General features: G+C 70.1%; 52 protein-coding genes (1 of these 52 only partly in view). 31 read left to right on the top strand and 21 right to left on the bottom strand.

Going from position 1 to position 54,882, the window contains the following annotated elements; all coding sequences use genetic code 11:
* The 5 genes in view from AC1DOQ_RS14355 to AC1DOQ_RS14335 are tightly spaced (at most 60 nt apart) and all read left to right on the top strand, a layout consistent with a single transcriptional unit that may run on beyond the window.
* On the top strand, positions 1-954 hold the 3' portion of the coding sequence (locus AC1DOQ_RS14355; protein ID WP_477365143.1) for an efflux RND transporter periplasmic adaptor subunit. It extends 117 nt beyond the left edge of the window; only the last 954 of its 1,071 coding nucleotides appear in the window; its start codon lies off the left edge, out of view; it ends in the stop codon at positions 952-954.
* Positions 951-3,992, top strand: coding sequence for an efflux RND transporter permease subunit (locus tag AC1DOQ_RS14350; protein WP_477365140.1), 3,042 nt, complete (start codon positions 951-953; stop codon positions 3,990-3,992). The genes AC1DOQ_RS14355 and AC1DOQ_RS14350 overlap by 4 nt, the downstream gene beginning before the upstream one ends.
* On the top strand, positions 3,989-4,975 hold the full coding sequence (locus AC1DOQ_RS14345; protein WP_477365138.1) for a YncE family protein: 987 nt from the start codon (positions 3,989-3,991) through the stop codon (positions 4,973-4,975). The genes AC1DOQ_RS14350 and AC1DOQ_RS14345 overlap by 4 nt, the downstream gene beginning before the upstream one ends.
* A gap of 60 nt (positions 4,976-5,035) precedes the next feature.
* Positions 5,036-5,698, top strand: a complete 663-nt coding sequence (locus AC1DOQ_RS14340; RefSeq protein ID WP_477365135.1) for a response regulator — start codon at positions 5,036-5,038, stop codon at positions 5,696-5,698.
* Positions 5,699-5,705: 7 nt separating this feature from the next.
* Positions 5,706-7,034, top strand: coding sequence for an ATP-binding protein (locus AC1DOQ_RS14335; protein ID WP_477365131.1), 1,329 nt, complete (start codon positions 5,706-5,708; stop codon positions 7,032-7,034).
* Here AC1DOQ_RS14335 and AC1DOQ_RS14330 read toward each other — a convergent pair.
* On the bottom strand, positions 7,014-7,652 hold the full coding sequence (locus AC1DOQ_RS14330) for a response regulator transcription factor (protein WP_477365128.1): 639 nt from the start codon (positions 7,650-7,652) through the stop codon (positions 7,014-7,016). The genes AC1DOQ_RS14335 and AC1DOQ_RS14330 overlap by 21 nt on opposite strands.
* Before the next feature lie 168 nt (positions 7,653-7,820).
* On the opposite strand from AC1DOQ_RS14330, the gene AC1DOQ_RS14325 reads away from it, so the two are divergent.
* The gene (locus AC1DOQ_RS14325; RefSeq protein ID WP_477365125.1) at positions 7,821-8,513 is read left to right on the top strand and encodes a lipid-binding SYLF domain-containing protein; all 693 of its coding nucleotides are present in this window, start codon (positions 7,821-7,823) and stop codon (positions 8,511-8,513) included.
* 10 nt (positions 8,514-8,523) lie between these two features.
* Here AC1DOQ_RS14325 and hpnD read toward each other — a convergent pair whose 3' ends face one another.
* On the bottom strand, positions 8,524-9,372 hold the full coding sequence (gene hpnD / locus AC1DOQ_RS14320) for a presqualene diphosphate synthase HpnD (protein WP_477365122.1): 849 nt from the start codon (positions 9,370-9,372) through the stop codon (positions 8,524-8,526).
* Between the two features lie 11 nt (positions 9,373-9,383).
* Positions 9,384-11,153 carry a 1-deoxy-D-xylulose-5-phosphate synthase gene (gene dxs / locus AC1DOQ_RS14315; protein ID WP_477365119.1) on the bottom strand — a complete coding sequence of 590 codons (1,770 nt, stop codon included), beginning with the start codon at positions 11,151-11,153 and terminating at the stop codon, positions 9,384-9,386.
* Positions 11,154-11,307: 154 nt separating this feature from the next.
* Between dxs and AC1DOQ_RS14310 the strand changes: the two genes are divergently transcribed.
* Positions 11,308-12,708: a nucleobase:cation symporter-2 family protein gene (locus AC1DOQ_RS14310; RefSeq protein WP_477365116.1), complete on the top strand. Its 1,401-nt coding sequence runs from the start codon at positions 11,308-11,310 to the stop codon at positions 12,706-12,708.
* Here AC1DOQ_RS14310 and AC1DOQ_RS14305 read toward each other — a convergent pair.
* A complete protein-coding gene (locus AC1DOQ_RS14305; RefSeq protein WP_477365113.1) occupies positions 12,698-14,158 on the bottom strand; it encodes a DUF3943 domain-containing protein in 1,461 nt (486 codons plus the stop codon). The genes AC1DOQ_RS14310 and AC1DOQ_RS14305 overlap by 11 nt on opposite strands.
* 128 nt (positions 14,159-14,286) lie before the next feature.
* On the opposite strand from AC1DOQ_RS14305, the gene AC1DOQ_RS14300 reads away from it, so the two are divergent.
* The 3 genes from AC1DOQ_RS14300 to AC1DOQ_RS14290 are packed head-to-tail and all read left to right on the top strand — an operon-like array spanning position 14,287 to position 15,946.
* Positions 14,287-14,547, top strand: a complete 261-nt coding sequence (locus tag AC1DOQ_RS14300; protein ID WP_477365110.1) for a hypothetical protein — start codon at positions 14,287-14,289, stop codon at positions 14,545-14,547.
* Positions 14,544-15,158, top strand: a complete 615-nt coding sequence (locus tag AC1DOQ_RS14295; protein ID WP_477365107.1) for an ABC transporter ATP-binding protein — start codon at positions 14,544-14,546, stop codon at positions 15,156-15,158. The genes AC1DOQ_RS14300 and AC1DOQ_RS14295 overlap by 4 nt, the downstream gene beginning before the upstream one ends.
* On the top strand, positions 15,155-15,946 hold the full coding sequence (locus tag AC1DOQ_RS14290) for an ABC transporter permease (protein ID WP_477365104.1): 792 nt from the start codon (positions 15,155-15,157) through the stop codon (positions 15,944-15,946). Before AC1DOQ_RS14295 ends, AC1DOQ_RS14290 begins: the two co-directional genes overlap by 4 nt.
* Here the strand turns inward: AC1DOQ_RS14290 and AC1DOQ_RS14285 are convergent.
* Positions 15,943-17,547: a phytoene desaturase family protein gene (locus AC1DOQ_RS14285; protein ID WP_477365101.1), complete on the bottom strand. Its 1,605-nt coding sequence runs from the start codon at positions 17,545-17,547 to the stop codon at positions 15,943-15,945. The genes AC1DOQ_RS14290 and AC1DOQ_RS14285 overlap by 4 nt on opposite strands.
* A 290-nt stretch (positions 17,548-17,837) precedes the next feature.
* Here AC1DOQ_RS14285 and AC1DOQ_RS14280 point away from each other — a divergent pair, with 290 nt between their 5' ends.
* On the top strand, positions 17,838-18,011 hold the full coding sequence (locus AC1DOQ_RS14280) for a hypothetical protein (protein WP_477365098.1): 174 nt from the start codon (positions 17,838-17,840) through the stop codon (positions 18,009-18,011).
* Positions 18,012-18,050: 39 nt separating this feature from the next.
* Positions 18,051-18,458: a nucleoside diphosphate kinase regulator gene (rnk, locus tag AC1DOQ_RS14275; RefSeq protein ID WP_477365096.1), complete on the top strand. Its 408-nt coding sequence runs from the start codon at positions 18,051-18,053 to the stop codon at positions 18,456-18,458.
* A gap of 18 nt (positions 18,459-18,476) precedes the next feature.
* Here rnk and AC1DOQ_RS14270 read toward each other — a convergent pair whose 3' ends face one another.
* Positions 18,477-19,400: a LysR family transcriptional regulator gene (locus AC1DOQ_RS14270; protein ID WP_477365093.1), complete on the bottom strand. Its 924-nt coding sequence runs from the start codon at positions 19,398-19,400 to the stop codon at positions 18,477-18,479.
* Between the two features lie 123 nt (positions 19,401-19,523).
* Here AC1DOQ_RS14270 and mdcA point away from each other — a divergent pair, with 123 nt between their 5' ends.
* From mdcA to AC1DOQ_RS14220, 10 genes are all read left to right on the top strand, one after another.
* The gene (gene mdcA, locus AC1DOQ_RS14265; protein WP_477365090.1) at positions 19,524-21,185 is read left to right on the top strand and encodes a malonate decarboxylase subunit alpha; all 1,662 of its coding nucleotides are present in this window, start codon (positions 19,524-19,526) and stop codon (positions 21,183-21,185) included.
* Complete coding sequence (locus tag AC1DOQ_RS14260) at positions 21,185-22,084, top strand: triphosphoribosyl-dephospho-CoA synthase (protein WP_477365087.1); 900 nt, start codon at positions 21,185-21,187, stop codon at positions 22,082-22,084. The genes mdcA and AC1DOQ_RS14260 overlap by 1 nt, the downstream gene beginning before the upstream one ends.
* A gap of 3 nt (positions 22,085-22,087) precedes the next feature.
* Positions 22,088-22,399 carry a malonate decarboxylase subunit delta gene (locus AC1DOQ_RS14255; protein WP_477365084.1) on the top strand — a complete coding sequence of 104 codons (312 nt, stop codon included), beginning with the start codon at positions 22,088-22,090 and terminating at the stop codon, positions 22,397-22,399.
* Positions 22,396-23,256 carry a biotin-independent malonate decarboxylase subunit beta gene (locus AC1DOQ_RS14250; RefSeq protein ID WP_477365081.1) on the top strand — a complete coding sequence of 287 codons (861 nt, stop codon included), beginning with the start codon at positions 22,396-22,398 and terminating at the stop codon, positions 23,254-23,256. Before AC1DOQ_RS14255 ends, AC1DOQ_RS14250 begins: the two co-directional genes overlap by 4 nt.
* Complete coding sequence (mdcE, locus tag AC1DOQ_RS14245; RefSeq protein ID WP_477365078.1) at positions 23,253-24,074, top strand: biotin-independent malonate decarboxylase subunit gamma; 822 nt, start codon at positions 23,253-23,255, stop codon at positions 24,072-24,074. Before AC1DOQ_RS14250 ends, mdcE begins: the two co-directional genes overlap by 4 nt.
* A gap of 87 nt (positions 24,075-24,161) precedes the next feature.
* Positions 24,162-24,563 carry a malonate transporter subunit MadL gene (gene madL, locus AC1DOQ_RS14240; RefSeq protein WP_477365074.1) on the top strand — a complete coding sequence of 134 codons (402 nt, stop codon included), beginning with the start codon at positions 24,162-24,164 and terminating at the stop codon, positions 24,561-24,563.
* 10 nt (positions 24,564-24,573) lie between these two features.
* The gene (gene madM, locus AC1DOQ_RS14235; RefSeq protein WP_477326715.1) at positions 24,574-25,338 is read left to right on the top strand and encodes a malonate transporter subunit MadM; all 765 of its coding nucleotides are present in this window, start codon (positions 24,574-24,576) and stop codon (positions 25,336-25,338) included.
* Between the two features lie 8 nt (positions 25,339-25,346).
* Complete coding sequence (locus tag AC1DOQ_RS14230) at positions 25,347-26,015, top strand: malonate decarboxylase holo-ACP synthase (protein WP_477365071.1); 669 nt, start codon at positions 25,347-25,349, stop codon at positions 26,013-26,015.
* Entirely contained in the window at positions 26,012-26,941 is a 930-nt protein-coding gene (gene mdcH, locus AC1DOQ_RS14225; RefSeq protein ID WP_477365068.1) for a malonate decarboxylase subunit epsilon, read from the top strand. The genes AC1DOQ_RS14230 and mdcH overlap by 4 nt, the downstream gene beginning before the upstream one ends.
* A gap of 117 nt (positions 26,942-27,058) precedes the next feature.
* The gene (locus AC1DOQ_RS14220; RefSeq protein ID WP_477365065.1) at positions 27,059-28,591 is read left to right on the top strand and encodes a DHA2 family efflux MFS transporter permease subunit; all 1,533 of its coding nucleotides are present in this window, start codon (positions 27,059-27,061) and stop codon (positions 28,589-28,591) included.
* Here AC1DOQ_RS14220 and AC1DOQ_RS14215 read toward each other — a convergent pair.
* Positions 28,588-29,904 carry an MFS transporter gene (locus AC1DOQ_RS14215; protein WP_477365061.1) on the bottom strand — a complete coding sequence of 439 codons (1,317 nt, stop codon included), beginning with the start codon at positions 29,902-29,904 and terminating at the stop codon, positions 28,588-28,590. The two genes, AC1DOQ_RS14220 and AC1DOQ_RS14215, sit on opposite strands and share 4 nt — an antisense overlap.
* Before the next feature lie 86 nt (positions 29,905-29,990).
* A complete protein-coding gene (locus tag AC1DOQ_RS14210; RefSeq protein ID WP_477365058.1) occupies positions 29,991-32,549 on the bottom strand; it encodes an alpha/beta hydrolase family protein in 2,559 nt (852 codons plus the stop codon).
* A 156-nt stretch (positions 32,550-32,705) separates the two neighbouring features.
* On the opposite strand from AC1DOQ_RS14210, the gene AC1DOQ_RS14205 reads away from it, so the two are divergent.
* Positions 32,706-34,331, top strand: coding sequence for an ATP-binding domain-containing protein (locus tag AC1DOQ_RS14205; protein ID WP_477365056.1), 1,626 nt, complete (start codon positions 32,706-32,708; stop codon positions 34,329-34,331).
* A gap of 10 nt (positions 34,332-34,341) precedes the next feature.
* Here the strand turns inward: AC1DOQ_RS14205 and AC1DOQ_RS14200 are convergent, their stop codons facing one another.
* From AC1DOQ_RS14200 to AC1DOQ_RS14190, 3 genes are all read right to left on the bottom strand, one after another.
* The gene (locus AC1DOQ_RS14200; protein ID WP_477365053.1) at positions 34,342-35,373 is read right to left on the bottom strand and encodes a helix-turn-helix transcriptional regulator; all 1,032 of its coding nucleotides are present in this window, start codon (positions 35,371-35,373) and stop codon (positions 34,342-34,344) included.
* Positions 35,374-35,440: 67 nt separating this feature from the next.
* The gene (locus AC1DOQ_RS14195) at positions 35,441-36,088 is read right to left on the bottom strand and encodes an SGNH/GDSL hydrolase family protein (RefSeq protein WP_477365050.1); all 648 of its coding nucleotides are present in this window, start codon (positions 36,086-36,088) and stop codon (positions 35,441-35,443) included.
* Positions 36,089-36,099: 11 nt separating this feature from the next.
* Positions 36,100-36,573 carry a putative molybdenum carrier protein gene (locus AC1DOQ_RS14190; protein WP_477365047.1) on the bottom strand — a complete coding sequence of 158 codons (474 nt, stop codon included), beginning with the start codon at positions 36,571-36,573 and terminating at the stop codon, positions 36,100-36,102.
* A 132-nt stretch (positions 36,574-36,705) separates the two neighbouring features.
* Between AC1DOQ_RS14190 and AC1DOQ_RS14185 the strand changes: the two genes are divergently transcribed.
* Together AC1DOQ_RS14185 and AC1DOQ_RS14180 are read left to right on the top strand one after the other, a co-directional pair.
* The gene (locus AC1DOQ_RS14185; protein WP_477253256.1) at positions 36,706-36,906 is read left to right on the top strand and encodes a hypothetical protein; all 201 of its coding nucleotides are present in this window, start codon (positions 36,706-36,708) and stop codon (positions 36,904-36,906) included.
* A 12-nt stretch (positions 36,907-36,918) separates the two neighbouring features.
* Entirely contained in the window at positions 36,919-37,431 is a 513-nt protein-coding gene (locus AC1DOQ_RS14180) for a YqiA/YcfP family alpha/beta fold hydrolase (protein ID WP_477365044.1), read from the top strand.
* On the opposite strand, the gene AC1DOQ_RS14175 is transcribed toward AC1DOQ_RS14180, so the two are convergent.
* Positions 37,405-38,034 (bottom strand): hypothetical protein, encoded by a 630-nt coding sequence (locus tag AC1DOQ_RS14175; protein ID WP_477365041.1) that lies wholly within the window; start codon positions 38,032-38,034, stop codon positions 37,405-37,407. The two genes, AC1DOQ_RS14180 and AC1DOQ_RS14175, sit on opposite strands and share 27 nt — an antisense overlap.
* Before the next feature lie 131 nt (positions 38,035-38,165).
* Between AC1DOQ_RS14175 and AC1DOQ_RS14170 the strand changes: the two genes are divergently transcribed.
* The 6 genes from AC1DOQ_RS14170 (at position 38,166) to AC1DOQ_RS14145 (ending at position 43,653) form a co-directional block, all read left to right on the top strand.
* The gene (locus tag AC1DOQ_RS14170) at positions 38,166-40,262 is read left to right on the top strand and encodes an AAA family ATPase (RefSeq protein ID WP_477365038.1); all 2,097 of its coding nucleotides are present in this window, start codon (positions 38,166-38,168) and stop codon (positions 40,260-40,262) included.
* A 73-nt stretch (positions 40,263-40,335) separates the two neighbouring features.
* Positions 40,336-41,826 (top strand): DUF2779 domain-containing protein, encoded by a 1,491-nt coding sequence (locus tag AC1DOQ_RS14165; RefSeq protein WP_477365035.1) that lies wholly within the window; start codon positions 40,336-40,338, stop codon positions 41,824-41,826.
* Positions 41,823-41,972, top strand: coding sequence for a hypothetical protein (locus AC1DOQ_RS14160; RefSeq protein WP_477365033.1), 150 nt, complete (start codon positions 41,823-41,825; stop codon positions 41,970-41,972). The genes AC1DOQ_RS14165 and AC1DOQ_RS14160 overlap by 4 nt, the downstream gene beginning before the upstream one ends.
* 85 nt (positions 41,973-42,057) lie before the next feature.
* The gene (locus tag AC1DOQ_RS14155) at positions 42,058-42,318 is read left to right on the top strand and encodes a hypothetical protein (RefSeq protein WP_477365030.1); all 261 of its coding nucleotides are present in this window, start codon (positions 42,058-42,060) and stop codon (positions 42,316-42,318) included.
* On the top strand, positions 42,315-43,193 hold the full coding sequence (locus AC1DOQ_RS14150; RefSeq protein WP_477365027.1) for an SIR2 family NAD-dependent protein deacylase: 879 nt from the start codon (positions 42,315-42,317) through the stop codon (positions 43,191-43,193). Before AC1DOQ_RS14155 ends, AC1DOQ_RS14150 begins: the two co-directional genes overlap by 4 nt.
* A 4-nt stretch (positions 43,194-43,197) precedes the next feature.
* On the top strand, positions 43,198-43,653 hold the full coding sequence (locus AC1DOQ_RS14145) for a hypothetical protein (RefSeq protein ID WP_477365024.1): 456 nt from the start codon (positions 43,198-43,200) through the stop codon (positions 43,651-43,653).
* On the opposite strand, the gene AC1DOQ_RS14140 is transcribed toward AC1DOQ_RS14145, so the two are convergent.
* The 9 genes from AC1DOQ_RS14140 to AC1DOQ_RS14100 all read right to left on the bottom strand — a co-directional run.
* Entirely contained in the window at positions 43,650-44,429 is a 780-nt protein-coding gene (locus AC1DOQ_RS14140; RefSeq protein ID WP_477365021.1) for a molybdopterin-binding protein, read from the bottom strand. The two genes, AC1DOQ_RS14145 and AC1DOQ_RS14140, sit on opposite strands and share 4 nt — an antisense overlap.
* On the bottom strand, positions 44,426-45,259 hold the full coding sequence (locus tag AC1DOQ_RS14135) for a cytochrome b/b6 domain-containing protein (RefSeq protein WP_477365018.1): 834 nt from the start codon (positions 45,257-45,259) through the stop codon (positions 44,426-44,428). Before AC1DOQ_RS14135 ends, AC1DOQ_RS14140 begins: the two co-directional genes overlap by 4 nt.
* Before the next feature lie 7 nt (positions 45,260-45,266).
* Positions 45,267-45,698 (bottom strand): YjjA family protein, encoded by a 432-nt coding sequence (locus AC1DOQ_RS14130; RefSeq protein WP_477365015.1) that lies wholly within the window; start codon positions 45,696-45,698, stop codon positions 45,267-45,269.
* A gap of 86 nt (positions 45,699-45,784) precedes the next feature.
* Positions 45,785-48,904 (bottom strand): EAL domain-containing protein, encoded by a 3,120-nt coding sequence (locus AC1DOQ_RS14125; protein WP_477365012.1) that lies wholly within the window; start codon positions 48,902-48,904, stop codon positions 45,785-45,787.
* A gap of 11 nt (positions 48,905-48,915) precedes the next feature.
* Positions 48,916-49,959, bottom strand: coding sequence for a chemotaxis-specific protein-glutamate methyltransferase CheB (cheB, locus tag AC1DOQ_RS14120; RefSeq protein WP_477365009.1), 1,044 nt, complete (start codon positions 49,957-49,959; stop codon positions 48,916-48,918).
* Positions 49,956-52,157 carry a hybrid sensor histidine kinase/response regulator gene (locus tag AC1DOQ_RS14115; RefSeq protein ID WP_477365007.1) on the bottom strand — a complete coding sequence of 734 codons (2,202 nt, stop codon included), beginning with the start codon at positions 52,155-52,157 and terminating at the stop codon, positions 49,956-49,958. The genes cheB and AC1DOQ_RS14115 overlap by 4 nt, the downstream gene beginning before the upstream one ends.
* Before the next feature lie 7 nt (positions 52,158-52,164).
* Complete coding sequence (locus tag AC1DOQ_RS14110; protein WP_477365004.1) at positions 52,165-53,799, bottom strand: methyl-accepting chemotaxis protein; 1,635 nt, start codon at positions 53,797-53,799, stop codon at positions 52,165-52,167.
* 15 nt (positions 53,800-53,814) lie between these two features.
* Positions 53,815-54,435, bottom strand: coding sequence for a chemotaxis protein CheW (locus AC1DOQ_RS14105; RefSeq protein ID WP_477365001.1), 621 nt, complete (start codon positions 54,433-54,435; stop codon positions 53,815-53,817).
* A partial coding sequence (locus AC1DOQ_RS14100) for a hypothetical protein (protein WP_477364998.1) occupies positions 54,432-54,882 on the bottom strand: 451 nt, incomplete at its 5' end. The genes AC1DOQ_RS14100 and AC1DOQ_RS14105, both read right to left, overlap by 4 nt.

Below are 54,882 nucleotides of genomic sequence, written 5' to 3'. Positions count from 1 at the left end.
CCCAGCGTGCTGGTACACACGCAGCCGGTGGCCAGGCGGGCCCTGGCCAGGACCCTCGCCGCCTTCGGCGAAATCGCCAGCGCCAAGCCGGAGACGCTCAGCTTTCCGCAAGCCGGCCAGCTGCTGCGCCTGCCCCTTGTGCTGGGCCAGCGCGTACGACGCGGCGATACGCTCGCCGTAATCGGTACCGATCCGAATGCGCTAGCCGCCTATGCGCAGGCGGGCAATGCGGTCGGCTTCGCCCAGCGCGAACTGAAGCGCCAGCAGGAACTGGCAGGCTTGCAGCTTGCGACGCAATCCCAGGTCGACGCGGCCCGCAAGCAACTGGAGGATAGCCAGGCCGCGCTGGCAGCGCAGGCAAAGCTGGGCGGCGCCCACCCGAGCCTGGATTTGACTGCGCCCTTCGACGCCGTCGTCACGGCACTGCCGGCTGCCCAGGGCGACCGGCTCGCCGCCGGGGCAGCGGTCGTCCAGCTCGGCCCGACGGGCCACCCGCGCGCGCTGCTGGCGATCGAACCGGCGCGCAGCGCGGCCGTGAAGCCCGGCATGGCGGTGAACATCAAGCCGCTGCTGGACGGCGCCGTCCCGATCGCGGCGCGCATCGCCACGGTCGACGGTATCGTCGATCCGAAGACCCAGATGGTGACCGCGAACGTCGAGCTGCCGGCCAGCCAGGCCGCGGGCCTGGCGATCGGCACGCGCGTGGAGGCGGCGATCACGCTCGGCGAGGACAATGCCTGGAGCGTCCCGCGCCAGGCGGTGCTGAGCGACGACCAGGGCAGTTATCTGTTCCAGGTCGCGAACGGCCGTGCGCGCCGCGTCGCCGTGACGGTCGCGGGCGAACATGGCGCCAGCTATGGCGTCGCCGGCGAGCTCGATCCGCAACTGCCGGTGGTCGTGCTCGGCAATTATGAGCTGCAGGACGGCATGCCGGTACGCGAGGGCGCACGATGACGGTGGCCCGCTGGACCCAGGCGCATCGGCGCTCGATCCTGTTCCTGCTCGCGATGCTGGCGCTGGCCGGCCTGGTCGCGGCGTTCCGGCTGCCGGTATCGCTGTTCCCGACCGTGGACTTCCCGCGCGTGGTGGTCTCGATCGATGCCGGCGACCAGCCCGCCGGGCAGATGGAAATGCTGGTCACGCGTCCGGTCGAGGAAGCGGTGCGCCGGGTGCCCGGGGTGCGCAATGTGCGTTCCACCACCAGCCGTGGCGCGGCCGAGGTGTCGATCAATTTCGACTGGGGCCTCGACATGGCGGCCGCGGCGCTGCAGGTCAACGCCGCCATCGCCCAGGTCCAGGGCAGCTTGCCGCCGTCGGCCCAGGTGCTGGTGCGGCGCATGGACCCGACCGTGTTCCCGATCATCGCCTACAGCCTGGTCTCGCGCACGCTGTCGGCGGTCGCCCTGCACGACCTGGCGGAATTCCAGCTGCGTCCCGCGCTGTCGAGCGTGGACGGCGTCGCCCGCGTGCAGGTGCAGGGCGGCGCGGTCGAGGAGTACCGGGTGACGGTGGATCCGGCGCGCCTGGCGGCGGTCGGCCTGGCGCTGGACGACGTCGCCAAGGCCGTATCGAGCGCCAACGTGATCAGCGCGGTGGGCCGCCTGGAAGACCACTACAAACTCTACCTCGCGGTGTCGGACACCCGCCTCGACTCGCTGGCGCGGCTGCGCGCGCTGGTGCTGCGCAATCCCGCCGGCGCCCTGGTGCGCCTCACCGACGTCGCCAGCGTCGATGTCGCCACGGCCCCGAACTGGACCCGCGTCACCGCCGACGGCCGCGACGCCGTGCTGTTCTCGGTCTACCAGCAGCCCGGCAGCAACAGCGTGCAGATCGCGAAGGACATCAAGTCCCGGCTGGACGGCTTGCGCGCCCAGCTGCCGAAAGGGGTGCAGATCGCCAGCTGGTACGACCAGAGCGAGCTGGTGACGGCGTCGGCAGCCAGCGTGCGCGATGCCGTCCTGATCGGCATCGGCCTGTCGGCCGCCGTGCTGCTGCTATTCCTGCGCAACCTGAAGGTGACGCTGATCGCGATCGTCGTCGTGCCTGCCGTGCTGGCCAGTACCGTGGTGCTGCTGTACGTGCTCGGCATGAGCTTCAACATCATGACCCTGGGCGGCATGGCGGCGGCCGTCGGCCTGATCATCGACGATGCGATCGTGATGATCGAGCACATCATGCGGCGCCTGCAGGGCAGCGACGGCGAGGTGCACAAGCGTGTGATGGCCGCCGCGCTCGAGTTCCTGCGCCCCTTGGCCGGCTCCAGCGCCTCGACCCTGGTGATCTTCCTGCCGCTGGCTTTCCTGAGCGGCGTGACCGGCGCCTTCTTCAAGGCCCTGTCGCTGACGATGGCGGCGGCGCTGTTCATCTCCTTCCTCGTCAGCTGGCTGGCGGTGCCGCTGCTGGCCGACCACTTCCTGGACGCGCGCGACGCCGAACACGCGCCCGATTCGCGCCTGGTGCGCTGGCTGCACGAGCGTTACCGGCGCATCCTCGAGGCCCTGCTGGCGCGACCCTGGCTGGTGCTGGTGGGCGTGGCGCCGCTGCTGCTGGCCGGTTTCTTCGCCTACCGCGCGATCGGCTCCGGCTTCATGCCGGCAATGGATGAAGGCGGCTTCGTGCTCGACTACCGCACCGCGCCCGGCACCGCACTCACCGAAACCGACCGCCTGCTGCGCCAGGTCGAAGGCATCGTGCGCGCCACGCCCGATGTCGCCAGCTATTCGCGCCGCACCGGCGCCGGCCTGGGCGGCAGCATCAACGAGGCCAACGAGGGCGACTTCTTCATCCGCCTCAAGCCGTCGGGACGGCGCCCGGTCGACCAGGTGATGGACGACATCCGCGGCCGCATCGAGCGGCAGGTACCCGGCATCGATGTCGAGATGGCCCAGCTGATGGAAGACCTGATCGGCGACCTGACCGCCGTACCGCAGCCGGTCGAGATCAAGATCTTCGGCGACCGTCCGGAGGTGCTGGCCGCGAGTGCGCGCGCGGTGGCGGAGCGTCTCGGCAAGATCGACGGCGTGGTCGACGTCAAGAACGGCATCAACCCGGCCGGCGACGCCATGGACATCCGCGTCGACCCGGCCAGGGCCGCGCTGGAAGGCATGGATGCCGATGCGATCACCCGCTACGTCGGCAGCGTGATGAGCGGCACGGTCGCGACCCGGGTGCCGGGCGGGGTCAAGATGGTGGATGTGCGGGTCTGGGTGCCGCCGAACCAGCGCGCCACCGAGACCGACCTGCGCCAGCTGCGCGTGGTGGCGCCGAATGGTCACGTGTTCCCGCTGCAGCGCGTGGCCGGGATCCATGCGCTCACCGGCCAGGCCCAGATCACGCGCGAAAACCTCAAGCGCATGGTGGCCGTCACGGCCCGCATCAGCGGACGCGACCTCGGCTCCGTGATCGCCGACGTCCGCACGATGATGGCCAGGCCGGGCACGCTGCCATCCGACAGCTATTACCAGCTGGGCGGGCTGTACGAGCAGCAGCAGATCGCCTTCCACGGCCTGATGGCGGTGTTTGCCGCTGCCAGCGCGCTGGTCTTCCTGCTGCTGTTGTTCATGTACGAGAGCTTCCGCCTGGCCTTGTCGATCCTCGTTACGGCTTTGCTGGCGGTATCGGCGGTGTTCATCGGCCTGTGGCTGACCAGGATCGAGCTGAACATCTCGGCCATGATGGGCATGACCATGATCATCGGCATGGCCACCGAAGTGGCGATCTTCTACTACTCGGAGCAGCAGGAACTCGCCGCTGACCGCCCGCGCGAACAGGCCTTGCTGGAAGCGGGGCTGAACCGCATGCGGCCGATCGCGATGACGACCCTGGCCGCCATCCTGACCCTGCTGCCGCTGGCCTTTGCGCTCGGGCGCGGCTCCGAGATGCAGCAGCCGCTCGCGATCGCCATCATTTCCGGCCTGGTCGTGCAGCTGCCGCTGGTGCTGCTGTTGATGCCGGTCCTGTTCAACGTTGTCCATCCAAAGGAGAAACCGTGAAAACCGTCCTGACCAAGCCCTTCCTCGCCGCCGCCGTGCTGGCCTGCCTGCCGTCGGCCGCCCCGCTCGCCGCCGCCGCCGAACCCGTCCACTACGCCGTGCAGCAGCGCTGGGACCTCGGTCCCGCCACGCGCTGGGACTACCTCGCCCTCGACCCAGAGCGCCAGCGCCTGTTCGTCACGCGCGGCGACCACGTCCAGGTGCTCGACGCCGGCACCGGCAAGCCGGTCGGCGAGATCGCGGGCACGGCCGGCGTGCACGGCGTGGCCTTCGCGCCGGACCTGAAACTCGGCTTCACCAGCAACGGCCGCGCCAACAGCGTCACCGTGTTCGACCTCGACACCCTGCAGGTGAAGCGCGAGCTCCCGGTGAAGGGTGCGAACCCGGACGCCATCCTCTACGATCCCGCCACGCGCAAGCTGTACACCTTCAACGGCAAGAGCCAGGACGTGAGCGTGTTCGACGCCGCCAGCGGCAAGCCGCTTGCCACGATTGCGGTCGGCGGCAAGCCGGAGTTCGCGGCCACCGACGGCAAACGCGTCTACGTGAACATCGAAGACAGGAACGAGATCGTGGCCATCGACGCCGCCACCGACCGCGTGCTGGCCCACTGGCCGCTGGCCGGCTGCGAGGAACCGAGCGGGCTGGCGCTGGATACCGCCCACGCACGCCTGTTCTCGGTGTGCGCCAACCGTGCGATGATGGTCACCGACAGCGCCAGCGGCAAGGTCGTGACGCGCATCGCGATCGGCGATCATCCGGACGCCGCCTACTACGATGCCGGCAGCGCCACCGTGTTTTCGTCGAACGGCGCAGGCACGCTGAGCGTGGTGCGCCAGCTTGACGCCGACCATTATGCGGCGGCGGTCGAAGTGCCGACCCTGAAAGGCGCGCGCACGATGGCCTTCGATCCGGCAAACCACAAGGCATTCCTGCCGACGGCGGTCGACAAGACATTCACGATGGTCGTGGTCGGCCCGTGAGGGCGCGGTTTGCGGTAAGCTGGCGGCGCGATTTTCAACGTCTCTAGAGAAGGAGATTCCATGCGCCTGCTGCTGGTCGAGGACGACCCGATGATCGGCGACAGCATCGCCGAAGGCCTGCGCGGCGAACGCTACGCACTCGACTGGGTACAGGACAGCCAGGCCGCGCTGCTGGCGCTCGTGACGGACGTCTACGACCTGCTGCTGCTCGATCTCGGTCTCCCGGGCCGCGACGGTCTCGAAGTGCTGCGCCAGTACCGCGGCCGTGGCGGCCAGGCGCCGGTACTGATCATCACCGCGCGCGACAGCACCGCCGACCGCGTACAGGGGCTGGACGGCGGCGCCGACGACTACCTGGTCAAGCCCTTCGACCTGGAAGAGCTGTTCGCCAGGGTGCGCGCCCTGCTCCGGCGCGGCGCCGGCCGCGCGCAGCCCGACATCGTGCATCGCGGCGTGACCCTGCGCATCACGGCCCACGAAGCCCTGCTCGACGGGCAGCCGCTGCCGCTGTCGGCACGCGAATTCGCCCTCCTCGCGGCGCTGCTCGACCCGCCCGGGCGCGTGATGTCCAAGGCGCTGCTCGAACAGAAGCTCTACGGCTGGAACGAGGAAGTCGAAAGCAATACCGTGGACGTCTACGTGCACCGCCTGCGCAAGAAGCTCGGCGCGGACTTCATCAAGAACGTGCGCGGCGTCGGCTACCTGGCGCCGCTGGCCGCATGAGGACCGCATGAGGACCATTCGCAGCCAACTGCTGTTCGGCCTGGTGGGCGGGACCCTGGCCTGCACCGTCCTTGCCGGCGGCGCCATCTACGTCAAGGTCCTGGAAGAGTCCAACGAGCTGTTCGACTATCAGCTGCGCCAGATGGCGACGACCTTGCCGACCACGCAGGCGGCGTCGCCGGCGCGGCGCCAGCACGGCGACCCCGAGGAGGAAGTCGTGATCCAGGTCTGGGACCGCAACGGCCGGCTCAAATACATTTCCACCGCCGAGCATGGGCTGCCGGCGGCCGCGCGGCCCGGCTATTCGACCCTGGCCGGCGGCGACGACAGATGGCGGGTGTACCTGGCCGAACGGGACGGCGACCGGGTACAGGTGGCGCAGTCCGTCTCGGCGCGCGAGGAGCTGGCGGCGCGCCTGGCCTTGCGCTCGCTGCTCCCCTTCCTCGCCATGCTGCCGATCCTCGGGGTGCTGATCTATGCCGTGGTCGGACGCAGCCTGACGCCCCTGACCCGGCTCGCGCAGGCGCTGGGACGCCGTTCGCCGAGCGACCTCCAGCCGCTTGCCGAGCGGGACCAGCCGCCCGAACTGAAGCCCGTGGTCGCCGCGATGGACGACCTCCTGCTGCGGCTCGACCATGCATTGCACAGCCAGCGCGCCTTCGTGGCCGACGCGGCGCATGAGCTGCGTTCGCCGCTGACCGCCCTGCAGCTGCAGCTGCAACTGGCGGAGCGCGCCACCGACGGCGCACAGCGCACGGTCGCCTTCAGCAAGCTGCACCAGCGCCTCGATCGTGCGATCCGCCTGGTCCAGCAGTTGCTCACCGCGGCCCGGCAGGAAGGCGGCACGGCGGACGCGGCCGCGGCGCCGGTCGACCTGCTCGAACTGGCCCGCGCCTGCATCGGGGAACGTTACGACCAGGCCAGCGCAAGGGGTATCGACCTCGGCATCGTCGAGGGCGAAGCGGACCTCGACGGTCCACGCCTGGACGGTGACGCCGACAGCCTGCGTATCCTGATCGGCAACCTGCTCGACAATGCCTTGCGCTATACGCCCGCCGGTGGCCGGGTCGACGTCAGCGTCGCCCATGCCGGCAAGGAGGTGGTGTTGCAGGTTGCCGACGACGGCATCGGCATCCCGCCGGCCGAGCGCGAAAGGGTATTCGACCGTTTCTACCGGGGCGCGGGTCACGCCGAATGGGGGAGCGGACTGGGTTTGTCGATCGTGCGCAGCGTGGCCACTGCGCACGCCGCCACCGTCACGCTCGGCGACGGGCCGTCCGGGCGGGGGCTGCTGGTGACCGTGCGCTTCGGGAGCTCAGGCACGCTCGTTCGCTGAGCGCAGGTCCGCATACTGGTCGCCGAACACGGCGCCCGCATCCAGCTCCAGCATCTCGCGCACCAGCTGGGCCAGCGAACCGGCCCCCATCTTCTCCATCGCCCGCGCCCGGTGCACCTTGATCGTCTTTTCCGCGATGCCGAGGTCGGAGGCAATCTGCTTGTTCAGGCGTCCGGCCACCACATGCCGCAGCACCTGGCGCTCGCGCCGCGTCAGCGAGTCGAGCCGGGCGCGAATGCGCGCCAGTTCGCGGCGTACCGCGCGCTCGCGTGTGTCCCTGTCCAGTGCACGCCGGACCGCGCCGACCAGCTCCCCGGCTTCGCAGGGCTTGGTCAGGAAATCGACGGCGCCCGCCTTCATCGCGCGCACGCCCTGGCCGACGTCGCCGCGGCCGCTGACGAAGACCACCGCGCGTTCCAACGCCAGCCCGTCCAGGCCGGGCAGGCCGATGTCCACGACCACGCAGCCGGCCGCCTGCGGATCGTGGGCGCCCAGGAAGGCGGCGGCGGATGCGAACTCAAGCGGCGCCAGGCCGGCGGCGCGCAGCAGGCGCCCCATGGCTTGCATGTCAACCGGACTCGGGTCGACGATGTAGATGAGCGGATCAGGAGTTTCCATATTCCCTCCTACACAGGCGTGCACGAACATGCACGCAAGCAATCCGATGCGCTGCATGCGGTTCTTCTCGCGTTCATGATAGCCACAGATGGCCGAAAGTCCAATTGCGCGGCAGCGCGCGATGGCCTTAGGCTGCTGCATATTCCGGGCATGCTTTGCGAGGTCATCATGTTCAAGTCAGTCACGGCAGGAACGGCACTCACACTCGCGTTGACGGCATTCGGCCTGGCCGGCTGCGCTTCGCACGCGACCAGGGGCGAGACCGAAGAGCGCGTCGACGCCGCCCGCACCACCCTCTCCAACTTCATGCGCGATCCCGACCTGACCTGGTTCCGCGACCACGTGGGCGAGGCCAGGGCGGTCATGATCAGTCCGCGCATACTGCAGGCCGGCCTCATCGTCGGCGGCTCGGGCGGCGCGGCGCTGGTGATCGCCCATGACCGCAGCGGCACGGGCTGGAATGGCCCCGCCTTCTACCGGATGGCGACGGGCAGCTTCGGCCTGCAGGCCGGCGCCCAGGAGTCCGAAATGGTGGCACTGATCATGACGGACAAGGCGCTGAATTCCCTGCTCTCGACCTCGTTCAAGATCGGCGGGGACGTCAGCGTCGCCGCCGGGCCGATCGGGGTCGGCGCCGCCGCGCCGGTCACCGCGGACATGATCGTCTACACGCGCTCGAAAGGCCTGTACGGCGGCGTCAACATGGACGGCACCGTCATCACCGTCGACCAGGGACGCAACGAAGCCTACTACGGCCGGGCCGCGACGCCGGTCGACATCCTGGTCACGCACAGCGTCAGCAATCCCTACGGCGCCTCGCTGGCGCGGATGGTGTCGCACGCGGTCGCGGAGGGGCGCTGAGGGCGCTGAATCAGCGGAGCGCATGCCGCAGCAGGATGCCGACGCGTTCGAGTTTCCCGACCCGCACCGGCTCGCGCGGGCGGTCCCAGCCGCGCGCCAGCAGCCGCGCCAGCAGCGCCTGGTAGATGGCGCCCATCAGGCGCGGCGCCCGCGAACAGGCGCCGGGATGGCGCCGCAGCACCTGCCGGGCGGCGCCGTAATGCCCGCAGGCCTGGGCCGCCAGCCCGGTGCAGGCCGCCGACAATCCCGGATGCGCGGCGATCGCCCGGGCGCCCCAGGCGCAGGTGATGTCGCCGACGCCGGCGTCTTCCAGCAGCTCGCGCGGCAGGTAGGCGCGGCCGATGGCGGCATCCTCGTCGATGTCGCGCAGGATGTTGGTGAGCTGCAGCGCGCGGCCGAGGTGATGGGCCAGCAGCATGCCGTCCGCGGGCGGCAGGCCGAACACCCGCACCGACAGCCGTCCGACGGCACTGGCGACGCGGTCGCAATACAGGTCGAGGATGGCGGCCGGCGGCGCGCAGATCGGAACGGGCTGGGCATCCATCAGCATGCCGTCGATGACGGCATGAAAATCCTCGCGCGCCAGGCCGTAGCGCCGGATGTGGCGCGTCAACGACGCCAGCGGCGCCGGCCCGGTGCCCAGGAAACAGGCGTCGACATCCTCGCGCCAGCGCTCCAGCGCCGCGCATTTGTCCTGTGGCGCCCCATCGCCGTCGGCGACGTCGTCCACGGCGCGGCAGAAACCGTAGATGTCGCGCATGGCGGCGCGTTGCGGGGCCGGCAGGATCCGCATCGCCATCGAGAAGGAGCTGGTGGCCGGCTGGACCGGCGGGCTGGCCGCGGCGGCATCGGGGAGCATGGCGGTTTGCCTCAGTTGGCGTTCACCACGAGCCGCGATTCCGTGATGCCGAAACGCTGCCGGATCGCAGCGGCGATGCCGCCGGCGTCCAGTCCCACGGCCGCCAGCAGCCTGGCCGGGTCGCCATGCTCGATGAAGACGTCGGGCAGGCCGAGGATCAACAGGGGCTTGGCGATGCCAGCCGCGGCCAGCGCCTCCGCCACCGCCACCGCCGATCCGGCCCCGCCCATGGCCGCGCCCTCTTCCACCGTCACCAGCTGTTCGTGCTCGCACGCCAGGCGCAGCAGCAGGCCGACGTCGAGCGGCTTCACGAAGCGCATGTTCGCCACCGTCGCACCGAGCTCGGCGCCGGCAGCCAGGCTGGGCGCCAGCATCGAGCCGAAGGCCAGGATGGCGGTAGCGCGTCCGCGTCGCCTGAGTTCGCCCTGGCCGATCGGGATCTCGTCCGGTTTCGCACCTGCACCGGCGCCGGTGCCGCTGCCGCGCGGGTAGCGCACCGCGGCCGGTCCGGGATGGCGATAGGCCGTGGTCAGCATGCGCCGGCATTCGCCTTCGTCCGAGGCGGCCATCAGCACCATGTTCGGGATACAGCGCAGGAAGGCGATGTCGTAGTTGCCGGCATGGGTGGCGCCGTCGGCACCAACCAGGCCGGCGCGGTCGATGGCGAAGGTCACGTCCAGGTTCTGCAGCGCGACGTCGTGGATCAACTGGTCGTAGGCACGCTGCAGAAACGTGGAGTAGATCGCGACCACCGGCTTCATTCCCTCGGCGGCAAGGCCGGCGGCAAAGGTGACGGCATGCTGTTCGGCGATGCCGACATCCACATAGCGCTCCGGGAACAGCTGTTCGAAGCGCACCATGCCGGAACCCTCGCGCATCGCCGGCGTGATGCCGACCAGGCGCGGATCGAGCGCCGCCATGTCGCACAGCCAGTCGCCGAACACCTCGGTATAGGTCGGCTTGGCGCGCACCGGCGCGGGCAGCCCCAGTCCCGGATCGAACTTGCCGGTGCCGTGGTAGAGAGTGGGCGCGGCCTCGGCCGGCGCATAGCCCTTGCCCTTGCGGGTCAGCACGTGCAGGAATTGCGGTCCCTTGCGCAGTTTGGCGGCTTCGAGAGCGGGGATCAGGGCATCGAGGTCGTGGCCGTCCACCGGCCCGGCGTATTCGAAGCCGAAATCCTCGAACAGGGCCGGCCGCGACCGTGCCGGTTCCAGGGCGCGGCGCAAGCCGCCTACCGTGGGCGAGATCGACATGCCGTTGTCGTTCAGGATCACCAGCAGGCGCAGGCCGGGGTCGCGGCCGGCGTTGTTCAGGGCCTCATAGGCCATGCCGGCGCTCATGGCGCCGTCGCCGCAGACGGCCACCGTGAGCCAGTCCGCGCCGGCCAGCTTCGCGGCCTCGGCCATGCCGAGGGCGGCCGAGATCGCCGTCGACGAATGGGCGGTGCCGAAGCTGTCGTAGACGCTTTCACAGCGGCGGGGGAAGCCGGAGATGCCGCCGAACTGGCGCAGTGTGTGCATGCGGGCGCGGCGACCGGTGAGCACCTTGTGGCCGTAGCACTGGTGGCCGACGTCCCACACCAGGCGGTCGCGCGGGGTGTCGAACACATAGTGGAGCGCGATCGTCAGTTCGACCGAGCCCAGGTTGGACGACAGGTGGCCGCCGGTGCGCGACACCGAGTCGAGCAGGAACTGGCGCAATTGGCGGGCCAGGGGCGCGAGCCGGGCGCGCGGCAGCCTGCGCAGCTCGGCCGGATCATTGATGGCATCAAGCAGGTTCATGCGTCATCCTCCATATCGGCGGACACCGGCAGGCAGTCCATTCTAGAACATCCAGCACTTCCGTTCAGGAGCTCGCGGCAAGCGTGCGCTGGCCCCGGTTGAAGAAATGGCTCTTGTGAAAGTGTAGAATCCGCTTTTTGCCTTGCCCGCGCCCATGAACACACGACCGCCGCTGCACGCCGCCACGCACTCCCATCCCGCCCCCGACCTGGTCCTCGGACTCGAAGACAAGCCCCGCGCCATGGTCGGCATCCTCGCCGCCCTCCAGCACCTGCTGGCGATCATCGTCCCCATCGTCACCCCCGGCCTCCTGATCTGCCAGTCGCTGGGCGTATCGGCGCGCGACACCAACCTGATCGTCTCGATGTCGCTGGTGGTGTCCGGGATCGCCACCTTCGTCCAATGCCGCCGCTTCGGTCCCTTCGGCGCCGGACTCCTGATCGTGCAGGGCACCAGCTTCAACTTCGTCGGCCCGCTGATCGCCGGTGGCACCCTGATGGTCAAGCAGGGCACGCCGGTCGAAGCCGTGATGGCGGCGATCTTCGGCGTGGTGGTGGCCGGCTCCTTCATCGAAATGGGCGTGTCGCGCATCCTGCCCTTCATCCGGCGCATGATCACGCCGCTGGTCACCGGCATCGTGGTGCTGATGATCGGCCTGACCCTGATCAAGGTTGGCCTGATCAGCATGGGCGGCGGCTTCGCGGCGATGTCGAATGGGACCTTCGCCAACGGCGAGAACCTGCTGCTGTCCGGCGTGGTCCTGGCCATCATCGTGGTCCTCAACCGCATTCCGGTGGTGTGGATGCGCAGCGGCGCCATCATCATCGCGCTGGCGGTCGGCTATCTGCTGGCCGGCTCGCTGGGCCGCCTCGACTTCACCGGCATGCACGAAGCGGCCTGGTTCCAGGTGCCGCGCCCGCTGCACTTCGGCCTGAGCTTCTCGTGGTCGCTGTTCATCCCGATGATCGTGATCTACCTGGTGACCTCGCTCGAAGCGATCGGCGACGTCACCGCCACCAGCAAGGTGTCGCGCGAACCGGTCGAAGGCGAGACCTGGATGCGGCGCATCAAGGGCGGCGTGCTGGTGAACGGCGCCAACTCCCTGCTGGCGGGCCTGCTGAACACCTTCCCCAGCTCGATCTTCGCCCAGAACAACGGCGTGATCCAGCTGACCGGCATCGCCAGCCGCCACGTCGGCATGTGGATCGCCCTCTTCCTCGTGGTGCTCGGGCTGTTCCCCAGCGTGGCCGGCGTGATCCAGGCGGTGCCGGAACCGGTGCTGGGCGGCGCGGCGATGGTGATGTTCGGCGCGGTGGCCGCGGCCGGCATCAACATCCTGGCCAGCGTGCACCTGGACCGCCGCGCCCTCCTGATCATTGCCGTGTCGCTGGCGCTGGGCCTGGGCGTGTCCCAGGTGCCGGAATTCCTGGCCCACATGCCGTCGGCCCTGCGCCACGTGCTGGAGTCGGGCGTGGCCACCGGCGGCATCTGCGCGGTGCTGATGAACTGGTTCCTGCCTGCCGCTCACGTCGAGCGCGACAGCCTCACCAGCTGACGGCGCCCATGCGGCGGCCCGGTATCCAGGTGTAGTACAGGCCGACCGAGTCGTAGCGCTGCTGCCGCTCCGCCACGTTCGGGAAGGAGAACTTGCGGCGCGTGGTCAGGTACTTGAGCGTGACCGCATGCGGTCCCGAGATGCGGTAGGTCAGCGCAGCGTCGCCGCGCAGCACGCGGTCGCTGCCGCCCTTGTCAGGGCTGGTGATCTTGCCGTCGACGAAGGCGCTCGAACTCAGGTCCAGCGAGAAGCGGTCGCCGCCGATCAGGCGCAGGCCCAGATTGGTCTGGGGTGCGACGCCGTAGTGGTACTGGCCGCTGGAGTTGGCGCGGGTGGTGCCGGTGGCGGTGTAGCCGACGCCGGCCGAGAAGTGGCCCTGCAGCGCCAGGCCGTCGGTCAGCCACAGCTGGGCGTTGCTGCCCAAGGTGACGCCGGTGCTGGCGATCCGGAACAGCTGCGGCGACAGGTAATCGTAGCTGCCGTAGATCCCGGCCACGCCGCGCAGGATGGATCCGGACGCATACGGCGCGCCGAACAGCAGGCCGCGCGAGCTCAGGCTTTCGACGCCGTTCACGTTCGACACGCGGGCCCGGAACAGGAAGTAGTCGAAGGGCTTGTGATAAGTATAGCCATCCTTGCCGGGCAGGCCGTATTCGAGCGCGAAGTCGGCCGCCACTTCCCGGCGCTTGGTCGCCAGCGAGGGGCCGACGTTGCTGCTGGTCGGGCTGCTTGCGCCCAGCTGCAGGCGGCCGTAGGTGGCCGGGACGGCACCGGCCCACAACGCCGCGGCGCGCCGTGCACGCCCGCTCTGGCGGTTGTAGCCCAGCGCCGGCGACACCACGGCGGCGCCGGTCTCGCGCAGCAGCGGCGCCGAGCCGTCGCCGCGGTCCAGCACCAGGTTCGCCATCCGGTACAGGGCTTCGCCGAGGAAGCTGCCGCCGAAACTGGTCGTGATCTGGTCGTTGCGGGACGGCTGCGTGGTCTCGCCGGCGATCTCCCACACGGCGCTGCCGCCAAAGGCATAGCCGAGCGACTCCCAGAAAGTCAGGCCGTTGCTGCGCGCGATGTTGAAGTAGACCGAACCCTGGTAGGGGTGGCCCAACTGGTTGATCTCGAAGGGATCGCGGTCCTCGACCCAGCTGCTGTGCAGGTTGCGGCGGATCGAGCCGACGCTGACGCCGTAGTCGTCCGGCTTCACGAAGGCATGGTCGATGCGGTTCAGGGCGACCTGGAAGGCGAGGATTTCCAGCGCCGCCGCGCCATAGCTCTTGTAGGGGCGCGGGTCGACTTCCGGAGGGTGCTGGATGGTGGCCGGCTTCGGCACCGCGAGCGGGTCGGCGGCCGGTTCGGCCGGCGCGACGAGCTGGGCCTGGGCACTGCCGGCAGCGAGTGCCAGCAGCAGTGCACGGGCGCGGCCACGCGCGCGGCAGGATGTGGCGGATGCGTTCATTTCCCTCCAAATTCGGTACGATGCAAATATTGGTATAAATATAACGATTGCAGGCGGACCGTGTCGCACGCGCCGTCCGTGATACAACAGCCGGGCCGGCACTGGCCGGGTGATCGATGGGAGAAAACATGCTGAAGCTGGAGAATATGGATGGCGAGCGCGTCGAGCGCCTCGGGACACTGGCCGCACACGTGGTCGAACAGGCGCTGGCGTCGGGACTGAGCTGGGACGAGGCCGTCCTCGCCTTCGGGATCGCGGCCAAGGCGATCGCCGCCAAGGCCGCCGACCAGGGAGGCGGCAGCATGGAACAATGCGCGGCCCTGGCCGAACGCCGGCTGAAATCCGGCATGGACCAGAGCGCCGACGTGCTGCGGGCCTGGCTGCGTTGAGCGCGCCCTCTCCCCTGCTGTGCGCGCGCGGCCTGCGCTCGCACTCCGGCGGCCCCTTCGACTTCGAGGTCCGGGCCGGCGAATGCGTGGCCATCCAGGGGCCGTCCGGGGCCGGCAAGAGCGTCCTGCTGCGCATGCTGGCCGATCTCGATCCGCACGAAGGCGAGGTCCTGCTCGACGGCCGCGCCGGCAGCGCGATGCCGGCGCCCGCATGGCGCTCCCAGGTGGTCTACCAGGCCGCCGAACCGGCGTGGTGGGAAGCCAGCGCCGGCGAACATTTCGCGCCTGCACAGCGCGGCTTCGTCGAGGAAGCGATGGCGGCGCTACACCTCTCCACGGGCCTGCTCGACACCGAGATCGAGCGCCTGTCCACCGGCGAGCGCCAGCGCCTGGCCCTGGTCCGTTCGTTGGCCACGCAACCGCGCGTACTGCTGCTGGACGAGCCGACCGCGGCCCTCGATCCGGACTCGGTGGCGCGCGCCGAAAGCCTGCTGGCCGCGCGCCTGGAAGATGGCATGGCGATCCTGATCGTGACCCACTCGGCCGAACAGGCGCAGCGTATGGCGCACCGCAGCTTCCGCCTCGAACAAGGAAAGCTGAGGACCGCATGAATGCCATCCACCTGGGCGCCTGGGACCTGCTGGCGGCCGCCCTCCTGATCCTGCTCGACGCCGCACTGTCGCTGGCGCTGCGCCTGGGCGTGCACCGCCAGATCGTGGTCGCGGCGGTGCGGATGGTGGCGCAATTGGCCATCGTCGGCCTGGTGCTGCGCAGCGTGTTCGCCAGCGCCTCCCCGGCCGCAACCGCCGCCGTGATCCTGTTCATGATCGGCGCCGCCGCGCGCGAAGTGGCGACCCGTCCCAAGCAGCGCCTGAAGCGCCACATGAACTACCAGATCAGCGCGGCGGTGGTCGCCTGCGCCGGCTTCGCGACCGTGCTGCTGGCCCTGACCACGGCGGTGCGGCCCGAGCCCTGGTATGCGCCGCGCTATGCGATTCCGCTGATGGGCATCGTGCTGGGGAGCGTGCTGAATGCGGCCTCGCTGGCCCTCGACGGCATCCTCGACGGCGTGGTGCGCGAACGCGGCCGCATCGAGGCGCGGCTGGCGCTGGGCACGCCCTTCCGCGAGGCGATCGGGCCGCTGGTGCGCAACGCCACGCGGCGCGGCATGATCCCGGTGGCGAACCAGATGTCGGCCGCCGGCATCATCACCCTGCCCGGCATCATGACCGGCCAGCTGCTGGCGGGGATGGATCCGATGGAAGCGGTCAAGTACCAGATCCTGCTGATGTTCCTGCTGGCCGGGGCCAGCGGCCTGGCTTCGGCGGGGGCGGCGCTACTGGCGGTGCGGGCCTTGAGCGACGAGCGCCAGCGGCTGCGGCTGGACCGGCTGCGCTAGCGCCGGCCGCGCCGCGCCAGGTCCCGCAGCACCTCGCGCGCCGCATTGTGGCCCGGCGCCCCGGTGACGCCGCCGCCCGGATGCGTTCCGGCGCCGCAGGTGTAGAGCCCCTTCAGCGGTCCGCGGTAGTCCGCATGGCCCAGCATCGGCCGCGCCGCGAACAGCTGGTCGAGCCCCAGCGCGCCGTGGAAGATGTCGCCGCCCACCAGGCCGAAGGTGCGCTCGAGGTCGAGGGGGCTCATGATCTGGCGGCCCAGCACCGAGCGCTTGAAGTTGGGCGCGTAGCGGTCGACGGTGGCGATCATCAGGTCGGCCACCTGTTCGCGGTGCTGGTCCCAGCTGGCGCCATCGGGCAGCTGGGGCGCCACGTGCTGGCAGAACAGGCTGGCCACGTGCAGGCCGGGCGGCGCCAGGCTCGTGTCGAGGGTCGACGGGATCAGGAGTTCGACGATGGGTTCGCGCGCCCAGCCGAGGGCGCGGGCGTCGTGGTAGGCGCGTTCCATGTAGTGCAAGGTCGGCGCGATGACGATGCCGCTGGCGTGGTGTTCGGCCATCTGCCGGCCGGGCAGGCAGCTGAAGTCGGGCAGCTCGGACAGCGCCACGTTCATGCGGAAGGTGCCGGAGCCGCAGCGCCAGGCCTGCATGCGCCGTAAAAAATCGCCCGGCAGCGCGGCGGGATCGACCAGCCGGGTGTAGAGCAGGCGCGGATTCAGGTTCGACACGACCACGCGCGCATCGAGGCGCTCGCCGGCCGCGGTGACGACACCGGTGGCGCGGCCCTTGTCCAGCAGGATCTCGCGCACGGCGCAGCCGGTACGGATCTCGACGCCGCGCGCCCGCGCCGACTTCGCCATCGCCTGGGTGATGGCGCCCATGCCGCCGATCGCATGGCCCCAGGCGCCCTTCTTGCCGTTCACTTCGCCGAACACGTGGTGCAGCAGCACGTAGGCGGATCCCGGCGTGTAGGGACTGGCATAGTTGCCGACCACGCTGTCGAAGCCGTAGGCGGCCTTGATCGGCGCGCTCTCGAACCAGCCGTCCAGCACGTCGCCGGCCGATTTGGTGAACAGGTCGAGCAGTTCGCGCTGGGTGTCCACAGGCAGCCGGGCCAGGCGCTTACCCAGCGTGCCGGCCTTCAGCAGTTCCGGCAGCACGTTCATCCAGCCGCCCTGCACCCGGTTGGGCGGCGTCTGCAGCACCAGTTCGCGCAGCAGATCGGCGGCGGCGTCGAGGTGCCGCGCGTAGGCGTCGAGGCGTTCGGCGTCGCGCGGCGAGAATTTCGCCACCTCGGCCGCCGTCCTGCCGGCGCCGACCTTCAGGTAGCGCGACTCGTCCAGCGGCAGGAAATTCGAGAGCGGGCGCTCGACCACGCGCAGGCCATGGCCGCCCAGGTCCATCTCGCGGATCACCTTCGGGTTCAGCAGGGAGACGGTGTAGGACGCGACCGAGTTGCGGAAGCCCGGATGGAATTCCTCGGTCACCGCGGCGCCGCCGACCACGCCGCGCTGCTCCAGCACCGTCACCTTCAGCCCGGCGCGGGCCAGGTAAAAGGCGCACACCAGGCCATTGTGGCCGCCTCCGACTACGATCGCATCGCGCATTCTCGCCTCCGTGGCACGCGGGGTCTTGAAAATCCGGCAATGTGGGCTAATATACAGGCTGCTCAGCAGATGGCAAACCACCTACCCGGCCAACATGACCCGACGTCACACCTTTTCCTCTTCGAGCGGCCTGTCCTTCCAGACGCCGCGTCACCTCGCCCGGCTTCATTAAGCTCGGCAAGGGCCTCTTGCGCCGCTTGCCGAGCTCCAGACAATCAAACGTTTTTTGCCGCCCGATTCATGGGGCGGCTGTCGACTATCGTCCCACGGGACCGGATGGAGGTAAGCACATGAAGAGTTTTAGAAAAATACGGCATATCGGCGAGCGCATGCCGTCGATGCGGCGGCCACTGGGATACCGCTCCCTGAACGACCTGCTGGCGCGCCGGCGCCGGGTGCGCAAGCGCATCGGCGTGGCAGTGGCCATGTTCCTGTCGATCGGGCTGTTCCTGGTCGAATTCTAATCACGGCGCGAATCACGGCGCACAGTCGAGGAGCACGAGATGAACCCGAACATCACGATGTCGAAGACCGATTTCAACCGCATCGACCTGATGCTGGAAAACCTGGCCCCGCTACGCATGCCGGGCAAGGATGCGCTGTCGAACGAGCTGCTGCGGGCCAGGATCGTCGAACCATGGGAGGTGCCGCCGATGGTGGTGACCATGTATTCGACGGTCCGCTTCCGCATCGACGGCCGCGGTCCGGCCCTGTGCAGGAGCCTGGTCTATCCCCAGGATTCCGGACGGCGCGCCGATACCCTGTCGGTATTGTCGCCGATCGGCAGTGCGCTGCTCGGCCAGTCGGAAGGCGACCGCTTCGCATGGGTGCAGGCGGATGGCGCCGAGCTCGCGGTGGAGGTGCTGGAGGTGGTGTACCAGCCCGAGCGGGCCGGGGACTACCACCTGTAGTCACGGGGACGGGGACGCTCAGCCCGGTGGCAGGTCGTCCCTGCGCGTCCCGTACATCCGGCATTCGGCGGCCAGCGCCAGCAGGTTCGGATCGCGCTCGCGCGAGCGCGACAGCAGCAGGGTGATGGTCTGGCGCGAGCCGTAGCGGGCGTCCAGCGGGATCAGGTCGATGCGGCTGCTGAAGCCGGCCACGCGGCCGGGCAGCAGGCTGTAGCCCATGCCGCCGCCGACCAGGTTAATCAGCGAGAAGATGTCGCCGACCCGCATGATGGTCTCGGGCACGTAGCCGGCCTGCTGGAAAGCGTGGTCGAAGCTGTCCGAGGTGACGAAACCGCCGCCCAGGGTGATGAATTTTTCGCCGCGCAGCTCGCGCAGGTCGACGTAGTCGCGGCCGGCGTAGGGCGACTCGCGTGGCGCCGCCAGGTGGACGTCATCGTCGAACAGGGGCACCGCCAGCAGTTGCGGATCCTCGACCGGGGCCTGCAGGCCGATCACGATCGCATCCAGCTTCCCTTCCGTCAGGCTGCGCAGCAGTTCCTGGTTCGAGCCCAGGGTCAGGTCGATCTGCAATTCCGGACGCCGCATCTTCAGGCCCATCAGCAGTTGCGGCACGCAGCGCAGGGTCAGCGAATACAGCGAGCCGATCTTCATCCGGCTGCCCGCCACCCCGGCCAGTTCGCGCGCCTTGCGAATGCCCTCCTCGGTTTCCTCGACCGCGCGCTGGGCGTGGCGGGCGAAGACGAAGGCGGCCGGCAGCGGCGCCAGGTTGCGGCCCTCGCGGCCGAACAGCGGGCAGTGCAGTCCCTCCTCCAGCGAATGCAGGGCGCGGTGCACGCTGACCGTGCTCTGGCCCAGCTCTTCCGCCACCTTGGCCAGGCTGTGCAGGCGCATGAAGGCCAGGAAGACCTCGAGCTTCTTGAGGGTGATTTCGTCGTCGATCATGGCGCAAGCTTAGCGCAAATCATTAACTTGAGAGTAAACGTTCGTTATGCATGTTGATTGAAACGCCAGGCAGCCCTGCCTATGCTGGGACCAGACTCTCATATTCCAATGTAAGGAGACAGCATGGGAAGCATAGCCCCTCAGCCGCGGCAGTGGGACACGCGGCGCCAGGAAAAGCAGCGCCGGATCGCCAGGGTGGCCCACCTGGCCGACGGCCCGGTGCTGCAGAGCGGCCGCCTGGTCGAGGCGCTGGAACAGCTGGTCGTCAGCGGCGACCGCGTGGTCCTCGAAGGGAATAACCAGAAACAGGCCGATTTCCTGGCCCGCAGCCTGGTGCAGGTCGACCCCGAGCGGGTCGGCAAGCTGCACATGATCATGCCCAGCGTGAGCCTGCCGGAACACCTCGACCTGTTCGAGCGCGGCATCGCCAACAAGCTCGATTTCGCCTTTGCCGGTCCGCAGAGCCTGCGCATCTCGCAGTTCCTGCAGGAGGGCACGCTGCAGGTGGGCGCCCTGCACACCTACGTCGAACTCTACGCCCGTCTTTACGTCGACCTGGCGCCGAACGTCGTGATGGTGGCCGGCTACAAGGCCGACCGCGCCGGCAATCTGTACACCGGCCCCAGCACCGAGGACACGCCGGCGCTGGTCGAAGCGGCCGCCTTCCGCGACGGCATCGTGATCGCCCAGGTGAACGAAATCGTCGACGATCCGAAGGACCTGCCGCGGGTCGACATCCCCGGCTCCTGGATCGACTTCGTGGTCCAGTCGGACAAGCCCTTCTACATCGAGCCGCTGTTCACGCGCGACCCGCGCCTCATCAAGCCGGTCCACATCCTGATGGCGATGATGGCGATCCGCGGCGTCTACGAACGCCACCAGGTGCAGTCGCTGAACCACGGGATCGGCTTCAACACGGCGGCGATCGAACTGCTGCTGCCGACCTATGGCGAACAGCTCGGCCTGAAGGGCAAGATCTGCCGCAACTGGACCCTGAACCCGCACCCGACCCTGATCCCGGCCATCGAATCCGGCTGGGTCGAGAGCGTGCACTGCTTCGGCGCCGAGCTGGGCATGGAAGCCTACACGGCGGCCCGCCCCGACATCTTCTTCACCGGCCGCGACGGTTCGATGCGCTCGAACCGCGCCTTCTGCCAGCTGGCCGGCCAGTACGCGGTCGACCTCTTCATCGGCTCGACCCTGCAGATGGACGGCCTCGGCAACTCCTCGACCGTCACCCACGGCCGCCTGACCGGCTTCGGCGGCGCGCCGAACATGGGCCACGACCCGCACGGCCGCCGCCATGCGACCCCGGCCTGGCTCGACCTGGTCGAAACCGACGATCCCCTCGCCCGCGGCAGGAAACTGGTCGTGCAGATGGTCGAGACCTTCCAGGACGGCAGCGCGCCCACCATCGTCGAGTCGCTGGATGCGGTCGATGTCGGCAAGGACTCCGGCATGCCGCTGGCGCCGGTGATGATCTACGGCGACGACGTCACCCACGTGCTGACCGAGGAAGGCATCGCCTACCTGTACAAGGCGCGCTCGCTGGAAGAGCGCAAGGCGATGCTGGCGGCGGTGGCCGGCGTCACGCCGATCGGCCTGCGCCACGATCCGAAGCAGACCGCCCGCATGCGCGAGCAGGGCCTGATCGCCCTGCCCGAGGACATGGGCGTGCAGCGCGGCCAGGCCACCCGCTCGCTGCTGGCGGCCAAGAGCATCGCCGAACTGGTCGACTGGTCCGGCGGCCTGTACGATCCGCCGGCCAAGTTCAGGAGCTGGTAATGACGGCGCTGAATCCATTACGGCAGCATGGCGCGGCCGGCCTTGCGGACGGGTTGACCACACGCCTGGCCGAGCTGGCCGTCGACGCCCTGGTCGACGAAGCCATGCTGACCCCGAAACCGGGCCTGGTCGACATGCGCGGCAGCGGCGCCCACAGCGACCTCACCTGGCTGCTGATGTGCCGCTCCGCCCACGCGCTGCGGCCGGCCTTCCTGCGGATGGCGCAGGCCGGCGTCTCGATCCAGGATGCGACGGCGGTGCGCCGCGAGATCGGCGCCATCGGCCGCGAGGCGGAAGGACTGATGATGGCAGCCACCGGCGGCGTGAACACCCACCGCGGCGCGATCTGGGCACTGGGCCTGCTGGTCACCGCCGCCGCGCGCCACCCGGGCAAGGCGGACGCCGCGGCGATCGCCGGCGGCGCCGGCCTGCTGGCCCGCATCGAGGATCCCGATGCGCCGGCCAGCACCGGCAACAAGGGCGAACTGGCCTGCCGCGAACACGGCGTCGGCGGCGCCCGCGGCCAGGCGAAAGCCGGCTTCCCGGCCGTGGTACGGCTGGCGCTGCCGATGCTGCGGCTGTCGCGCGCACGCGGCGACAGCGAAGCCCAGGCGCGCGTGAACGCCCTGCTGGCCGTGATGGCCCGACTGGACGACACCTGCCTGCTGGCGCGCGGCCGCCGCAAGGCCCTCGACGCCACCCAGGCCGGCGCGCGGCGCGTGCTGGCGCTGGGCGGCATCGGCACGCCGAACGGCCGCAAGGCCCTGCGCGCCCTGGAGACGCGCATGCGCCTGCTGCACGTGTCGCCGGGCGGCGCCGCGGACCTGCTGGCGGCGGCGCTGCTGCTGGACGCCATTGAACAAGGCAGCGAAACAGAACAGTCGCAAGGAGACGAGTAAATCATGGAAAGACTGCAATTCGAATTCGGCGCCGGCCAGCCGCTCGGCGGCCGCACGGTGGCCGGGGTCGTGGCCTCGGGCGACCTCGAGGTCCTGCTCGAGCCGGGCGATGCGGGCCGCACCACGGTGGCGGTGCAGACCTCGGTGGACGGCTACGGCGGCACCTGGAAGGCGCTGCTGGAACGGGTACTGGGGCCCGGCAGCCTGCCGGCCGCACGCATCGAGATCAACGACAACGGCGCGACGCCGGGCGTGGTGCGGATGCGCATCGAGCAAGCTTTCGAAGAGGTGACGCAAGGAGGAACCACGCCATGAGCACCGGCATCGATCAATTCCTGAAGCGCGACAGCTTCATCGAGCGCGGCGCCCGCAGCCGCGCCCAGGCCCTGCTCGATCCGGGCAGCATGCGCGAACTGGCCGGTCCTTTCGAGCGCCTGCACTCGCCCTGGCTGGCGATGCAGAAGCTGGTGACCCAGGCCGACGACGGCGTGGTGGTCGCCAAGGGCAGGCTGGACGGCCACCCGACCGTGGTGCTGGCCATCGAAGGCGCCTACCAGGGCGGCAGCATGGGCGAGATCGCCGCCGCCAAGATTGCAGGCGCGCTGGAACTGGCGGCGCGCGACAACCTGCGCGGCATCCCGACCCGGGCCGTGATCCTGTTCGAGACCGGCGGCGTGCGCCTGCAGGAAGCCAACCTGGGCCTGGCCGGCATCGCCGAGATCCAGTCGGCCATCGTCGACCTGCGCCGCTACCAGCCGGTGATCGGCGTCAGCACGGGCACGGTGGGCTGCTATGGCGGCATGTCGATCGCCGCCGGGCTGTGCTCTTACCTGGTTCTCACGCGCGAAGCGCGGCTCGGCCTGAACGGGCCGCAGGTGATCGAGCAGGAAGCCGGCGTCGCCGAGTTCGACGCGAAAAAGCGCGCCCTGATCTGGGGCCTGACCGGCGGCGAGCAGCGCGTCGCCACCGGACTGGCCGACGCCTGCGTGGCCGACGACACCCATGACATCCGCGCCACCGTGCTGCGCCTGTTCGCCCAGGGCGTGCCGGCCGAGCACCGCAGCGAACGCGCCGACCACTACCTGGCCTGCCTGCGGCGTGTCGACACGCGCGAACAGGCGACGCCGGACGACGTGCGCGCAATCTACAACCCGAGCCAGGGAGACGCATGATGGAACAACAGAAGCCCACCCGCGGCGCCATGTGGCTGCGCCTGCTCACCGGCGGCGCCCGCCCCGTGCATGACTGGGCCGCCGTCCAGGTCTGCGATGCCGTGCTGGCCGGCCAGCCGGCGCGCTATATCGCCGTGGTACCCGATCCGGACAACCGCTTTCCGCGCGCCCGCAACGGCGAGGTCGGCCTGGTCGAAGGCTGGCAGCTGGCCAAGGCGGTGCAGGAAGTGGTCGCCATGGACCGCGAGGCATCCGTAAAACGTCCGATCGTCGCCGTGATCGACGTGCCGAGCCAGGCCTATGGCCGGCGCGAGGAAGCCTTCGGCATCCACCAGGCCCTGGCCGGCGCCGCCGGCGCCTATGCCCAGGCGCGCCAGGCCGGCCATCCGGTGATCGGCCTGGTCGTCGGGCTGGCGATGTCGGGCGCCTTCCTGGCCCACGGCTACCAGGCCAACCGCCTGATCGCGCTGGACGACCCGGCCGTGATGGTGCATGCGATGGGCAAGGCCTCGGCGGCGCGCGTGACCCTGCGCTCGGTCGAGGCGCTGGAAAAGCTGGCCGCCACCGTACCGCCGATGGCCTACGACATCCGGAGCTTCGCCTCGCTGGGCATCCTGTGGAAGGTGCTGCAGCTGAACGACCTGGCGCTGCCCGAAGAGCGCGACATCACCCTCGTCCACGCCACCCTCGAAGCGGCGCTGGCCGACATCCTGGAAGACCGCGAACGCGACCTTTCCGGCCGGCTGAACGGACAGCACCGCCAGGCTTCGCGCCGCGTGCGCGAACTGCTGCAAGCGCAGTGGGAGGATGCCGACTGAGGACCGCCGCGTGAACCCCGCGGGACGCCACCAATAACAAGATCCGGCGCCCGCCCCATTTTCTTGGACGAAGTACAGGAGACAGACATGATTATCTATGGAACCGCATTGCTGGCCGTATGCCACCTGCTCGGCATCTTCCTGGGCGACCTGCTCGGGACGCTGCTGGGCGTCAAAACCAACGTCGGTGGGGTCGGCATCGCCATGATCCTGCTGATCTGCGCGCGGCTCTGGCTGCACAAGCGCGGACTGATGCCGCAGACCACCGAGATGGGCGTGGGCTTCTGGGGCGCGATGTACATCCCGGTGGTGGTGGCGATGGCCGCGACCCAGAACGTGGTCGCGGCCCTGCGCGGCGGCCCGGTGGCCCTGCTGGCCGCCGCCGGCAGCGTGCTGGTATGCGCCTGCTTCGTCTCGCTGATCAACCGTACCGAACGCAACGTGCCCGAGGCGCAAGCCAAGGCACATGCCGCGCCGCATCGCGCCTGAGGAGACGATCATGTTGGAACTGCTCGAAAAAACCGCAAAACACAATGGCCTCGTGCTGGCTTTCGCCCTGGTCGGCGTGGTGATGATCGTCTCCATGCAGCTGTCGAAGCGTCTCACCTTCGGCCGCGTGCACGGCTCGGCCATCGCCATCCTGATCGGCCTGATCCTGGCCTACTGGGGCGGCATCCAGACCGGCGGCCAGAAAGGCCTGGCCGACGTTTCGCTGTTCGCCGGCGTCGGCCTGATGGGCGGCGCCATGCTGCGCGACTTCGCCATCACCGCCACCGCCTTCGAAGTGCAGGTGGTCGAGGCGCGCAAGGCCGGCCTGGTCGGCGTCGCCGCACTGCTGCTGGGCACCGTGCTGCCCTTCATCGTCGGCGCCTGCGTGGCCTGGAGCTTCGGCTACCGCGACGCCGTCAGCATCACCACCATCGGCGCCGGCGCCGTCACCTACATCGTCGGCCCGGTAACCGGCGCGGCAATCGGCGCGCCGTCCGACATCATGGCGCTGTCGATCGCCACCGGCCTGGTGAAGTCGATCATGGTGATGGTCGGCACGCCGGCGGCGGCACGCTTCCTGCGCCTGCGCACGCCGCGCTCGGCGATGGTGTTCGGCGGCCTGGCCGGCACCGTCAGCGGCGTCTCGGCGGGCCTGGCGGCCACCGACCGCGCCCTGGTACCCTACGGCGCCCTGGTCGCGACCTTCCACACCGGCCTCGGTTGCCTGCTTGGCCCCTCGCTGCTGTTCTTCGCGACCCGTTCGCTGGTGGGCTGAAGATGAACATGCCCGGGTTTCGGCCCCAGGCGCACGACCTGCTGTTCCTGCGCCATCCCGACACCTTCGAAGCCTGCGCCTGCGACACCCGGCCCGGCTGGCTGGACGCGGTCTGGCTGCAGGAAGCGCCGGTGGTGGTGCGGCGCGCGGCGGCCGGGCCGGACCGGGTGGCGGTCGGCGCGCGCGGCCTGCAGCGCAGCGAGCGCTGCGCCGGCCACATCTCCCTGGCCGGCATCGCACGCAGGATCACGCCGCGACAATTGGCGCAGGACCTGCTGAATGAGCCGGGCCGCGTCGAGGGCTGCGCGGATACCCTTCCCTGCATCGCCGCCCTGCTTGCGCTGGCGCCGCGCCTGCGGGACCTGGACCTGGAGTGGGGACCGGCCGGCGGCACCGGCTTCTGGCTGGCCAGCGGCCTGCCGGTCTTGCGGCCGACCAGCGACCTGGACCTCGTGGTGCGGTCGCCGCAGCCCCTGCCGCCCGCCTTGACGGCCGAGTTATGCGCCATGCATGACCACATCGGCTGCCGCATCGACCTCCAGATCGACACCGGCGCCGGCGGCTTCGCGCTGGCGGAATACGCGCGCGGCGGCAAGACCATGCTGAAGACCGACCACGGCCCGCGGCTGGTGGACGACCCCTGGGAGCCGCAGCCGGCGGCGAGCGAGGCGGCATGAGCGTCCTGTTCACCTTCCCCGGCCAGGGCGCGCAAAAGCCCGGGATGCTGCACACGCTCCCGGATCATCCGGAAATCGCGCGCACGCTGGCCGAGGCCTCCGCCGCCCTGTCGCGGGACGTGCTGGCGCTGGACGGCGAAGACGCGCTGCGCTCCACGGTGGCGGTCCAGCTTTGCCTGCTGGTGGCCGGCGTCGCCATGGCGCGCCTGCTGGCGGCGCACGAGGCGGGGCCGAAGATGGTGGCCGGCCTCTCGATCGGTGCCTGGCCGGCGGCGGTGGCGGCCGGCGTCCTGGCTTTCGGCGACGCGGTCCGCCTGGTCGAGCTGCGCGGACGCCTGATGGAAGACGCCTGGCCGCACGGCTACGGCATGACGGCGATCGGCGGCCTGACCCGCCAGCAGCTCGAGCCGCTGGTAGCCAAGGTCCATGGCCCCGGCAGCGAAGTCTACCTGGCCAACCTGAATGCGCCGCGCCAGATCGTGATCGCCGGCGCCGACGCGGCCCTCGATGCGGTGGCCGCGCTCGCACTCGGCCAGGGCGCCCAGCGCGCCGAACGCCTGGCGGTGCCGGTGCCCTCGCACTGCGAACTGCTGGACGAGCAGGCACGCACCCTGGCCTGCGCCATGGACCAGGTGGCGCTGGAACGTCCGCGCATCGCCTCGATCAGCAGCAGCCTGGCGCGCGCCCTGTTCGACGGCCGCCGCATCGGCGCCGACCTGGCCGCCAACATGGCGCGGCCGGTCCTGTGGGCGGATACGGTGCGCCACGCCTGGGAGCGCGGTGCGCGCCTGGCGGTGGAAATGCCCAGCGGTTCGGTGCTGACCAAACTGACCGCGCCGGAGTTTCCGGACGGGGTGGCGATCAGCTGCGAAGGCACGCGGCTCGACAGCCTGGTCGCGGCCATACGGCAGGCAAGAAACGCCTGAGACCGGGAAGTTCGGGCGGCGCCCAAACCGGCGCGCCAAGTGCTAGAGTTGGAAGATGGATGCCGACTCGATAGCTGTGTTCGCGAACGCGGTCCGCCCGCCATATGGGGGGCCGCGATGAAGGATGGCGGCCCGGCTTGCGCGCCGGCGGCGCGGGTGTGGGTGCTGGCCAACAGCATCCTGGCGTCCGGCATGGTGTTCATCGACGGCACCGTCGTCAACGTGGCCCTGCCGGCCCTGCAAAAGGAGTTCAACGCCGGGGTGGCGCAGGCCCAGTGGGTGATCGAATCCTATACCCTGCTGCTGACCGCCCTGCTGCTGCTCGGCGGCAGCCTGGGCGACCGCTACGGGCGGCGCCGGGTATTCGCCGTCGGCGTGCTCATCTTCGGCGCCGCCTCCGCCGTGTGCGGGCTGGTGAGCGGCATCCAGCAACTGATCTGGGCCAGGGCGCTGCAGGGCGTCGGCGGCGCCCTGCTGGTGCCGGGCAGCCTGGCGCTGATCAGCGCCTCCTTTCCGGAGAACATACGCGGCCGCGCGATCGGCACCTGGTCCGGCTACAGCGCCATCACCGCCGCCCTCGGCCCGGTCCTGGGCGGCTTCCTGATCGAACACGTATCCTGGCGCCTGGCCTTCTGGATAAACCTGCCGCTGGTGGCGATCGTGCTCTTCCTCACGTTCCGGCATGTGCCCGAAAGCCGCAGCCCGGAGGCGCCGCGGCGCCCGGACTGGCTGGGCGCCCTGCTCGTCAGCGCGGCCCTCGGCTGCCTCGTATTCGGCCTGATCGAGTCGTCCACGCGCGGCTGGGGCGATGCCGCCGTGATCGCGGCCCTGCTGCTGGCGCCGCCAGCGTTCGGCGCCTTCGTCCTGGTCGAGCTGCGGCATCCGGCGCCGATGCTGCCGCTGGGCCTGTTCCGCTCGCGCGATTTCAGCGGCGCCAACCTGCTGACCCTGCTGCTGTATGCGGCGCTGGGCGGCCTGATGTTCTTCCTGCCGCTGAACCTGATCCAGGTGCAGGGCTATTCAGCCACCGCGGCCGGCGCCGCCCTGATGCCCTTCGTCCTGCTGATGTTCTCGCTGTCGCGCTGGGCGGGCGGCCTGGTCGACCGCTTCGGCGCCCGCGGTCCGCTGGTGGTCGGACCGGCCATCGCGGCCGCCGGCTTCGCCCTGTTCGCCCTGCCCGGCATCGGCGGCAGTTACTGGCGCACCTGGTTGCCGGCCGTGCTGGTGCTGGGCTTCGGCATGACGGTCACGGTGGCGCCGCTGACGACCACGGTCATGAACACCCTCGATGCGGGCCGCGCCGGCCTGGCCTCCGGCGTCAACAATGCGGTGTCGCGCGCGGCCGGCCTGCTGGCGATCGCCCTGCTGGGCATCGTGATGAGCCAGGCCTTCGACCGCGCCCTGGCGCAGCGCTTGAACGAGCTGACGCTGCCGGCCCCGCTGCGGGTGGAGGTCGAGGCCCAGCGCGGCAAGCTGGCGGCGATCCGCCTGCCCGCCGCGACGCCGGCGGGGGCAAGGCAGGCCGTCGAACGCGCCGTTGCCGAGTCCTTCGTCGCCGGCTTCCGCCGGGTGATGGCGCTGTCGGCGCTGCTGGCGCTGGCGTCGTCGCTGGGCGCCTGGCTCATGATCGGCGGGAAGCGGCGCTCTTAATCCAGGCTACGGTTGCGGGATTCGACGTCCACGCACAGCACCGCGACCGCGCCGGCCGCCAGGAAGGCCGCCAGCATCACCAGCGACAGCGTGAATCGCGTCGCCATCACCGGCGCCACGATCGCCGGCGCGAACAGGCCGCCGAAGCGCGCCAGGGCGCCCGCCGTGCCCATGGCGCTGGCGCGCAGGCCGGTCGGATACACTTCGGGCGTGAAGGCATACAGCGCGCCCCAGGTGCCCAGCAGCGCAAAGCTCATCAGCAAAGTCGATCCGACCACCACCAGGGTGGCGCTGCCGAAGCTGTAGAACATGCAGCCGGCGGCGCTCAGCAGGAGGAAGCCCACCAGGGTCGGCTTGCGCCCCCAGCGTTCGACGCCATAGGCCGACAGCGCAAAGCCGGGCAACTGCACGAGCGCCAGCAGGATCAGGAATTCCTGGCCGCGCATGAAACCGAAGCCCTGGGCGCTCAGCCGCACCGGCAGGTAGACGAACACGCCGTAGTACGCGATCGAGATCAGGGCCCACGCGAGGAACAGGCAGATGCTCCTGCGGCGCAGGCCGGCGGAAAACAGCGCCAGCAGCGAGGTCCGCGCCGGCGGTTCCGGACGCAGCTCGGGAATCGCGCCCTCTCGTCCATTCACCCTGGCGACCCGCTCCAGCACCGTGCGCGCCTTGTCCGGCATGCCGTTGCGGTTCAGGTACATCGGCGATTCCGGCACGTAGAGCCGCAGGACGACGCCGACCAGCGCGGGAATGCCGGTGACGAAGAAGATCACGCGCCAGGCGTCGTCGCCCCAGCGCAGCGCCAGCAGGGCCAGCACCGCCAGCAGCAGGGTGCCGACCGCCCAGAAGGATTCGAGCAGCACCAGCCAGCGGCCGCGCCGGTCGCTGGGCAGGAATTCGGCCATCATCGTGTAGTCGACCGGCAGGGTGCCGCCGACGCCGATGCCGGTCAGGAAGCGCAGCGCCAGCAGCCAGCTGAAGTCGGGCGCGAAGCTCGACGCCACGCCGAAGCAGGCATCGATGACGACCGCGCCCATCAGCACCGGACGGCGCCCGATCCGGTCCGCCAGGCGCCCGAACACGAAGGCGCCGACCAGCATGCCGATGAAGAACAAGGTCCCGGTCTCGAGCGCCTTCGGCATGGCGATGCCGAAGGTCCGCGCGATCGAGGGCGCGCTGAAGCCGATCGACAGCACCTGCATGGCGTCGGCCATCCAGACCAGGCCGAAGATGACGAACAGCCGGTACTGGAAGCGGCCGACGCCGGCGGCCTGTATGCCCTGCTCGACGGTCGCGGGTATGGTGGACATCTGCTGGCTCTCCAAGGTGCGCGATTGCGCGATGGTTCTTGAAGCCTGCCGAAGCAGGCTTTTCGATGTCCCGGCGGACCGGCGGATCAGCGACTGGCCGTCTGCGTCGCCGCGCCCGCCGGTGCGGCGTTCTTCACGTACTTGTCGAACCAGCGCAGCATCTCGTAGACCAGCTGTTCGTTCGACTCGCGCGCCGCGTACCAGTGCGGCTCGTGCGGCAGCATCACCAGGCGGGTCACGCCGCCGTTGCCGCGGATCGCTTCATACAGCTTGACCGACTGCAGCGGCGTGGTGCCCGGATTGGCGTCGTCGGCGCCGTGCACCAGCAGCAGCGGGGTCTTCAGCTTGTCCGCGTAATAGAAGGTCGAGGCCTTGGTGTAGACGTCCGGCGCTTCCCACACAGAGCGGCGCTCGTTCTGGAAGCCGAACGGGGTCAGCGACTTGTTGTAGGAGCCGCTGGTGGCCACGCCGGCCTTGAACAGGGTCGAATGCGCCAGCAGGTTGGCGGTCATCAGCGCGCCGTGGCTGTGGCCGGTCACGCCGATGCGGTCCGGATCGGTCACGCCCAGGCGCACGGCTTCGTCGACGGCCGCCTTGGCATTCGCCACCAGCTGCTCGGTATAGGTGTCGTAGGCCTTGCGCGGATCGCCGACGATCGGGAAGGCGGCGCTGTCGATGATGGCATAGCCCGACAGCAGCAGCAGGCGGTACTGGCGCAGGCGGGTGAAGGTGGCTTGCGAGCCGGTGGTCTGGCCGGCCTTGGACGCGTCGGCGTAGTCGAGCGGATAGGCGTTCAGGATGGTCGGCAGGCGCGTGCCTTCCTTGTAGCCCGGCGGGGTGTACAGGGTGAAGGACAGCTCGATGCCGTCGGCGCGCTTGTACTTGACCAGGCGCTTCTTGATCTCGCGGACCTGCGGGGTCGGATCAAGCAGATGGGTCAGCGCCGCGCTCGACGAGGCATAGCCAGGCTCGCCGGCGGCGGCCGGGGTGGCGGCGCCCAGGGTGCGCACGAAGGCGTTCGGGGTTTCGGTGGCCGACTGGTACCAGGTCAGCAGGCGGCCGGTGTCGTTGCCGGCAAAGCCGATGAACTGCTCGTATGAAGTCTTACTGCTGCGGAACAGGCGCTCGGCCTGCTGGGTCTTCAGGTTGAATTTGTCGAGGAAAGGACGGTCGCCGTCCGGCGACGAACCCGTGCCCGACAGGAAGATGCTGTCGCCGTCGACGCGGATCACCGGGAAGCCGTTGGCCAGCTGGCGGCGCACCGGGCGGCCCGGATCGGCGTACTTCTCGTCGCTCGACATGTCCCAGATCAGGCGGCGCGAGTTCTGTGCATCGTCGACGTTGATCTGCCAGGTGCGGACCCATTTGCGGTTGACGTCGTAGTCGCTCAGCAGGGCCACGCCCGGCTGCTCGCTCCAGGCCAGGCCGCCAAAGCGCTGCTGGGTGCGGGTGATCTCGCTTGGCGCGCCATTGAACGGCGCCTTCAGCATCATCAGCTTGTCGCGCTCGGCCGCCTGCACGTTCGGATTGCCGCCGTCCAGCGCCTCGGCCCAGACCAGGGTCGCCGGTTCAAGCGGACGCCAGCTGAAGTTGCGCGGACCGGTCGGCACGCCGCGGTTCGGCACGCGGTCGGCCAGCGGCAGCGCGGCGATCTCGCGCACCACCGGATTGGCGCCCTTCGCCGTACGCTGGCCCAGGTCCCAGATATCGATCTGTTTCGGGAAGCGGTCGAAGGTGGTGACGTAGGAATACGGGGTGCGGATCTCGACCACGACGGCGTGGCGGCCGTCCGGCGCCACATCGAGTTCCTCGTACATGCCCGGCTTGCCGACCGGCGTGAGCTTGCCGCTGGCGGCGTCCACCAGCGCCAACTGGGACGTGCCGTAGTAGTTGAACAGCTCTTCGTCGTAGCGGTTGCGCAGGGTGTCGCGGTTTTCGTAAGTGCTGCTCTGGCCGGTTGCGCCGATCGATTCCTGGATGCCGGGGCCGGCGGCGCCCGGCGCTTCCGGCGGTGGCGCCTTGCGGGCCGGCACCAGCTTGACCAGCAGGGTCTTCTGGTCGGGCATCCACTGCACCTGGTCGCCGAACATCTGGTTCAGGCGCACGCCCGGCAGGCGGCGTACCGCGCCGGTCTTGGCGTCGCCGACCCACAGCTCGGCCGCTTCATTGGTGATGTTCTCGAAGGCGAAACGCTGGCCGTCCGCGCTCCACACCGGGCGGCGCGGGCAGGCGCCGGCCGGCAGCTTGACCTTCACCTGCCTGCCGTCGGCAACCTGCACCAGGTCGATCGCGCTCACGCAGGGCGGGATGCCATAGCCGCCCGGGGTGTCGTGCTGGCTGTGGTTGCCCGGTTCGATACGCACCCCGGCCAGGCGCAGGAAGGGCGTGCCCACCTTGGCGATCGACGGGTATTCCTCCATGGTGATCAGCATCAGCTTGTCGCGGGTCGGGCTGAGCGAGGGCGACGGCGGCGGCGGCGCGCGCATGACGTCGAGGATTTCCTTCGGCGGCTGGTTGTAGGCGCTGGCGGCGGCCGCGCTGGCCGGGGACTGGGCCGTATTGGCCGGCGCCGCGATCGCGGCCGTCGTCATGCCGATCGCGAGCGTCGTGCTCGCGAGGGCGTACGAGAGATGTTTTCCCTGCATGGCGATTCTCCGTCTTATCAATTCATGAATACACGGAAAAGCTTGCCATCCGCGCACGTGAAATCGCACATTGCCATAAAAATATCTCTCGGGCAAGGCTGGGCAAGGCCGGCAACTTTATTGATAATAGGAAAGTTCTTTACTTTGCCGTGTGCCATGGCCACCGTTTCTCCCAACCTGCTTCCGCCCCTACGCGTCGATGGCGGCCGCTTCCGCGAACTCGAAGTCCTCGAGCGCCTGCGCGACCACCTGCCCGCCGGCTTCGACGTCTTCCACAACATCGCCCTGCATACGCTGAGCGGCGGACGGGACTGCTATGGCGAGATCGACATCGCGGTGCTGTCGCCGGCGGGCGCGCTGCTGCTGCTGGAGGTGAAGGCCGGCGCGGTGGTGCTGCGCGACGGCGGGATCTTCAAGCTCTACGGCAACGGCGAATCCGACGTCGCCCGCCAGGGCCGCCTGCAGCGCGTCGCCATGCAGAGGCGCCTGCAGGAAGCGGGGCTCGACGCCACCGTGATGAGCTGCCTGGTCCTGCCCGACTACGAGCTCGGCGATGGCCAGCTGATCTCGATGCCGCGCGAACGCATCATCGACGCCGCCCGCTACGGCCAGATGGTGTCGACGGTGCGCGGCTGGCTGGACGAGGCCAGCCGCGGCGCCGACCGCGACGCCTTGCGCCGCCTGCTGCTGAACCAGTTCCGCGTCACACCCGACCTGGCGGCGATGCGCGACCAGCTGCAGGGCGCGGTGCGGCGGCTGTCGGACGGCCTGGCGACCTGGGTGCCGCGCATCGAGGCGCCGTCCGGGGTCTACCGCATCCAGGCCACCGCCGGCTCGGGCAAGACCCAGCTCGCCATGCAACTGCTCGAAGACGCGGCCGGCGCCGGCCTGCGGGCCAGCTACGTCTGCTTCAACCGGAGCCTGGCCGACCACGTGCGGCGGCTGGCCTCGCCGAAAGTCGAGGTCGTCAACTTCCACGAACTCTGCGTCGACCATTTCCGCCGCGTGCACGGCGAGCCGGATTTCTCGCCCCGCGGCTTCGAGCGCACCACCGCGGCCTACCTGGAGGCCAGCCCGGGCTTCGCGCCCTCCCTCGACCTGCTGGTCATCGACGAAGCCCAGGACTTCGACGCCGCCTGGGTGGCAAGCCTGTGCGGCCGCCTGCGCCCCGGCGGCAAGCTCTACGTGCTGGAGGACGAATCCCAGCGCCTGTACCAGCACGAAGGCTTCGAGCTGGCCGAGGCGGTCACGATCCGCTGCAGCGACAACTTCCGCAGCCCGCGCGCGATCTGCGACACCATCAACGCCTTCGGCCTGGTCGATCCGCCGGTCCGCAGCCTGAATCCCTACCCCGGCGAGCTGCCGGGCATCCGCAGCTACGGTTCCGACGAGGCCTTGCTGGCCCAGACCGAGGCCGCCGTCGCCGCGCTGCTGGCGCGCGGCTTCGCGCTGGCCGACATCGCGGTCGTCTCCGGACGTGGGCGCGAGCGCTCCGCCCTGCTCAACCGGGCCGGCATCGGCCCGTGGCGCACCCGCCGCTTCACCGGCGAATACGACCGCAACGGCGAGCCGCGCTGGAGCGAGGGCGAGCTGCTGGTCGAATCGGTCTACCGCTACAAGGGCCAGAGCGCGCCGGCGGTCGTGGTCACCGAATTCGACTTCGCTATGCTCGACGACGCCGCGCGCCGGCGCCTGTTCGTGGCCCTGACGCGGGCGCAGATGGCGGTGGAGCTGGTGCTGTCGGCGGCGGCGGAACGCTGCCTGGCGGCCGCGATGGGCTAGACGCCGGGGCCTAGGCGGCGACGGCTTCCGGATTGGCGGCATAGGCCGCCGCCATCCGCTGCGCGATCCCGGCCAGTTCCTCGCGCAGGCCGGCCGGCTCCTGGATCACGACGCCGTCGCCGAAGCCGAGCAGCCACCACACCAGTTCGCGGGTATGCGGCACCGTGGCCGTCAGCTGCAGCCGGCCATCGCCATCGGCGGTGAGCACCTGGTCGGCGCTGAGCGGCGTCTCGAACAGGTGCTCGCCGGCGGTGCGCGTGAAGAGCGCCCGCAGCCTGACCGGCGCGCCGGCGATGACGCCGAACTGGCCGGAAGCGATATAGTCATCGATGTCGAAACCGGGATTCCGGCGCGCCGGTTCGTACAGCACCTCGGCCTGCTGCACCCGGTGCAGCGCGAGGGTGCGCACGTCGTCATAGCCGGCGAACATGCAGACCAGGTAGACCAGGCCGCCGCGCTGCACCACGGCCAGCGGATGCACGGACGGGTAGATGGTGGCGGCCTCGGCGTCGCGCTTGCGGTAATGCAGCTTGAGCTGGCGGTCCTGCATCAGCGCCAGGTAGATGCCGCGCTGGCAGTCGTCGTCCAGGCGCGGCGGCAGCAGCGGCTGCTGGGGCGGCACGCTGCGGACCTTGTCCAGCCAGGCACGCGAGGGGGTGTTGTCGTCCACCGTCGACAGGGTGCGGGCGGCGGACTGGAAATGCGGGCGCAAGGCATCGACCGCGCTGGGCGGCAGGTGGTGGCGCAGGTGCTGCTCGACCAGGGTCAGGGTCAGGGCTTCCGGCAGGGTCAGGCCGGGCAGGTCGAAGCTCGAGGCGTCGCGCAGCCAGCTCCAGCCATAGGGCTTGTCGCGGTTGTCGACGGCGATCGGGAACACGTTCGACAATTCCTTCAGGTCGCGCTCGACGGTCCGCTTGGTGACGTTGAAATCGGCCGCGCACAGCCGTTCGCACAAGTCCTTGGCCGAGACCTTGGCGGGCGCGCGCGGCACCATGCGCAGCATATGCCACTGGCGCAGGAGGGATTGCTGGTTGGTCGGCATCGGAAATCCATGCTTGGTTCAAAATCCCATGTTACCAAAAATATTGCCAACCGGAAATCCCGTGCGCTCAGGATGGGGCGCCATACACGACCGTCCGCGGGGCCGCCGGATCCTGTTCGCGCACCAGTTGCGCGATCGCGGCAGCGATCTTCGCGCCGCCCTGCGCCGAGGGCTCGATCGGCGAGACCGGCGAATAGTCGCCGGCTTCGCCGCAGACCAGGCGCAGGTCGAGTACCGGCAGCCCGTGCACGGCCGCCTCGCGCAGGATCACGTCGTTGAAGGGCGCCAGCGCGGTGCGCAATCCCGGATCGAGGCCGGGTACGCCATCGTAGATCGTGGCCACGGCCACCGGCTTCCGCCTGGACAGCACGACGTTCAGCATGCGCCGGTAGTCGCGCCGGAAGCCGGCCTGCCAGTCGGCCAGCAGGCTCGCCGCCTCGATCACCGAGCCGACCCTGGACTGCATCGCGCCCACCAGGTCGAGCACGTCGTTGCCGCCGCAGCTCACCAGCAGCCAGTCGGCCGCCTGCGGCAGCGAAGCCAGGCGCGCCACCTGCCCCACCATGTCGGCCAGCACCGCGCCGTCGCGGGCCAGCAGCGAGACGCGGTGGCTGCCTGCCACCAGCGACTCCAGCTGCGCCTGGACTTCGGTCCCGGCGGGCACGTAGGGGGCGTTATCGAAGATCGAATCCCCCAGCAGGACGATATGCGCCATCTCCGGCTCCTTCACCGTTGTATGGCCTGCGACAGCACCTGCCGCACCAGTTCGCCGATCCCCGGCGCCGACGATTCGCGCTTGCCGGCCACGTTCAGGACCTTCACGCCATGCCGCGCCAGGAAGCGCGCGACGTATTTCGGATGGACGCCGGGACGTACTTGCAGCCAGGGCTTGCCCAGGCTGTCCGCGAAGGCGGCGGTGCGTTTCGAACCGCCGTCGAGCCGGTCGTCGAGCGTGAAGATCAGGGTGGCGTCGCTGTCGCGCACATTCCATTCGGTGCGCTGCAGGTAGGCGCTGGCCGGGGTCTCCTTCAGCCGGTAGCGTTCCGGCAGCACGCCGTCCTCGGTCTTGCGGCCGCGCGGGCACCAGCCGCCGTGCGGGATGCCCTGTTCGATCGCCCAGTCGAGCGCCGCGCGGTCGGCGCCGGTCTGTCCGCCGGCAACCACCATGAAGCCGTCGCCGGCCACGTAAACCTCATCCATGCCTGTTCCTTTCTATTCGACGAGCCGACAGTCTGGGGCTGGCCGCGACAGGCGGCGTCGCATGCGCGCTGCGACACCGCCTGTCGCCGCCGGCCCTACATTGGCCGGACCCCGCCCCCACCAGGAGAAACGATGAGCAGACAAACCCTGACCGATGCCCGCTACCACACCATCGGCTACATCGACACCGCCGCCGACGGCAAACAGACCGCGAGGGACGCGCGCCACCACGTCGTCGGCTATTATGATCCGCGCAGCGACACCACGCGCGACGCGCGCCACCACCTGGTCGGCCATGGCAACCTGCTGGCATCGCTGATCGCCGGCCGCTGAAGGAGAACACCGATGACCCGAGGACTGGTCCATTTCATGCACGGGAAGGAAAGCGGCCCGGCCGGCAGCAAGATCGTCGCCCTTGCCGCCGTGGCGCAGCAGCACGGCTGGGACACCGCCTCCCTCGACTACTCGCACACCACCGATCCGGCGGCCCGGCTGGCGCAATTGATGGACGCCTGCGCCGGCGTGCGCGGTCCGCTGCTGCTGGTCGGGTCGAGCATGGGCGGCTGGGTCGCGGCCGAAGCTTCCATGCGGCTCGGCGCGCGTGGCGTCTTCCTGCTGGCGCCGGCCCTCGGCATCCACGCCTACCCGAGCCAGGAACCGGCAGTGCCGGCCGCGCGCACCGAGATCGTGCACGGCTGGGACGACGAGGTCATCCCCTGCGGGAACGCGATCCATTTTGCGCGGCTGCGCGGCTGCACCCTGCACCTGGTGCAGGGCGACCACCGCCTGAACGCCCGCATTCCCCTGCTGCGCGAGCTGTTCGGCGCCTTCCTAGCACGCTGCGGCGCGCCCGCCTGAGGCCTGGTCCGCCAGCGGATGCAGGATGAAGGCCTGGCCTTCGTCCAGTTCGAAGAAGACTTCGCCCTCCGGATGCGGCGCCGCCAGCGGGGTCCAGAGCGTGACCCTGGCCGCGGCGCTCTCCACCACCTCGGCCAGCAGCGGCTCGCGCGCCATCGCCGCGCGCAGTTCCTCCCGGCTCAGGCCCGGCACGAACAGCGGCGCCAGCGCCAGCTTGCGTTCGAGCGGCGCCTCCGCCCAGCCATCCTTGCGCAAGGCGCCCAGCACGGCCTGCTGCACCTTCTCGACATCCGGGTGGTAACGCGCATCCTTGACGCCGATCTGCAGCAGGCACGGGCTGCCCACCAGCTCCAGCCGGCAGGCCACGTAGTCTTCGCGCCTGGTCTCGCCCTGGCTCGCACCCTCGAGCGCCAGGGCCGGCGTCGGGCTCGCACACACGCAGTGGCGGCGCGACGGCATGCCGTCCGGGCGCGTGAATTCCCAGATGTTGTCGACCACGAAGGGCACGTTGGATGGCAGGCGGCGGCCGGCGCGGCGCGTGAACGGGACACCGGTCCTGAGGGTGCTGCGCGCTTCGGCGCGATAGAGGGTAAGTTGCGACATGGGCGCTCCTGTGCTTGAAGAAGGCGGCCAGCATAACCCGGCGCCGGCGCCGCGCACATCCCGATGCGCATCCGCTGCGACATGGCCTGTCGCAGCGCGCTGGAGAATGGCGGCATCAAAGGAGGAAATGCATGACCTCATATCGCCGCCGTACCGCCCCTGCCGCCCCGCGCACCCTGGTGCCCCTCACCCGCCTGTGGATCCTGCGCATGATGGTCCCGCTGGCCGGCCACCGCGAGCTGGTGGGCGCCCGTTCCTTCATGGACGACGCCCTGGCCCTGGCCCTGGGCCTGGAAGAATGGATCGACCCCGAGGACCGCGACTTCGACCCGGCGGCCGTGCGCACCCGCCTGCGCGAGCTGCACCGCCAGGCCGAGCGCGCCAAGGACCACGGCCTGCCGGCGATCCTCGAGACGAATATCGCGCGGCTGGCCGAACTGGTGGGCCTCGACGCCGCCGAACGCGCCATCCTCAGCTTCGCCACCATGCTGCACCACGAGCCCGCCCTCGACCGCGCCGCCGACAAGCTCGGCCGCCTGTCCTCGGTGGCCGTGGTCGACGTGCTGGCCCTGCTGCTCGGCCTTCCCGCCGACCAGGTACGCGCCGCGCTGGCCGCCCAGGGCATCCTGGCGCGCTCGGGCCTGCTGAGCGTCGACCACGCCAGCACCGGCACACTCACCTCCAAGCTCGACCTGCTGTCCAAGCAGTTCGCCGAATCGATCGTCGGATCCGAGACCGATCCGATCGCGCTGTTGCGCGACACCGTGGCGCCGAGCGCGCCGGCGCGCCTGACGCTGGACGACTTCCCCCACCTCGGCGAGGCGCTGGCGATCCTGCGTCCCTACCTGACCCAGGCCCTGGCTGCCAGCCGCGAGGGCGTGAACATCTTCGTGCACGGCGCCCCCGGCACCGGCAAGAGCGAACTGGCGCGCGCCCTCGCGGCGGCCCTCGGCTGCGAGCTGTTCGAAGTCGCCAGCGAAGACGAGGACGGCGAGCCGGTCAACGGCGAACGCCGCCTGCGCGCCTACCGCGCCGCCCAGAGCTTCTTCGACCGCCGCCGCGCCCTGCTGCTGTTCGACGAGGTGGAGGACGTGTTCAGCGATGGTGGCACTCCGCTCGGCGGGCGCGGCCTGGCGCAGCGGCGCAAGGCCTGGCTGAACCGCGCGCTGGAACAGAACCGCGTACCGACCTTGTGGCTGTCGAACGAGATCGACGGCATCGATCCGGCCTTCATGCGCCGCTTCGACGTGCTGGTCGAGGTGCCGGTCCCGCCGCGCGCCCAGCGCGAACGCATCCTGCAGGCCGCATGCGGCGACCTGGCGGATGCGCCGACACTGGCGCGCCTGGCCCAGGCCGAGGCGCTGGCCCCGGCCGTGGTCGACCGCGCGGCCTCGGTGGTGCGGGCGATCCGCGGCGGTTTCGACGCCGCCGGCAGCGCGCGCGCCCTCGAATGGCTGACCAGCCGCACCCTCGAAGCCCAGGGCCATCCGGGACTGGAAGCCGACGCCGCCGTACAGCTGCCGGCGCACTACGACCCGGCGATCCTGAATGCCGACGCCGACCTGGCCGCGCTGGCGGAAGGTCTCGCGAGCAGCCGCAGCGCCCGCCTCTGCCTCTACGGTCCGCCCGGCACCGGCAAGAGCGCCTTCGGACGCTGGCTGGCCGGGCGCCTCGGCATGCCGCTGCTGCTGAAAAGCGCCGCCGAGCTGATTTCGAAATGGGTCGGCGACAGCGAGAAGGCGATCGCCGCCGCCTTCCGCCAGGCCGAGCGCGAAGGCGCCCTCCTGATGATCGACGAGGTCGACAGCTTCCTGCGCGAGCGCGAGGGCGCGCGCCACTCCTGGGAAGTCACCCGGGTCAACGAGATGCTGACCCGCATGGAGCGCTTCGGCGGCGTCTTCATCGCCTCGACCAACCTGATGGACGACATCGACCCGGCGGCGCTGCGCCGCTTCGACATCAAGATCCGCCTCGATTATCTCGGCGCCGGACAGGCCGCGCTGATGCTGGCACGCCAGTGCGCGGCGCTGGGCCTGGACGCGCCGCTGCCCGCGGACCTCGAGCGGGTGCGCGGGCTCGAGCGCCTGACGCCCGGCGACTTCGCCGCCCTCGCGCGCCGCCACCGCTTCGCGCCCTTCGCAGACGGCGCCCGGCTGGTGACAGCCCTCGAACAGGAGTGCGCGCTCAAGGGGACCAGGCGGGCGCCGATCGGCTTCCTGGCGCAATGAAAACCCATGAAATTTTATTTCATTTTGGCAACAAAAATGCAATAATCGGTCAACCAATCCAAGCTACCAGATCATGCCCATCCGCCTGTCGAAATCGAAACTGCTGGCCTTCCGTCAATGCGAGCGCCGTCTCTGGCTCGAACTCCACCGTCCCCGACTGCGCCAGGACGACGGCGCCAGCCAGGCCGCCTTCGCGGTCGGCCACCAGGTTGGCGACCTGGCGCGCAGCCTGTACGACCCCGGCGGCCAGGGCGTGCTGCTCGACCCGCAAACCGAGGGCTTCGATGCGGCGCTTGCGCGCAGCCGGGAACTGCTCGCCACCGCGCAACCGGTGTTCGAGGCCGGCTTCGCGGCGGCCGGCGCCCTCGCCTTCGCCGACATCCTGCTGCCCGTCGACCCCGAGGCGCGGCGCTGGCGCATGGTCGAGGTGAAGTCCTCGACCTCGGTCAAGGACTACCACCGCGAAGATGCCGCGATCCAGGCCTACGTGGCGCGTGCGGCCGGCGTGCAGCTCGAGGGCATCGCGCTGGCCCGCATCGACAGCCGCTGGACCTATCCGGGCAAGGGCGATTATCGCGGCCTGCTGGTGGAAGAGGATCTGAGCGCCGAGGCCTTCGCACGCGGCGCCGAGGTCGCGTCCTGGATCGCCCGCGCCCAGGCCGTCGCCGCCCAGGAAGATGAGCCGTCAATCCAGCCCGGGGAGCATTGCGACACGCCCTACGCCTGCGGCTTCGCGGCCCACTGCGGCGGCGGCGCCCCGGCGGCCGAATACCCGGTGCACTGGCTGCCGCGGATTGCCAGCCGCGCCCTGAAGGAGCGCATCGCCGGCGGCGCCGCCGACATGCGCGATCTGCCGGACGAGCTCCTCGACGACAAGCAGCGCCGCGTCAAGTCGCACACGCTGTCGGGCGAGGTGTATTTCGATGCCGCGGGCGCCGCCGCCGACCTCGCGCCGCATCCGCTGCCGGCCTGCTTCATCGACTTCGAGACCATCAGATTCGCGGTCCCGATCTGGCAGGGCACCCGTCCCTTCCAGATGATTCCCTTCCAGTTCAGCGTGCACCGGCTCGACGATGCGGGCGGGCTGGAGCACCGCGCCTTCCTCGACCTGTCCGGCGACGATCCTTCGCGCGGCTTCGCCGAAGCCCTGCTCGGCGCCTGCGCCGGCGAGGGTCCGGTGTTCGTCTACAACGCCGGATTCGAAACCGCCCGCATCGGCGAGCTGGCGGCGCGCTTTGCCGACCTGGCGCCTGGCCTGCTGGCGCTCAATGCCCGCGTGGTCGACCTGCTGCCTGTGGCGCGCGAACGCTACTACCACCCCGGACAGCAGGGCAGCTGGAGCATCAAGGAAGTGCTGCCGGCGGTGGCGCCCGACCTGCGCTACGACCAGCTGGACGGCGTACGGGACGGCGGCGCCGCAATGCATGCCTTCATGGAAGCCATCGATCCCGCCACCGACGCCGCGCGCAGGCAGGAGATCGAAGCCCAGCTGCTCGCCTACTGCCACCTCGATACCCTGGCGATGGTAAGGCTGTGGGACGTCTTTTCGGGGAGGCCGAAGTGAAGGATTTCGAGCAGCGCCTGCTGCAGAACGAGGACCTGGTCCGGCGCATCCTGGAATCCGCCGAAGAGATGAGCGAGCCGATGACGGCCGAAGAGTTCATCGCCTGGCTGCACCAGTTCGCGGACGACACCGCGCCGCGCCACTGAGGCATGCCGCGGGGCCGGCACCGCATGCGACGCCGCTTGTCGTCCCGCCTCCTATCATGACCTGCATCGTCGTGAAAGGAACAGCATGAATACCGAGACCTCCAGCAGCGGCATCGGCGCCGCCGATCCGCTGCTGTCCCAGGCCTGCGCCTGGATCGCCCAGCTCCACGCAGCCGGAGAGCAAGTCCTCCCCTATCCCGTATCGCGCCTGCAGCATCGCTTCAGGCTCGGCTACAGCCGCGCCTGGGCGCTGGCCGAAGCGCTGGAGCAGCGCGCCGAATGGACCATCGCCCTGGACGCGGACGGCGCCCGCCATGCGCGCCTGCATCCCGGGAGGGCGGCATGAACGCGGCCCTGCGTCACGATCCGCGGCCGGCAGCGGAGGACCACGCCGCCATCGAACGCGCCGCCGCACTGGTGGCTGAGGCCGATGCGCTGGTCATCGCCGCCGGCGCCGGCATGGGCGTCGATTCCGGCCTGCCCGATTTTCGCGGTAATGCCGGCTTCTGGAAGGCCTACCCGGCCCTGGCCGCCGAAGGCACGGGCTTCATGGACATCGCCACGCCGGCCGCCTTCCACGCCGACCCGCGCCGCGCCTGGGGCTTCTACGGCCACCGGCTCGCCATGTACCGCCGCGCCGCGCCGCACGCGGGCTACGAACTGCTGCGCAAATGGGGAGAAAGGCGCCGTTACGGCTACTTCGTCTTCACCAGCAATGTCGACGGCCACTTCCAGAAAGCCGGCTTCGATCCGCTGCGTATCGACGAATGCCACGGTTCGATCCACCGGCTGCAGTGCCTCGGACCGTGCTCGCCCGGGCTGTGGCCGGCCGCCGGCTTCGAGCCGGCGGTCGACGCCGGCCGCTGCGAACTGCTGGGCCCACTGCCGTCCTGTCCGCACTGCGGCGGCCCGGCGCGCCCGAACATCCTCATGTTCGACGACCACGGCTGGATCGGCGAGCGGCGCGACCTGCAGGCGATGCGCTGCCGGAACTGGCTCGAACAGGTACGCCGCCCGCTGGTGATCGAGATCGGCGCCGGCCTGAACATCCCGACCGTCCGCCAGTTCTCCCAGCGGGTCGTGCTCCGGCACGGCGGCTCGCTGCTGAGGATCAATCCGCGCGAACCCGAGGTCGGCAAGCTGCCGGGCGTCGCGCTGGCGGGCGGCGCGCTGGAGGTCCTCGGCGCGATCGACGGCCTGCTCGGCGCGCAGGGAGCCTGAACGGATGACGAACATCATTCGGGACCGGCTCGAAGCCGGCGGCGTCGACTACGAGATCGACGTCTTTCCGCTCGACGCCCTGCTTGCCGCCTTCCCGGACCGGCCGCGCGAAGCGCCGACGCTGTGGCGCCAGAACGGCTACGTGGCCGACTGGGCCATCGTCGACGGGGTGCTGGTACTCACCAGGGTCAGCAGGGAATCGATCGCGCGCCTGTTCGCCGAGGTGGGTTTGCCGGTGGGCGCGCGCTGGTTCAGCGGCTACCTCCGCGCGTGGCGCGGCGAGCGGCGCCGTACCGGGTATCCGCCACGGACCTTCTTCGACGACGAGCTCGTGTTCGAGATCGAGGCCGGCAGGGTCACGCGCTCATGGACGCTCGACCTGCGCGGCGTTCGCGGGCAGACCGCGGAGGAAGTGCGGCTGTCCCTGCCCAGCTTCCTGTGGCCGAAAACCGCAGACTAGATCCCGGCGTACCATTCATAGCCGAGGTCTTCCCAATACCCGCCCTTGCCACCGCGGATGGGCTCGAGCCGCGCCACCACCTCGATCCGCATCAGGTACTTGGCCTGCTTGTAGCCGAGCTGGCGCTCGACCCGCAGCCGCAGCGGCGCGCCGTTCTTCACCGGCAGCGCCTCGTCGTTGAGGGCATAGGCCAGGATGGTCTGGGGATGCACGGCCTCGACCAGGTCGATGCTTTCGTAATATGTCGATCCGGGCGCCTGCAGGTCCGAGCCGTCCATCGGATCGGCGCAATGAAACACGACATAGCGCGCCGCCGGCAGCGGCCCCGCCCGCGACAGCAGGTGGCGCAGCGGCACGCCGGTCCACTTGCCGATCACGCTCCAGCCCTCGACGCAGTCGTGGCGCGTGATCTGGGTGCGCGAAGGCAGGGCCTGCAGCTCGGCCAGGCTGTACTGCGCCGGCCGCGCGACCAGGCCGCCGAGCTGCAGCCGCCAGTCGCGGAACCGGCCGGCGAGGAGACTGCGGTACAGGCGGCTGTCCGGCAGCGCCGTGCCATTGCTGCGGAACTCGTCGGCGATATCCTCTTCGCCGAATTCCTGGGCCATGGCATCGCGTCCCGTCAGCAGCGCCTGTGCGCGCCGGCTGAGGAACTGGGCGCTGCGCAGCGTGCCGTTGAAGGCTTCGCTGTCCGCCAGGCGATCGCAGCCGGCCAGCGCGCCCGGCAGGGCCGAGCCGGCAGCCAGGCGCAGGAAGCGCCTGCGGCTCAGCATGTTCATGGCGTCCTCTCCCCGCGCGCCTCGCTTCCTTGTTCGGGCAGGCGGTAGTAGCCGGTGATCATCGACCGCAGATTGTTCCACAACCCGGCGACGATCACCTCGAACACATGCACGGCAACGAAAGCCAGCAGCAGGCAGGCCGCCGCGAAGTGCAAGGTGCGCGCGGACTGGCGCCCGCCGAGGATGCCGACCCAGCCGCCGAACAGGGCGTCCAGCCGCGGCGACATGCCGAGCCCCGCCACCACGATCAGCGGGAGCAGGACGAAGATCACGACGAGGTAGCTGATGTTCTGCAGCACGTTGTAGCGCTTGGCGGCTTCGCCGGCGGGATGGCGGAGCAGCAGGTGGTCCCTGAGCGAGCGGCCGATGCCGCGCAGTTCGGACCTGCGCGGCACCAGGTCGCGCCGCAGGTGGCCGCCGAGCACCGTATAGGCCACGTAGGCCAGGCCGTTGAGCACGAAGATCCAGGCGAAGAACAGGTGCCAGTTGCGCGCGGTGGCCAGGTATTGGCGGCCCGGGATCGTCGCCCACGACGGGAAGGCGCGCTCCGTCTTGCGCGCTGCGCCGCCGACGCGCGAGGCGCCCAGCACGCCATCGGTATCGAACACATGGCGGCCGACCTGGGTGATGCCCCGCGGCTCGCCGTCGGCACCGGGACGGGCCGTGATCGACAGCAGCGGCGCGTCGAAATCGGAATCCACGCCCCAGTAGAGGTGGGGATGGGCGTTGAAGATGCCGAGCCCGCTCATCAGCATCAGGAAGAAGCTGAGGACGTTAATCCAGTGCAGGATGCGGACCGGCAGGCGGTGCCGGTAGAACAGCCGGGACATCCCGGGCTCACAGGAAAGTCTTGGCCTGGCTGAGGACGGCATCGCAGACCCGTTTTGCGATTTGCGCCTTCAGCGCGCCGCTGCCCAGGTCCATCGACTCGCCGTTACTGCCGTGCAGCAGGCCCTTCATGCCGTCGCTGTAGCCGGGGTCCCGGCTCTGGCCACCGCCGGGCAGCTTGCCGAGGAGCTTGTCCTTGATTGCGGCCGGGTCGTCGCCGCCCAGGTAATTATTGGTGATGCAGTATTGCAGCAGGCCCGCCACATTCCCGACGCTGCCGGACGTCATCGGCATGTCCGTCATGCCGGCCAGCCCCTTCAGGGCGTCGGTTTGATTGCCCTTGCCCAGCACGCCCTCGAGCTGGGCGTTCACGCTCATCACCGGCAACGCGGCCGCCAGCGCCAGCGCCAGCGCGGCGAGCCGCCGAATCGGACGTTTCATCATCCACCTCCGCATGTTCTCGAGGCCATGCTCAGGCTAAATTCCGGAAAGCGCAATGGGACTTTGGCCCTATGAGTCTGGCCCTGTCAGTCGGCCGACTCCGCCTGCGCACCGTGCTTGGCTTCGAACTCGACGAAGGCCTCGCGCACGGCCTCCGTGAGCTCTTCCTCGATCCAGGGCTTGGTGAGGAACTTGAAGATCGAACCGCGGTTCACGGCGTCCGTCACCGATTGCAGATCCGTGTAGCCGGAAAGCACCATCCGCACCGCGTTCGGATACATCTGCTTCACCCGCGACAGGAATTCCGTCCCGCTCATGCCGCGCATGCGCTGGTCGCACAGGAGGACGCCGACCTCGGTGGTGGCGAGGATCTCGAAGGCTTCGTCGGCGCTGCCCGCCACCAGCACCCGGTAACCGCTATGGCGCATCGCGCGCCGTACCGCGGCCAGCAGATGGGCCTCGTCGTCCACATACAGCAGCGTGCGCGCATAGGGCTGGGGCTGCAGCTTGTCGAGCGCCAGCGATTTCTCGTCGCGCAGCATGCGCGCGCAGTCGGCGGCGGGCGCCGGCCGGCCGAACAGGTAACCCTGGATCGCGTCGCAGCCGTTCTGCGCCAGCAGCGCCAGCTGGCCCTCGGTCTCCACCCCTTCCGCGATCACCTCGAGCCGCAGCCCGTGGGCCAGGGCGATCACGGCACGCGAGATCGACAGGTCGTCCGGATCCGAGATCAGGTCGCGCACGAAGGACTGGTCGAGCTTGAGCCTGTCGACGGGGAAGCGCTTGAGGTAGTTCAGGTTCGAGTAACCGGTGCCGAAATCGTCGATGGCCAGCAGCACCCCCGTGTCCTTCAGCTTGCACAGGATCTCGTAGGTCTTCTGCGGATCGTCCATCGACGCGCTCTCGGTCAGTTCCAGTTCCAGCAGCCCGGGCTCGAGCCCGGTGTCCTCGAGGATTCGTGCGACCGTATCGGCGATGCGTTCCGAGAACTGGCGCGCCGACAGGTTGACCGATACCGGTACCGCGCGCAGGCCTTCGCGCTGCCAGGCGCGGCTCTGCTGGCATGCGAGCCGCAGCACCCGCTCGCCGATCGGCAGGATCAGTCCGGTCTCCTCCGCCAGGGCGATGAAGCGGCCCGGCGCGATCAGGCCCAGCTCGGGATGCTGCCAGCGGAGCAGCGCTTCGAAGCCGATGATGGCGCCCGTCGACAGGCTGACCTGGGGCTGGTAATACACGATCAGTTCGTCGCGCTCGAGTGCGCGGCGCAATGCGCTCTCGACGCGGAAGCGCTCGTACATGCCCTCGTTGAGTTCGGGCCGGTAGAAGGCGTAGCGTTCGTCCTTGCTGGCCAGGGCCCGCTGCAACGCCACCTCGGCGCCCTGGGCGATGCTGTCGTAATCGTGGCCGTCGTTCGGGAACAGCGCGACGCCGATGCTGGGGTCGAGGTGGACCTCCTCGCCCTGGTAGTCGAATGCCCTGCCCATCAGCTCCTGTACCTGGCGTACCAGCAGGCCCACCTCGCCTTCGTTGGCGCGCAACGCCGCGATGGCGAAGGTACGCTCGCCGGTGCGCGCCACCGTGAAATCGCCTTCGTCCAGGCCCTGCAGCCGCGCCGCCGCCTGGCGCAGCAGCTCCTGCTCGGCCTCCAGCCCGACGCTCGCCTTGATCACCTCCAGGCGCGCGGCCTTGATCGACAGGTAGCCGAGCACCTGCTTCCCCTCGATCACCCGGCTCGTCATCTGGCGCACGCGGTCGCGCAGCAGCACCTGGTTCGGCAGGCCCGTCTCCTGGTCAAAATTGCTCAGGTAGCGCAGCCGTTCCTCGGTGACGCGCAGCTCGGTCACGTCCAGCGCGGTGGTGACCACGTACTCCAGCTGTCCGTCCGCCCGCCGCAGCCAGGTGGACGACCAGATGATCTTGCGCACGCTGCCGTCGCGGGCGACCCATTCGCCGCTCTGCTGCACCGGCGGCATGCCGGGTGGCGGCGGGTTGAACTCGACCGGGCCGTTGTCGGCCCGGCGGAAGAAGGTGCGGAAGTCGCGGCCCAGCACTTCGTCCGCGCGCCAGCCCGAGCTCTTCTCGAAGGCCGGATTGAACAGGCGGACCAGGCCTTCGCCGTCGAGCACGCAGACCAGCGCCCCGCTGGTGTTCACCACGGTCGCCAGCAGCGCGCGTTCCGACTCCAGCGCCGCGGTGCGTTCGTCCACCAGGCATTCCAGGTGGCCGTACAGGTGGGCGCGCTCGATGGCGACCGCGATCTGGCTGCCGACCGTCTCGAGCACCTGGCGTTCGTCGCTGGCGACTTGCTCGTCCATGAGGCTCAGGCACATCATCCCGCGGGTGCCGGCGCCGGTCGCCAGCGGCACGCGAAGGCTGGGCCGGCCGCGGCAGCTGCAGCCGCGGTCCCCGTCCGCGCGGCCGGCCGCCGCATCGCAGGCGCAGGGATCGACCGCGGCGCCGGTGACGTCGCGCGCGGCGGCGAACCCCGGATTGCCCTCCCTGTCGAGCAGCGTGATCGAGGCCTCCGCCACGCCCGGCAGGTCCAGCACGCGATCGAGCGCCAGTTCCGCCACGGCCTGCTCCGAAAGCACCGGATTGAGCGCCTCGGCCACCCGGTACAGCCCTTCCAGCGACTGGTAGGAACGGGCGATGCGTTCCTGCTGGGCGCGCAGCTGCTCCGTCATGTGGATCGCCTCTTCGTAGGTCGAGATCAGGAGGTCGAAGATCTGCTGGCGCTCGGCGGTGATGAAATGGGTCTGCCCGCCGAGGTTGACCTGCATCCCGAGCTGCACCCTTTCGTTGGTGCGCAGGGCGCGGTTGGCCAGGATGAAGCGGATCCGCCCCAGCAGGTAGGCGCCCTCGTAGGGCTTGCGGATGAAGTTGTCGGCGCCGCAGTCGAGGCCGCGGATCACGTCGTAAAGGCTGCTCAGGGAGGTCAGCAGGATGACGGGAATATCGCGCAACCCCGCATCCTTCTTGATCTCCTTGCACATCTCGAAGCCGTCCATGTTCGGCATGGCGATGTCGGCCACGATCAGGGTCGGGGCCTGGCGCCGCGCCTCTTCCAGTCCGGCCCTCCCGTCGACGGCGATCCGGACCCGGTAGCCGCCTTCGCCGCGCAGCAATTGCGCCAGCTGGCGGGCCTGGGTCGCGCTGTCCTCGACCACCAGGATCTCGATCTCTTGTTGGTAAGCTTGTTGGGTGGTCATGATGGTTCTTATCAGTTCGGGAAAACGGACGAAGGAAAGGGCTCGGACGGCAGCCGCGCCAGCAGCTTGCCGATCTCGGACGGATCGAGCACCAGCATCGCCGCGTCCAGCCGCAGGGCTTCGCCGGGCATGCCGTACACCACGGAGCTGGCCCGGTCCTGGGCGATCGTGATGGCGCCCTGTTCGCGCAGCTGCTTCATTTCGGCGGCGCCGTCCTTGCCCATGCCGGTCAGCAGCACCGCGGCGGTGGCCGGCCGCAGTTCGGGATCGATGGCGCGGAACAGATGGGAGACCGAGGGGCACATCCCATGCTCGGCCGGCGCCGCCAGCAGGCGGCAGACCAGGCCGGGGCCCACCGCCGCCTGCCTGCCGTCCGGGACCAGGTAGGCCTTCCCGCCCAGCAGCTGGGCGCCGTCCTGCGCCACTTCGACCGGGTAGGCGCTGGCGCCGGCCAGCCAGTCCACGAATCCGCGCGCAAAGCCGGGCACGAGGTGCTGGACGATCACCACCGGCAGCGGATAGCCGGCCGGCAGTTCGGCCAGGATGTCGCGCAGCACGGTCGGTCCGCCCGTCGAGGCGCCGATCGCCACCAGGCGCCGCTGCGCGCCCTGCACGCGCGGGGCGGAAGCGCGCGCGCCGGCCCAGCGCCGCACCACCCGCACCTCGGCCATGGCGCTGACCGTGCGCACCAGCGCCTTCGCGGTCTCGGCATGGGCCGGATTGCCGATGCCGTAGGGCCGCCTGACCAGCACCAGCGCCCCCGCTTCGATCGCGCGGAAGCTGGCATTGACTTCGTCGCGGTCTTCGCTGCCGCTGACGACGACGATGCGGGTCGGGCACTCCTGCATGATGCGGCGGATCGCTTCGTAGCCGTCCATGCGCGGCATGTGCAGGTCCATCGTGATGACGTCGGGCGCCAGTTCGCGCGCCAGGCGCAGCGCCTCCTCGCCGTCGGCGGCGCTGCCGACCACCTCGAGGCCGGGCGCTGCGCCGAGGATGTGCGCCAGCAGTTCGCGTACCGAGTTCGAATCGTCCACCACCAGTACCCTGATCATCGCGCCTCCATGCCGACGATGCGGCGCACCGTGGCCAGGAGCCGGTCCTGGTCGAAGGCGCCCTTGGTGAAATAGGCATCCGCGCCGGCGCTGAGCCCGGCCTCGCGCTGCTGCGGGGTCTGCAGCGAAGTCACCAAGATCACCGGCAGCTCGGCGGTGCGTGGATTGGCGCGGATGGCGGCGGTCAGCGCCAGGCCATCCATGTTCGGCATCTCGACGTCGCTCACCACGCCGTCGTAGCGCGCCCCGCGCAGCCTGGACAGCGCGTCGAGCCCGTCGACGGCGGTGTCGACGATGCAGCCGGCGCCTTCGAGGATATGCTTGAGCAGCAGGCGGGAGGTGACGGAATCCTCGACCACCAGCACCCGCTTGGCGCCGGCGCCGGCGGCCTTGGCGGCGGGCGCCGCGCCCACGTCCACCAGGCCGCGATGGGCGATGTCGTCGAGCGCGATCACCGGCGCCAGGGTGCCGTCGCCCAGTTGCGCGGCGCCGCTGAAGTAGCGCACGCGGCGCAGCAAAGGACCGAGGCGCTTGGGCAGCACGTCCTGCTCGGCGACGATGGCGTCGGCCAGCATGGCGAAGGCCTGGGCGCCGCTGCGCGCCATGATCACCACGCCCAGGTCGCCGCCCTGCTCTGCCTGGTCGATGCCGAACAGTGCCGCCAGCCGCAGCAGCGGCAACACCTGTCCGCCCACCAGCACGGTCTCGCGGCCCTCGACCGTGCGGATCGCGGCCTGGGCCGCACCGCGTACCGATTCCAGGCCGGCCAGCGGCAGGGCGAAGCGCGCGCCGCCAAGTTCGATCACGAGCGCGCGCAGGCTGGCGATCCCGACCGGCAGCAGCAGCTCGAAGCTGGTCCCGGCGCCCGGCGTGGTGGCGACCACGACCTGGCCGCCGGCCTCAAGCACCTTGTCGGCGACGATCGCCAGCCCGATGCCGCGCCCGGACACCGGCGTCACCTCGGACCTGGTCGAGACGCCGGCGCGCAGCACCAGCTGCAGGCGCTGCTGCTCGCTCATCTGCGCCAGCGCGGCATCGTCCAGGCCGAGGCGGCGGGCGGCCGCCTGCGCGACCGCATCGGCATCGATGCCCGCGCCGTCGTCGCCGACCCGCACCGATACCGTCCGCGCGTCGCGCTGCGTGACGGCGATCTCGATGTGGCCGACCGGGTCCTTGCCGGCCTCGCCGCGCAGCGCCGGCGATTCGATGCCGTGGTCGACGGCGTTGGTCACCAGGTGGATCAGGGCTTCGCGGACCACGCCCAGAACCCGGCGGTCGATCTCCACGCCGGTGCCGCGGGTCTCCAGCCGGACCTGCTTGCCGCGTCCGCGCGCCAGGTTGCGCACCAGTGCGGGCAGCTCGTCGAGGGCGGCGTCGAAGGGCACCAGCGCGGTTTCCAGCGCCGCCTCGAACAGGCGCGCGCGCACCGCATGCATCTCCTCGCCGGTGCGTTCCAGGCCGGCGGCGAGGCGGGCGCAGGCGAGCTCGAAGCGCGCGCTGTCCTGCCCCTCGGCGCCGGCCTCCCCTTCGCGCCGCGCCGCGGCCATGTCGGCAGCGAGTGCCTGCAGCTGCCCGACGTGATGGCGCAGCTTCAGCTCGACCGGCAGCAAGGCCTCGGCCTGCGCGCGGATCGCATCGATGCTGCGGCCATGGACGCGGATGCGCCGGCTTGCGTCGCCATCCGCATCCTCGTCCCCGGCCGCCTCCGGCGGCGCGGCGGCCCCGGTCTCGCCCGTGTCCGGCACCGGCACCGGAACGGCGGCGGCCGGCGCCGCCCCCACCGGCTGCGCAGCCAGCTCGCGCTCGATGGTTTCGAGCTGCGCCGCCAGCATGGTCGCCACCTTGCTGCTGCGCGGGCCGGGCGCATCGACGATCCGGCGCGCCGCGGCCGCCGCCTGGTGCAGGCGGTCGAACTGTTCCGCGGAAGGGTGCCGGCGGCCCTCGCGCACCGCCGCCAGCACGCTTTCCAGCGCATGGCACAGGCGTTCCAGGGCGAGTTCGTCGACGGAGCGTGCCGCCCCCTTGAGCGTATGCAGCGCCTTGAAGATCCGTTCGATCGAGGCGCCGCGCTGCTGTTCGGGCTGTTGCCCTCCCTCTTGCTCGAGCGCGACCAGTCCGGCCTCGATCTGGGCCAGATGCTCGCGCGCCTCTTCGTTGAAGATCGCGCGCAATCGCTGCCTGAACTGCTCGTCGGTCATCGGCGTATCAGATCTGGAAACGCCCGACCGTCTGGCGCAGCGACTGCCCGAGGGCGTGCAGGTTCTGCGCCGACACCTCGGCCTGGCGCGACCCCGCCGCGCTCTCGGTACTGGCCTGCTGGATGTTCTCCATCGCCAGCGCCACCTGGTCCATGCCGGCCAGCTGCTGCTGGCTCGACACCGCGATCTGCATCGCCGCCTGGGCCGCCTCCGCCATATTGTCGGCCAGATCGCGGATCGCCTGGCCGGCGTGGGTGGTCTGTTCGACGCCATGGGCCACCGTCCTGGCGCCCTGTTCGGTGATCATCACCGCCGCGCCCACGCTCTTCTGGATCTCGCCGAGGATTTCGCGTACCTGCCGGGTTGCCTGGCGCGACTGCTCTGCCAGGCTCTTGACCTCCTGCGCCACCACCGCGAAGCCCTTGCCGTGCTCGCCGGCCTTGGCGGCCTCGATGGCGGCGTTCACCGCCAGCAGGTTCGACTGCTCGGCCAGGCCGGCGACAGTCGCGGTGATCTCGCCGATCGCGTGACTGCGTTCGCTCAGGCGCACGATGGTGCCGGCGATCTCCGCCATTTTTTCCTGGATGGTCTGCATGCCCTGCATGCTTTCGTCCAGCGCACGGCGTCCCTCGGCGGCGGTACGCGCCGCCTGCTGCGCCGAATCCGACACCGCGCGCGACTTCTCGCTCGACAGCATCGAGGTCTGCTTGACCTCTTCCACGGTGGCGGTGGTCTCGCTCACCGCGGCCGCCGTCTCGGCGGAACTGGCGGCCCCCTGCGCGGTGCTGGCCAGGATTTCGCCGGCGGCCGCGCTCAGCGTGGCGATGCCGCGGTTGGTCTCGGCGGCCAGCGTGCGCCAGGATTCCACCATCCCGCCGAGCGCCCCCAGCAATTGGCCGACCTCGTCACGGCCCCTGGCTGGCGGCACGCTGACCCGCAGGTCGCCGGTGGCGATCTGCTTGGCGAACGCGGTCGCCTGGCGCAACGGCGAGGCGATGGCGCGGCTGAGCCAGTAGCCGAGGCCGCAGGCCGCCAGGAAGGCGGCCAGGTTGATCCCGGCCAGCTTGGCGACGGCTTGATCGACCAGCTGGTCGCTATCGCGCATGCGCTGCTCCGCCTGTTCCAGCTGCTGGGTCCCGATCTGGTCGGCGATCCCCTTGAAGACGTCGAACCTGCCCTGGAGCTGGCGGATCGCCGCGCTGGTGGCGGCGGCGCGCTTGCCGGCCTTGAACGGGCCGAGCACCTCGTCGTCGCGCACTGCGGCATAGTCGCGGTGCGCCGTCACCAGGCGCGCATAGCTGCTCGCATAGGCGGTGTCGTCCTTCGTGTAGCGCTTCAAGTCGTCGAGCAGCGAGCGGATGATCGCACTCTCGTTGTCGAGCTGGCGGTTGAAGGTGGCCTGGCCGGCATCCTCGGCCACCAGCACCGACAACAGCGCCACCCTCTCGCGATTGATGGCGTTGCGCAGTTCCACGGCCTTCAGGGCGATTGCCAGGTCGTCGTCGAACAAACCGCGTTGCGCCGTCCGCTGCTTCGCCAGGCTCTGGTAGGACATGACGCTGGTCAATGCCATCGTCACGACCAGCAGGCCGAAGCTCAGCATCAGCTTCGCGCGGGTGGATAAATCGGCCAAGGTAGCCATCGGGTCTCTCCTGTTTCAGTGGTCGGCGTTGACGACCAGGGTGGAATCGGTAAGCAGGCGCCGCGCGTCGAGCAGCGCGGTGCGGTCGGCGGCGACGCCGAGCAGGTAGCTCTGGTCCAGGTCGGCCAGCATCGGCAGGCAATGCCCCAGGCCTTCGGGCGCAAAGCGCCGCGTGCCGTCGATCGCGTCGGCCAGCACGGCGAAGCAGTTGCCCTCGCCGCGCAGGAGGATCAGCGTGCCGGCTTCGGCCAGCGCCGTCACCGGCAAGCCGAGCAGCAGGCGCAGGTCGATCACGGCCACCACCTCGCCCTCGTGAATGACGATACCGGCGTGGAAGGCGGGCAGCCCGGGGATCGCGGTCAGCGGCAGCAGGGGCAGTACGCGAGCGACCCAGGGCGCTTCGAAGGCATAGCGCTCGCCACCGCACCGGAAGGCCAGCACCTCGGCGCCGTCCGCCGGCCGCTCCGCCTGGGGGGCCGCGGCCAGCGCCAGCGCCGCGGCGCGCTCCCTGAGCAGGCGCTCCTGCCGGGACGGATCGTCGCGGTCCAGCCCGGCGAGCGCGGCGGCGCTGGCCTCGAGCCGGCGCGACAGCGCTTCCCAATCGAAGCCGGTCGTTTGCTTGCGGGTTTCCGTCATCGCATGCGCTCCAGCCAGGCGTCGACCGCGCCGCGCAGTTCCTCGCCGGCGCCGTCCGCGGCCGCCAGGCGGCGGCAGTCCTGCAAGAGACGGCGGGCCTGGGCCGCCCTGCCGTCGGCATCCTCCAGCATGGCGGCCAGGTAATGGCCGACGGCGCTCTCGGGCTCCAGGTAGAGCAGCCGCCTGACGCCCTGGCGGGCCATGGCGCGGTCGCCGTGTTCGAGCGCGAACAAGGCGGCGTCCTGCTGCAGCGGTACCGACAGCGGGGCCGCCTCGGCGGCGCGGCGCAGGCACTGGAGCGCATCCGCCGCCGCGCCCGCGCCGACCAGCATGCGCACGCGCGCCATGATGTCGTCCTGCACCCGCACCGCAGCCGCGGGCGGCGGGCGCGGCGGCGCCGGACGAGGGCCCTGCGCGCCGCGCCGTGGCAGCGGCGCAGCGGCGGCG

The organism is Massilia sp. 01N417 (assembly GCF_056399645.1).
This window is presented reverse-complemented; position numbering and strand designations above follow the sequence as displayed.

What these genes read in the sequence shown, in the direction of transcription:
- AC1DOQ_RS14230 (WP_477365071.1), top strand. Translation starts at nt 25,347, where the DNA reads ATGCCCGGGTTTCGGCCCCAGGCGCACGACCTGCTGTTCCTGCGCCAT.
- AC1DOQ_RS14300 (WP_477365110.1), top strand. Translation starts at nt 14,287, where the DNA reads ATGCTGAAGCTGGAGAATATGGATGGCGAGCGCGTCGAGCGCCTCGGG.
- madM (WP_477326715.1), top strand. Translation starts at nt 24,574, where the DNA reads ATGTTGGAACTGCTCGAAAAAACCGCAAAACACAATGGCCTCGTGCTG.
- AC1DOQ_RS14325 (WP_477365125.1), top strand. Translation starts at nt 7,821, where the DNA reads ATGTTCAAGTCAGTCACGGCAGGAACGGCACTCACACTCGCGTTGACG.
- mdcH (WP_477365068.1), top strand. Translation starts at nt 26,012, where the DNA reads ATGAGCGTCCTGTTCACCTTCCCCGGCCAGGGCGCGCAAAAGCCCGGG.
- cheB (WP_477365009.1), bottom strand. Translation starts at nt 49,959, where the DNA reads ATGATCAGGGTACTGGTGGTGGACGATTCGAACTCGGTACGCGAACTG.
- AC1DOQ_RS14255 (WP_477365084.1), top strand. Translation starts at nt 22,088, where the DNA reads ATGGAAAGACTGCAATTCGAATTCGGCGCCGGCCAGCCGCTCGGCGGC.
- AC1DOQ_RS14155 (WP_477365030.1), top strand. Translation starts at nt 42,058, where the DNA reads ATGAATACCGAGACCTCCAGCAGCGGCATCGGCGCCGCCGATCCGCTG.
- AC1DOQ_RS14165 (WP_477365035.1), top strand. Translation starts at nt 40,336, where the DNA reads ATGCCCATCCGCCTGTCGAAATCGAAACTGCTGGCCTTCCGTCAATGC.
- AC1DOQ_RS14195 (WP_477365050.1), bottom strand. Translation starts at nt 36,088, where the DNA reads ATGGCGCATATCGTCCTGCTGGGGGATTCGATCTTCGATAACGCCCCC.
- AC1DOQ_RS14200 (WP_477365053.1), bottom strand. Translation starts at nt 35,373, where the DNA reads ATGCCGACCAACCAGCAATCCCTCCTGCGCCAGTGGCATATGCTGCGC.
- AC1DOQ_RS14105 (WP_477365001.1), bottom strand. Translation starts at nt 54,435, where the DNA reads ATGACGGAAACCCGCAAGCAAACGACCGGCTTCGATTGGGAAGCGCTG.
- dxs (WP_477365119.1), bottom strand. Translation starts at nt 11,153, where the DNA reads ATGAACCTGCTTGATGCCATCAATGATCCGGCCGAGCTGCGCAGGCTG.
- AC1DOQ_RS14305 (WP_477365113.1), bottom strand. Translation starts at nt 14,158, where the DNA reads ATGAACGCATCCGCCACATCCTGCCGCGCGCGTGGCCGCGCCCGTGCA.
- AC1DOQ_RS14145 (WP_477365024.1), top strand. Translation starts at nt 43,198, where the DNA reads ATGACGAACATCATTCGGGACCGGCTCGAAGCCGGCGGCGTCGACTAC.
- AC1DOQ_RS14210 (WP_477365058.1), bottom strand. Translation starts at nt 32,549, where the DNA reads ATGCAGGGAAAACATCTCTCGTACGCCCTCGCGAGCACGACGCTCGCG.
- mdcA (WP_477365090.1), top strand. Translation starts at nt 19,524, where the DNA reads ATGGGAAGCATAGCCCCTCAGCCGCGGCAGTGGGACACGCGGCGCCAG.
- AC1DOQ_RS14330 (WP_477365128.1), bottom strand. Translation starts at nt 7,652, where the DNA reads ATGGAAACTCCTGATCCGCTCATCTACATCGTCGACCCGAGTCCGGTT.
- AC1DOQ_RS14170 (WP_477365038.1), top strand. Translation starts at nt 38,166, where the DNA reads ATGACCTCATATCGCCGCCGTACCGCCCCTGCCGCCCCGCGCACCCTG.
- AC1DOQ_RS14110 (WP_477365004.1), bottom strand. Translation starts at nt 53,799, where the DNA reads ATGGCTACCTTGGCCGATTTATCCACCCGCGCGAAGCTGATGCTGAGC.
- AC1DOQ_RS14260 (WP_477365087.1), top strand. Translation starts at nt 21,185, where the DNA reads ATGACGGCGCTGAATCCATTACGGCAGCATGGCGCGGCCGGCCTTGCG.
- AC1DOQ_RS14150 (WP_477365027.1), top strand. Translation starts at nt 42,315, where the DNA reads ATGAACGCGGCCCTGCGTCACGATCCGCGGCCGGCAGCGGAGGACCAC.
- AC1DOQ_RS14220 (WP_477365065.1), top strand. Translation starts at nt 27,059, where the DNA reads ATGAAGGATGGCGGCCCGGCTTGCGCGCCGGCGGCGCGGGTGTGGGTG.
- AC1DOQ_RS14215 (WP_477365061.1), bottom strand. Translation starts at nt 29,904, where the DNA reads ATGTCCACCATACCCGCGACCGTCGAGCAGGGCATACAGGCCGCCGGC.
- rnk (WP_477365096.1), top strand. Translation starts at nt 18,051, where the DNA reads ATGAACCCGAACATCACGATGTCGAAGACCGATTTCAACCGCATCGAC.
- AC1DOQ_RS14250 (WP_477365081.1), top strand. Translation starts at nt 22,396, where the DNA reads ATGAGCACCGGCATCGATCAATTCCTGAAGCGCGACAGCTTCATCGAG.
- AC1DOQ_RS14135 (WP_477365018.1), bottom strand. Translation starts at nt 45,259, where the DNA reads ATGTCCCGGCTGTTCTACCGGCACCGCCTGCCGGTCCGCATCCTGCAC.
- AC1DOQ_RS14350 (WP_477365140.1), top strand. Translation starts at nt 951, where the DNA reads ATGACGGTGGCCCGCTGGACCCAGGCGCATCGGCGCTCGATCCTGTTC.
- hpnD (WP_477365122.1), bottom strand. Translation starts at nt 9,372, where the DNA reads ATGCTCCCCGATGCCGCCGCGGCCAGCCCGCCGGTCCAGCCGGCCACC.
- madL (WP_477365074.1), top strand. Translation starts at nt 24,162, where the DNA reads ATGATTATCTATGGAACCGCATTGCTGGCCGTATGCCACCTGCTCGGC.
- AC1DOQ_RS14270 (WP_477365093.1), bottom strand. Translation starts at nt 19,400, where the DNA reads ATGATCGACGACGAAATCACCCTCAAGAAGCTCGAGGTCTTCCTGGCC.
- AC1DOQ_RS14290 (WP_477365104.1), top strand. Translation starts at nt 15,155, where the DNA reads ATGAATGCCATCCACCTGGGCGCCTGGGACCTGCTGGCGGCCGCCCTC.
- AC1DOQ_RS14340 (WP_477365135.1), top strand. Translation starts at nt 5,036, where the DNA reads ATGCGCCTGCTGCTGGTCGAGGACGACCCGATGATCGGCGACAGCATC.
- AC1DOQ_RS14185 (WP_477253256.1), top strand. Translation starts at nt 36,706, where the DNA reads ATGAGCAGACAAACCCTGACCGATGCCCGCTACCACACCATCGGCTAC.
- AC1DOQ_RS14125 (WP_477365012.1), bottom strand. Translation starts at nt 48,904, where the DNA reads ATGACCACCCAACAAGCTTACCAACAAGAGATCGAGATCCTGGTGGTC.
- mdcE (WP_477365078.1), top strand. Translation starts at nt 23,253, where the DNA reads ATGATGGAACAACAGAAGCCCACCCGCGGCGCCATGTGGCTGCGCCTG.
- AC1DOQ_RS14140 (WP_477365021.1), bottom strand. Translation starts at nt 44,429, where the DNA reads ATGAACATGCTGAGCCGCAGGCGCTTCCTGCGCCTGGCTGCCGGCTCG.
- AC1DOQ_RS14180 (WP_477365044.1), top strand. Translation starts at nt 36,919, where the DNA reads ATGACCCGAGGACTGGTCCATTTCATGCACGGGAAGGAAAGCGGCCCG.
- AC1DOQ_RS14205 (WP_477365056.1), top strand. Translation starts at nt 32,706, where the DNA reads ATGGCCACCGTTTCTCCCAACCTGCTTCCGCCCCTACGCGTCGATGGC.
- AC1DOQ_RS14310 (WP_477365116.1), top strand. Translation starts at nt 11,308, where the DNA reads ATGAACACACGACCGCCGCTGCACGCCGCCACGCACTCCCATCCCGCC.
- AC1DOQ_RS14175 (WP_477365041.1), bottom strand. Translation starts at nt 38,034, where the DNA reads ATGTCGCAACTTACCCTCTATCGCGCCGAAGCGCGCAGCACCCTCAGG.
- AC1DOQ_RS14280 (WP_477365098.1), top strand. Translation starts at nt 17,838, where the DNA reads ATGAAGAGTTTTAGAAAAATACGGCATATCGGCGAGCGCATGCCGTCG.
- AC1DOQ_RS14335 (WP_477365131.1), top strand. Translation starts at nt 5,706, where the DNA reads ATGAGGACCATTCGCAGCCAACTGCTGTTCGGCCTGGTGGGCGGGACC.
- AC1DOQ_RS14115 (WP_477365007.1), bottom strand. Translation starts at nt 52,157, where the DNA reads ATGACCGACGAGCAGTTCAGGCAGCGATTGCGCGCGATCTTCAACGAA.
- AC1DOQ_RS14190 (WP_477365047.1), bottom strand. Translation starts at nt 36,573, where the DNA reads ATGGATGAGGTTTACGTGGCCGGCGACGGCTTCATGGTGGTTGCCGGC.
- AC1DOQ_RS14130 (WP_477365015.1), bottom strand. Translation starts at nt 45,698, where the DNA reads ATGAAACGTCCGATTCGGCGGCTCGCCGCGCTGGCGCTGGCGCTGGCG.
- AC1DOQ_RS14285 (WP_477365101.1), bottom strand. Translation starts at nt 17,547, where the DNA reads ATGCGCGATGCGATCGTAGTCGGAGGCGGCCACAATGGCCTGGTGTGC.